Here is a 53,984-nt window from a genome sequence, read left to right on the forward strand (position 1 = left end):
CGACGGCGATGCCCCGCCGCCGGAAACGCCCGCGCGCCCGGAAGCCGCCGACGCGCCCGGGATACCGCAGCCCGGGCGGAAGGGCCGGGACCGGGCCGAGAGCGATCCCAAGGGACCGCCCCCGCCCAAGGGCAAGGCCACCAGCAAGAAGAACAAGGCGCGCAAACAGGCCGCCAGGCAGGACGGGAAACCGGCAAAGGGGAGACCGGCAAAGGGGAAACCCGAGCCGCGCGGTCGCGGGAAGACGTGACCGAGGCATCTCCGCCTGCGCCGCCCGCGAAGGGTCGCGACGCGGCGCGCCGCGCCGCCGCATGACCGGCCCGCCAGCCGGACGCCGCCGGCCGGCCGATCCGGCGCGGCAGGGCCGCGAACCGCGCCGCCGCAACCGATGACCTGAGGGAGAGTGTCCCCGTGGCCGGAAGGGCGATCCCGGCAAGACCGAGGCCGACCCGGCCCCTGCGCAGGAAGCCGGTGCCGATCCCTTAGCGGACGGCATCGGCAACCGCGGACGGCATCGGCAACCGCGGCCGTCACCGCAAGCAACGCCGGCGCGCGCAGGCCGGTTGTTGCCAGCGAGACGGGAAGCGCAACGGCCAGCGCGCCGCCGGAGACCGGCTCCCGCTCCGGTGTCGCCGCCGGGCAGAGCGTGACCGGCACGGCCGCCGGCATCAGCCCCGCGCCCTGGCCGGCTTCCATCGCGAAGAACCGGAGGCCGCACCCGGCGTTCCCCGCCCTCATGCCGCCCTGCCCCCGGTTCCGACGGCCACGGCGCCGATCGAGGACCGCCCGGCCGACCGCCAAGGGGCCACCCGCAACCCCCACCAGCCGCAGATCGACCGGGCCGCCGAACCCGGCCGCGAGGGCACGGCCGCCAGCACCGACAGGGCGTGGCAGAGCACAACCGGACCGAGCGCGCGCCATGCCGCGCAACGGCACCGGCGGTGCAGGCCGAGCACGACCGCAACCAGCCATCCCGTCGCGGCGCTCGCGCCGCGGACCGCACCGGGCCCAGCCAGCGCAAGCCCCCGGCGAGAGACCGCCAGGCACGCACCGCCGGCCGGGCCGGGAATGGCAGAGGGAACCGGCCAAACTGCCCCCCTTCGAGACGCACCTGCTGTGGACCGCATTCCCCCGGCGAATCAATGCAATAGCGCCCATCGAAACTGCCCACCCGCCGCGCCGGCATCCAGCCCGCGCGATCCCGTCCGGGCAAAACTTCGGGCCGGCAGCGCCTTGGAGCGCAATCGAAAACGTCGAGGCCCACCGCCGCAGCCGGTCTCCACAATCCCTGACCCATCATCGAGACTCCCGCTCATCTTCGAATGCAGCGCCCGGCTCACGACCCCGCCGTTGCGCGTCCGCCCGTCCCCTGGGCGGGAAAGGCGACGGAAGCGGCCGTTCGACGGCGGATTGCTGACGGTGACAGGCGTCCCCGCCGCCCCGAGCCCCTCGAGCGCCGGCGGCAGCACCTCCGGAACCGCGGACCCGGCCATGGTTCCGTTCGCCGCCCGCGCCGCCATCTCCCGCCGCCGCCGTGCCAGAGGCGGAGGGGCCCCGAGGCCAATCACGCATCCGGCGAAGCCGCGGCCCTGGTGAGATCCCCCGTGCGGCGCAGATCGATGGCCCGAGCCTTCCCCGAGATCGGTGGTCTGTCCGTGCCCTCGGCCGTAGCTGCCGAGAAGGTGCGAGCCCCCCGTATCCAGCGCCAAGCGGCACCTCCGGCACCCGCCGGTTCTCGAACTCTCCGCCCCGCCCGCGTTCCGGGTCGACCGTCTCGTCATGGCCGAGAGCCCCAGGACACAGCAGGCGCCCGCCCGCGGGTCGCGCCGCTCGAACGTCACGCGGTCGCGCGGCACAACCCCGCCCTGCGCCCTGCCGGGGGCATCGGCCGGCGTGTGCACATTGGTCCGCCCGGCCCGCATTGATTCCCGCGGTGGCGGTGTGGCTGGCCCGCCCGCCGATCTCCTCCGACTCGATCACTCTAGCGATCCTCGGGGGCGTCGGACCGGGCCCGGCGTCAGGAACATCGACCTGCGACGACCGCAAGCAGGAAGCGACCAGACGGTGCCGCCCGGGATGCGAATGCGGCACATTCCGACACCGCAAGAAGGGGCAGGCGCTCCGGCCGACGTGGCGGAGCCCGTCGCCGGGGTTCCGTATCCCCGTCCCACTGACACTTCGGAAGCAGGGAGTGACCCCGATCAACGTCGATGGCCGCGAGGGCAGCGGGCGCCCTGCGGTCGGGGCCAAGGGCCGCCATGCGGGCCATGGTCTCCAAAGGCGCCAGGATCGCGATCCGGGGCGAAGAGCGGACGCTTCAATCCGGTGAAACCCCGGGCAATTCGGGCCCCCTTCGGCTGGAACGGGTTGCCCGGCGCTCGCCATCGGTGCTGCTTCGTTGGGTGTCGCCCCCGAAGGCCCGCGCGGCTTCGGGACCGGATCTCGCGGGGCCCTAGACACGGCATGGCGGCAATGGAAACCGGCCCCCGATCCGCCGAGCCGGTCGGCACGCGGGGTGCGCCGTCAGGCGGGCGATCCGGCTGCCGGGCCGGCTTCGGGCCCCGCATCGCGGCGTTGCCGCCGAACGGCGCCGGCCGCGCAAGGTGAAGGCACGGCTCGGCCATCCCGCGATGGCGGCGCGGCACGCCCTGCGGCCGTGGCCCTCCGATCTGCTCCGAGAGACCCGCGGGTCGAACGCCGATGGCGGTTGTCGGACCTGCGCCGCTTCCCGGGGGGGGATCTTGCCGCCACGGCTGTTGCCGGACAGGGAGCGGCAGCGCTCGACCGCGCGGCGCTGGTGGTGGACGCGGCGGCATTCCGGTGCCGGGGATGCCGCACGGGATCCCGTCGCGGATCACCGCCGCCCTTGCCGCCGGGATCGGGCTTGGCGACTGCTGCCGGGCGTTCGTGGCGCCGCGCGCATCGCGCAATGCCTGGCAGGCCCGTCAGCCCGCGCTCCGGCATCTGCACCGGCTCACCGGGGCCGACGACAACTTCGGGGTCGGCTACTGTAGCCGGGACACTACCCTCGATCCCGCAAGCCGCGGCCTACGCGCGGAGCCGAGGAACCCAGCGCGCTCCGGGCGATCTTGCGGGCAATACAGATGTCGGATGGCGAGGCGGCGACATCCCGCACGATCGGGCAGGCCATCAACCTCTCCCCGGGCCCTTGCTCTCCCCCGCATTCGCGCTCGTTCTGCGATTGCCGGATCGGAGACCCGGAGCGCGCGATCCGCGGCATCCGGATCACCGAGCGCCTCGGCCCCTGCGCCCCGTGGCGATCTGCGATGTATGGCATCCGGGCGCGCGGCCTCGCGGCCCTCGCGCCAGCCGGCTGCGGCGGACTCGCCTGTGCCCGGCATCGGCTGGCTTATATTCGCACCCTGCGCCCCTCCTGCCGCCAAGGCAAATTCCGATCGGCCTTCATGTCTCCGGCGCGGCGGGACGGAGGTTCGGGCGGGTGGCGCAGTTCAGCGGTCTGCTGAGGCTACCCGGCAACAGCCTTGTGCCTCCTTGCGAGATGTCGACCCCAGCCGTCCGTTCCGGTACGCCGGGGGACGAATCGCCCGGCCGGATATCGACGGGTTTGGACCCCGGCGCATGCACCGGCCCCGAGCGGACCAAGGCTGATCGCGCGGCCTCTGTCACGCGCGGATGCCCTGCCACGAAATCGCCAACATCCGGCCCTCCCGGCCGGTGCATCGATACCCGAACTTGGGCCGCCGCGGCCCGGACGGGAATGCAGGCGCGGGATCACGAGACCGGACATGGCAGGCCGGTTCCGGCCTGCCTGGCTCCGCGGTCCCCGGCGGCTGTCGTGTTCGCGCCGCTCCGACACCGTCCCCGGATTGCCTCCTAGGTCCGGCCCGGCTCCGAGGGCGAAGCCTGCGCGCGCCGCATCTCAGCCCGGATGGCGGGCCGGGCCACGGCGGGGCGGTGCAGGATCTGACCCGGTGCGCCTCCTTCAGGTCGCCAGAGAGGACCGCACCGCCGGACCCATGCTGCGACCGAACGGGGCGCGGATCATGCGGAGAATGCCGATCCTCGGTCTGCAAGATCGATCTCCGCTCCTAGACGCGGCACGCGGCGAAGCCTTCGATGACCTTGAGACGGACCGGATCGCCGGGACATGCTCGGCACGCAGCCGGCGTTCCAGCCCGAGGGGCAGTCCCCGCGAGACACCGCGGATGCGGGTCCCGGCACGGCTACATGCGGCGAAGGCCACTGGTGCATGGCGCCGATCGACGGCGACAGTCCGAAGCGTAGCCGTCTCAAGGACCTCTCGCAGATCGTCAGGCTGATTGGCCATGGGTACAACCTCCAGACCGTGCTGCGGCGACCGACATCGGCCGGCGCCAGTCGATCTCCATCGCCGGCTACGCCCCCTGTTCCGACCGCGACGCATCCTTCCCCACCGGCTGGCACGCCGCGACGATCCCGATCGCCGCCGTGCTGGCCAACTGCGCGCCGAAGGGGATCACCAAACGCGCCCGAGCAGGACGCCTTCCGGGATATCGCGACGATGCGCGGCAGCGGCGCTCCCGGACGGTGGTGCTCGTGCCGCTGGAGTCGCATGACAGCGAGGGCCGGCCGATGGTGTTCGCGGCGATCGCCCGGGCCGATCCGCAGCCGGATCGCGACGAGAGCGGCTTCCTGGGGGCCGGTCGCCGACCTGACCGACATCCCGCCCGAGAAGCTGCGGCACGTGGAGCGCGAGGCGGCCACCGCGGCCCGGCTCCGCAGCCCCGGCCAGAACCTCGCGGACGCGATGAAGGATGCGGTGGGCGGGCGGCTCGATGACCGGCCGACCGCCGGGCCGAGCCGGATCTTCCCGCGCCCCCGGCTCGCGGCGGACCTCACGGCGGGCCGCCTCGTCGGCGATCCGGCGTGCTCCCTGGGGATGGGCGCGGGCGCTACCGGCCGATGCCGCGAGCGCCGCGGCGCGGAAGATCGCCGACCGCGGCTTTCCGGGCGGGATCACGCTCAGGACCGGCGACAGGGAGACCCCTGTGCAGGCAGCCTCCATCGAGATCGGCGGCAAGCGGGCCGGTGCCGTGTTGCCGGATGGCACCGCACCGCCTGCGGGGCGGAGGCACTCCCGGCCGAGCCGGAGCTGATGGCGCACACCGCCTTCCTGCTGCGGGCGTTCGTCCTGTCCCTTGTCCCGGCTCCTCTCGAGCGATCAGATCATGCGCCGCCTGCTCGACGGCGGCTGGCACGACCGGCACGAGATCGGCGCCATGCCCGGGCGATCGAGCTCGGTCTCACGCCGCCCTTCCGGTTCGCCGCGATCGGCGCCGCCGGCAGGGCCAGCCCCGACGAGGCGTTCCGGCGCAGCGCCGTACGCCCGGCGCAGCGCCGCATCGGCCCCTCGCTCAACCGTGTCGAGGGCGAAGACGTGCCGCTGCGCGCACGCCGTGCCGGAGTTCGAGCCGGAGCGGCTACGGGCGCGGTTCATCCGCGAGCACGCCTTCCATACCGAGAGCGTGCCGATCATCGGCTGTCGCCCGCCATCGGTGCGGCAACGGAGATCGCGCGGCCGGCGCAGCAGACCCTGCGCCGGCTGCGCATCGCGCGCGCCCTCGGACATCAGGGCTGGACCACGACGATGCGCCTCGGCGTCGGTCTCTCGGACCCCGATGCCCGATTCGTCGTCAAACTCGCGATCCGGCTCCTCCGGCTTCAGAATTCCTACGATTCACAGGAATTTTCCCCGGTGCTCTCGTCAACCACCTCGGAAGCCCGCGCCTGAGTCCTCTGTCCTGCCGAAGCAGCGCCGGCCATGTGAGCGCCGGCCCGAATTCGGGATGACCGATGGGCGCCTCCGGTTGCCAGACCCCGCCCGGCGACGACCCGATGGCCCAGCGCCGGGCCTTCGGCGCCTTTGCCGCCGGGCTGACCGGGGTGACCGTGGAAACGACCCGCGAGACCGACGGTGCGCCGCGCGGCTTCACGGCCAATCCCTTCACCTCCGTCGCGCTCGATCCGCCGCTCGTGCCGGTGTGCATCGCGACCTCCGCCGGATCAGGCGAGACCTTCCGGGAGGCGGGCGGCTTCGCGGTGAACATCCCTGCCGCGGGTCAGTGCAATGCGGCGTGAGACCACCCTCCCGGACTTTCGGGCTCCATGTCGGCGCTTCGGGCGCGGCCGGGCATCTCGCTAGGATCGCCGGCGAACCGTGGCCTTGGCTCGCCCATTGCCGCAGCCTGGGTGAAGACTGATGAAGAAACTCGACGTCGAGGCCATCGAGGGCACCCGGCTGCCGATCGACATTGCCGGTGCCTACAGGAACTCCGCCGGCACCCCGGTCCCAGGCCACGATCCCGCCACGGGCGCGCCCTGGACCGAGATCCCCGACTGCACGGCCGGGGAGGTTGGCACGGCGCGTAGCGCGATGGACGACCCGGCCTGGCGCAACCTCAGCCAGAGCACCCGCGGCGCCTCGCTGCTCCGCTTCGCCGACATCGTGGAGGCCAATACCGGGCGCCTGGCCCGCATCGAGACGCGCGACAACGGCAGGATCCTGCGCGAGATGCGGGCGCTGATGCGCTCCCTGCCGGTGGCGCTGCGCCAATGCGCGGGCATGGCCGACAGGGTCGAGGGCAGTACCATCCCGCTCGGCAAGCCCGACATGCCGACCCTCACGCCGCGCGAGCCGATCGCGGTGATCGCCGTCAGCATTCGCTGGAACTCGCCGTTACAAATGATGATGCGCGCCCTCGCGCCCTGCCTCGCGCCCTGCCTCGCGGCCGGCAACGCGGTGGGGGTGAAGCCCTCGGAGCTTGCCTCCGCCGCGACTATCGGACTTGCCGAGCTCATGGGCGAGGCGGTCTTCCGGAGGCTGTGCACCCGGATAGAATCCGGCGCGCCGGTCCGAGACGTGGTGGACGTGACCGGCTTGTTCCTGTTCGCTAGCGAGGCGCTCTTCGAGACCCTCCGCACGGAGATCGCGGACCCGAGCGCGCTCGACCCGGCCCATGTGCATGACAAGGGGATCGGTGCCACGGTCTGGTCCTGCAACATCGCCTTCAACACCGAGGTCACGGGAGGCGCCAAGCCGCAGGCCTGGGCCGATGTCTTCGACACGAGGACGTTCCCCGGCAAGCGGGCGCTCCGCGACCGGGCCCATCCGATGATGGGGAACGCGCTGCTGGCCGACAGGGTCGCCCGGAGGATCTGTGCCCGCTCGACATCGCCCGTGCCTTCGCGAAGCCCAATTCCATCAAGGAGGACGTGATCCGGTACAGCGCGAACTCGGTCTCGCAGCAGCTCTTCGCCGACGGCGAGGTCGGTGTCGGCGTGATGCTGAACGACCGAGCCTTTGGCGTGGTGAAAGAGGGCGCGCCGAAGCGCGAGGTGGCCATGAATTTCATGAATGCAGCCGCCGAAGCCGACAACCGGGCGCGCAGAGCCAACGCCATCGCCCATTTGCCGGTAAACCCCGCCGCCTTCGCCAAGATCGACCCGGACGCGATGCCCTGGCCCACGAACGCCGCGAATGTGCGGGGGATCGCTCCGAGCTGCTGGCGCGAGAATCTCGCCGAGCTCACGGCGCGCAGGACCGGGTGGAAGCTCTCCTGAGGACCCGGAGCCGCCCCCCGGGCGGGCGGCTTTAGAGGAACCGCCAACATGATCGGACGCCGACACACCCTCATCCTGCCCGCTGCCCTCCGCGTCGGCGCAGGTTTCGTCTATCCCGTGATCTGGCGCCTGATCCGCAGCGTGACCGTGCCGGGCCTCGGATTTCAGAACCATGTGGCGATCTTCGAAAAGGCGATCTGTCCCAACGTTCTCCGGAACACCGAGGCGATCGCCGGGGCCACGACAGCGCTCTGCATGATCCTCGGCATTCCGGAGGCCTGGTCGATGGTCCATGCGCGGCCCTGGATGCGCCGCGTCCTGATCTTCGCGGTGCTGATCCCGGTCCGCTCCTCGATCCTGCTGCGCAGCTTCGCCTGGCCGGTGATCTCCTTCTCCTCGACGCAGTACCTGAGCTTCCCGCTGCGGGGCTCCTCCTGGCAGCAGTACGAGAAGATGATCTCGGACCCCGCATGGCTCTCGTCGCTCGGGACCAGCGCGGAGATCGCGATTCGACCGCCCTCGGCAACGCCACGGCGCTGGCGCTCAGCCGCAGGGAGGGGCCGCCCACAACCCTGTTCCGCGCCCGGATCATGGCGCCGCTGGCGATCCCGGCGATCATCACGGCGGCGGCGATCCTGGGGGTGTTCCGGATCTTGGGGCTCCACAGATCGCTCGCCGGGCTCGTGCTCGCCCATGTGGTGCTGACCCTGCCCCACCTGCTCTCCACGCTCAGCGCGACGCGCAACCTCTTCGACCTCCGCCTCGATGATGCCGCCGCCAGTTGCGTCGGCGCCCCGGCCATCACCTTCCGCCGCATCACCCTGTCCCTGATCGCGCCGGCGGTGGTCTCCGGCCTGCTCTTCGCCAAGGTGATCTCGTTCGACGAACCGATCGTCTCGCTGTTCCTCTCGAGCCCCGCCGTGCGGTCCCTGACGGCGCAGATGTGGTCCAACATGCGGGCGACACCGATCCCAGGCTCGCGGCGATCGCGACCGTGCTGTTCCTGGTCTCGCTCTGCGCGCGCTGGCACGATGGCCTCGCCTGGCGTCGCTCCGGCCGCCAGCCAGGCCTCCGAGGGAACCCCATGACCGCACCGCTGCTCCGTCTCGCCAGTGTCGAGATGACCCTGGCGCCTGTCGGGATCGGGGGCTTGGCGGGCGCTATCCCGAGGAGATGTCCGGCGCGCAGCAGTGGCGCGTGGCGCGGGCCCGGCCGATGGTGTTCAAGCCGCGGCTGCTGCCGATGGACGAGCCGCTCGGCGCGCTCGACAGGAAGCTGCGCGAGGACATGCGGATCGAGATCATGCGTCTGCACCGCAATCTCGGGATCACTCCTCAATTTCGCCCATGACCGGGAGGAAGCGCTGGTGATGTCCGACCGCATCGCGGTGTTCGACGGCGGCCGCATCGAGCAGGTCGCCACCCCGCACGTTCTCTACGGGACACCGGGGCCCATCTTATGGCGGATTTCATCGGCGAGACCGGTTTCTTCGCCGGCGCGCTCGGCGAACTGGCGGACGGCATGGCCAGCCTCGCGCGTGCAGATCGGCCGAGGGGCGCCGCCGCGCATCGGCTGCAACCGGGGGCGCCGGCCGTCCTCGCCATCCGGCCGGAGCGCCTGAAGATCGGGGGGGGCGGCGAGAACCGGGTCGAGGGAACGGTGGCCGGCATCATCTATCCCGGCCGGTCCCGCAAGGTGGTGGCGCGGCTCGCCGACGCCGCCGACATGACCGCGCTCGAACAGGCCGGAACGCCCGGGCAGGTTCCGCGCCGCGAGAAAAATGCCGTCACCTTCTCCTGGCGCTCGGAAGATGCGGGGGTGCTTGCCGATGGCTGGGATCTTCTGCCGCTCCGACCGGGTCGCCCTCATCTGCCGCGACGAAGGCAACGGCCCCCGGTCCTCTCCATCCACGGCGTCGGCGCGTCGCTCCAGGGCCGGGACGGGGTGCTCGCCGCCCTCGGCCCCGGCCTGCGCGCACCCGTTTCGACCTCCGCGGCCACGGCGGATTGGCGCGCATGCCCTGACCATGCGCGCTGTCGGAACTCGCCAAGAATGCGGTCGCGCTGCGCGACCATCCCGCGCTCGACCGGGCCGCGCTGGTCGGCTTCTCCCTCGGCGGGCTGATCGCGCAGGCCGCCGCGCTCGCGCATCCCGGCCGGCTCGCCGGCCTCGCTCTCGTCGCCTCCGTCGCCAGCCGCACCGGGGAGGCGCGCGCAGGGGTGATCGCCCGCGCCGAGACGCTGGCCCGCGAAGGCGCCGAGGCGCATCTCGCCGCGGCCGTCGAGCGCTGGTTCAGCGACGCCGTCCGCGTGGCCCACTTGGAGGTCCTCGAAAAGCGCCGTCGCCAGTCGCTCGCCAATCATCCCGCCTGCCATGCCGCAGCCTACCGCATCCTCGCCGGCAGTGATCTCGGCGCCGAGCGGCACCGGATCGCCCTCCCCGCCCGAGACATGACCGGCGAGCACGACAGCGGCGCCTCGCCCCGGATGGCGCGGCTGTTCCATCACCGGATCGCCGGGGCGGAGCTCCGGATCCTGCCGGGCCTCAGGCATGGCGTTCTGCTCGAGCCGCCGGATCTCGTCGCTTCCCATCTCGACCGCGTCTTCCGGGCACGCCTCGCCATCTGGCAAGGAGCCCACCTGATGACGGAAATCCGGAAACTCGTCGCCCATGCGGCAGAGGCCCGCATCGAGGGCGGCCGTGCTGCATCCCCGCCTCTGGTCATCGCCTCCGTGGCAAGCGTGCTGGCAATCCCCTGGGCCGGGCGCGGCTTCGTCGAGGATTGCGCCCCGAGATCCACGCCATCGCGCCCGTCCTCGGCGCCGAGATGGTCCCGCGCCCGCTCGATCTCGTCGGCGGTGCCGACCGGGTCGAGACCCTCGGCAAGGCCGCGGTCGTCGGCACCGATGGCGAGGCTAGGCTCGGCGCTCACCATCTCGCTGCGCTTCGGCATTCTCCTGCGCGAGGCGCTCGGGCGCAGCGCGTTCATCCCTTTCACCAACACCCGGTGCGGACGCGGCAGCCATATCCCGGTGCCGCTGAAGCACATCGCGCAATCGGACGCGCCCGCATTTCCTGACCTTCGACTTGGCCGTTGCCTATGCCCCCGCCCCCGCCCCCGCCGAGATCATCGTGGCGACCGGCGGCCGCCCGCACGCCAGGATCGGTGACCGCCATGCCAACATGGAAACCCTGCAGCATGACCGGACGGTCCGCCCCTCCGCATAGGCGACAGACGCCCCGCCGGCCGAGGCGGCGCGGGCCGCCGCGGCCGGCCGGCTGTTCGCTGGCGAACTGGCAACGCGAGAGCGGACTTTCGGAGCAGGAGCGCCGATGCGCAGGCCTCGACGCCGACGCGACCCGCCGGACGATCTGCGGGACGCCTGCACTGTGCCGGCCCCTCGCTCTGAGGTGGGACGGGATGTGCCGGCCCGGCGCTCTCGGTGCCGGAAGGGACGGCACCGGCCCGCTGAACGAATGCGCGGCGGCGATCGCTGCGCGGGCGGCCTGCAGGTCGCCGGGCCCAAGGGATAGGGTCTCCGAAGGGGCCTCTCCGCAAGACGGTCGCCGGGAAAGGTGCGCGGGCTCGGCGGCGTGATGCTGGTGATCTCTGGCGTGCATACCAGCCTCAAGGCGGACATCCGGGGCGTCTCTGACGTCAGGTGGCAAAGATGCTGCGTGCACTGGGTGAGGAACGCGCTCGCGCATGTGCCCCGCTGCCGGCACACCGCCGTCACCGCGACCCACCAGGCCTTCGGCCAGGGCGACTGCGGGCAGGCAAGTGCCGCCTGGCACCATGTCGCCGACCAGACCCGCCGGCGCTGGCCGAAGCTTGCCGCGCTCGTGGATGAGGGCGAGAAGGGCGGGCTGGCCCTATTGGCGCTCCCGGCGCTGTACCGCACCAGGCTGCACCGCACCGGCCCGGTCGGGCGGCCCAACAGGGAGATCATGCGACGCGCCGACGTCGTCGGGCTTTCCCGAACGAGGCCTCGGTCATGCGCCCGACCGGTGCCGTGCTCGCCTGGCAGAACGGCGAATAGGCGGCCCGGCACCGCGACAGGCAGGCCGAGGGCGTCTCGCGTGCCGATGCCGCCGAGATCGACTCAGTTCCCGGCATGACCACGGAAGCTGAGCGACCAAGCCTCAGGCCATCCCGCCCTTCCCGCCACCCCGACCGGCGTGAAATCGGTTGGCCGCCTGCTGCCGGGCTTCGGCGATAGACATGCTTATCTCTCAATTTATCCATAGATATTTTGAGTTATGCAAAACTGATCTCCCCCACCATATGAACCTGACGGCGGCTGCTCCGGCTCCGAACGGGCCGCTGCGCCTGCCCAGCGATTGCAGTTCATCGCGCCAACCGATCCCCACGGCTCCAGAGAAGAAGGAGAAGATCATGACGCGCTTTACCAGTGCACTGGCGCTTGCCGCCGCTCTGCCGTTCCTCCTGCCGGCCCAGGGCCTCGCCCAGGGCGAAGGGGGCGATGCCCCGCAGGCGGAAGCCTCCGTCGAGGACCTGGCCGGCGAAGGCATGGCCACCGTCAAGGCCGCCACCGACGCCGTCGCGCGCCTGAACGAGCGCCCGCGCTTTGCCGAGCTGGCCAAGCGGGCGAAGGCGATCGTCATCTTCCCCGATGTGGTCAAGGCCGGCTTCCTGATCAGCGGCCAGTTCGGCTCCGGCGTCCTGCTCGTGAAGCAGGCCGACGGCACCTGGTCGGCGCCGGCCTTCTACGGCATTCAGGCGGCCGGCATCGGCCTTCAGGCCGGCGCCGAGCTGAGCACGCTCGGCCTCGCAGTGATGACGGACGAGGCGCTTGCGGCCTTCTATGACGGCGGCTTCAAGCTCGGCGGCGGCCTCGATCTGACGCTTGCGGCGCTCGGCGGCACGGCCGAGCTGGACACCGCGGCCGACATCGTGAGCTTCTCGGTCGCCAAGGGCGCCTTCGCCGGCCTCTCGCTCGAGGGCAGCAACTTCGTGGCCGACGGCCCCCGGAACGCCGCCTATTATGGCCGCGACGCGATGACGACGGAGGAGGTGGCGGGCGAGCCCGGGCTCACCAGCCCGGAGATCACCGCGCTGCACGAGGCCCTGAAGAGCCTCTAGGCGCCGCTTCCGGAAGCCCCGGCGGGGCGGCGGCCGTTCGACGCCCCCCGGTGACTTCGCGGACCGGCTCCGAGCAAGATCGAGGCGCCTGCCCCAGCGATGGGGCGGGCGCATTCCGCTTGCGGTCAGGACGACGAGCCCGGGAGCGTCTCGACATGATCGCCGAGGGTGGCCACCTCTCCGTCCTCGGACAGCTCGGCGAGATCGCCCATGACCGCCTCCTGCTCGGCATCGGCATTCGCCGCGACATGGCGAAGCTGGGCGAGCGCTTCGGCCAGGATCCCCTCGTCCATGTCCTCGCGCCAGGCCGCCCAGGCCGGGTAGGGAAAGCTCGGCGCTCCGGGCACCAGATGCAGCCGGCCGGAATCGAGATGCGTCTTGACCGCCCGCGCCGGCAGATAGGCCGCCAGTTCCCGGCCGATGATGTATTCCGCGGAAAGCGCGCCGAGGGCGAGCGTCAGGCCCGGATTGGTCAGCTCGGGCAGATGCAGCGCATGGGCGTGCACGAATTCCGGCCCCCAGTCGACGAAGGCATAGCGCCCGGCGATGTCCATGTCCGGCTCGGGCCAGGCGGCCACGAGCACCAGCTCCTCCTCCAGGATCTGCTCCAGCTGCAGGCCGGGGCGCGCCTGCGGGGTGTAGAGCAGAGCCATCTGGGTGACGCCCTCGATCAGGAAACGCGTGAGCCGGTCGGGCATGCCCAGTTCGGCGCGGATGCTGATCTCGGGCATGGCGCGGCGCAGCGCGTCGATCCACCGGAAGCCGAGGCGCGGCCAGAGCGAATACTGCGCGCCGATATGGATGCTCTCGGTGAAGCCCTCGGGGATCGCGATCTGCTGGCGTGCCTCTTCCCACACCTTGAGCATGCTGAGCGCATAGCGCTCGAACTCGCGCCCCGCGGGCGTCAGCTCCGCGCCCGCCTTGGAGCGCTCGAAGAGCGTGCGGCCGAGCGAGGCTTCCAGCTTCTGCACCCGCAGGCTCACCGCCGACTGGGTCACGAAGAGCCGCTTCGACGCGGCCACGAAGGAGCCGGTTGCAGCGATCTCGAGGAAGGTGCGCACCAGGAGGATGTCCATGCCCCATGTATTCATGAAACTCGCTTGAAAGCCAATTATTATTCGTTTTCCAGAATGTTCACGAGTGACTATCTTACCTGTGCGGCAAGGGAGAACGCGCCGCGCAAGCGCGCGCTCCCCGCGATGTCCGCGGCACGGACGGGCGGCCCGATGGGCCCTCCGGCCGCGCTTTCCCTGACCCGGGCCCGGCCTTTCCGGGCGCGCAGATCGAACGAAAGGAAGAGACCGATGAAAACGCTCCTGCACACCACCACGATGCTGGCCGCGCTGGTCCTCGTCTCTGCCTGTGCGAACGGTCCCGATCCCGAGAGCTTCGGCGGACGCCTCCAGGCGGAGGGCGGCGAGGTGGCCAGGATCGGCGAGACCTGGACCGAGGGCGAGGCGGCCATCCGCAAGGGCCGCGCCATGATCGATGACGGTGAGGACGACATCGACGACGGCGAGGACCTGATCGCCAGCGGCAAGAAGAAGATGCGCCGCGGCGAGGACCTGGTCCGCAAGGGCGAGCGCATGAAGCGCGAGGCCGAGGAAGCCTACAGCGTCCGTGGCGCGAAGCCGGCCCAGAGCTGAGCCGGCCGCGCCGCCCCCGCACCCCGCGACAGCAGATCGGCGGGGCCTGACCCGGAGAGGAGATCAGGCCCCGGCCGCACGCCGCATGCCCGCGGCACCCCGAGACGAGGCCCCGCATCCAGATCGGAGACCCGCCATGACCGCACCGAACGCGACCACGCCCATCGGACGGCCTGACGCCACCCCCGTTCTCGTGAACCCCGGCATGACCTGGGCGCCCGTCCGCGCCGCCCTGCCCGCGCTGGGCGTCGCGGCGCTGCCCTATCTGATCGTTCCGGGTGCGGCGCGCTCCTTCCTGACGGTCTCCGCCCTCGAGGCTTTCGACACGGGCGGGCACAGGATGCTGCGCCTGAGCCTGACGGGCGGCCGGAGCGAGGGCACGAGCGAGCATGTCGTTGCAGCGCATGAGGTGCACTCGGTCGTCGTCGAGGATGGCGGCTCCCTCGAAGCGTGCCATTCGGTGCTGACCCGTGTCGTCATCGCGGGCCGGGCGCATGTGGTGGAGCTGGTGCTCCTCGAGCGTCCCGGCCGCACCGGCCTCCTGCATCTGGGCCGCAATGCGCAGCGCGTGCGGCCGGCCGCCTGGTCGCATTGAACGCCTGCGCAGCCGCTGCGCGGGGGCCGGCCGTGATCCCGTGCCACCGCGCGGATGCACCCCGCGGTTCCGGCAGGCCGGCGCGCCCGGGGCGCCGGCCTCCGATCGCGGCACGGCCGGGGCAGCCGCGGACAACGGCGGTTCCGGCGGCACGGGTCGGCACCGCACGCGCGGCGCGCGGCTGCGCGACGCCCGTGTCTTCCGCCCCGGGGCTATGGTGGGTAGGATAGGCGCTCCCGGTTCGGCTCGAACGGCCCGCGCGCCCGGTTCCGGGCGGCACCCGCGTCATGCGCCGGGAGAAGCCCCATCCCCTGCCGCTCATCCGGCCAGATGCGGTGTCCGGCAGCGCGCCCGATCAGGCCGCCATCCGGCCGGCCTAGAGGTTTGGCCTGTAGAATGCGAGCTTCGCGCCGAAGCCGATGAAGAAGACGCCCGTCACCCCCTTGAGCCACCTCTGAAACCTGCCGTTTTGCGCGACGGCGGTGAGCCGGGACATCACGAGGATCATTGCGCCGAACCACACCGCGGCAATCATCGAGTGAACGAAGACCAGCATGAAGGCAGCCGCGGTGGTGGTGTCCCCCGAACTGATGAATTGCGGGAACGCGGCGAGATAGAACATCGAGACCTTCGGGTTCAGGGCGTTGGTCAGGAGCCCTTCGAGATAGGCGTTCCGGAGCGTCCGCCGTTTCGCGGAGGGCCTGGTCTCCCGCTTCGCGTCGATGCCGTGCCAGGCAGACAGGAGCGCCCTGACCCCGATCCAGAAGAGATACGCCGCCCCGAGATACTTCACGATCGCGAAGGCTGTCGCCGATTGCACCAGGATGATCGACAGGCCGAGTATCGCCATCGCCCCGTGCAGGTAGAAGCCGGTGACAAAGCCCGCCACATTCGCGAATCCGGCGCCGCGTCCGGATGTCGGAACGGTCCTGGCGATCAGCACGCCGTTCGGCCCGGGCGACATGACGAGAAGCCCCGCCACGAAGGCAAATGTTACGATTTCGGACCATGTCATGTCTTGTCTGCCTTCCATGCGGGGCGCTCAATCTAGGTCGGGCGGCGGCACCTGCACAACCCGGCAATCCGGGCTCGAAACCGGCATCGGCGGCTTTCGGACACCACGAGACCCGGCGCCGCCGGTGCGCTGCGACGACACAGGCCCTCGGTGCTCGCCGCCGCGGACGCCGCCGCCGGCATGGCTCGCCGGTCTCGCGGCGGACGCCGGCGGGCGCCGGGCCGATCGCGCCGAGCCTGCACCGATCGCGCCGGCAGGGCTGCGGCCCGCCGCAACCGGTCTGCTGCGCGTTCCGGGTCATCCGGCGGCTCGAAGCGCATGTCTCGGCGGGCCGTTCCGTTCCCGTCGGAGACCGGGGCCGGCTGGCGCGGCTGGCACCCCTGGGGCGGTCTCCCGCCCAAGGGAGAGGCGGACGCCCGTTTCGGCATCGTTGGCGTCGCCTGCAAACCGCTGGCCGGCGGGATCAGGCGCGCGCCTCGAGCACCATGTTGAACGGCGTCTCGCTGGCCCGGCGAACCCGGCCGAGCCCGCCGGCCCGGATCACCGCGCGCAGCCGCGCCTCGCCGGCCTGGGCGCCGAGGCCGGCGGCCTCCTCCTGGGCGAGCGAGGTGGGCAGGCAGATCATGGTGGAGGCGGCGTAGTAGAGCCGGCCCACCGGGTTGAGATTGCCCGCCACGGTATCGGCCGCCATCGGCTCGACGATCATCAGCGCCCCGTCCGCGCCCAGCCGCTCGCGGGCATGGCTCACGGCGCCGACCGGATCGCCCATGTCGTGCAGGCAGTCGAAGAAGGTGATGAGATCGAAGGGGCCGCCGGCGAAATCCTTCGCCGCCGCGACCTCGAACCGCAGGTTCGGCAGGTCGTGCGTGCTGGCATGGGCCCTGGCCTCGGCGATCGAGGCGGCGTGGAAGTCGAAGCCGACGACCTCGGCATTTGGGAAGGCCTCGGCCATCATCAGGGTCGAGTGACCGTGGCCGCAGCCGATATCGGCGATGCGGCCCCCCTTGCGCAGCCTGTCGGCCACGCCGTCGAGCGACGGCAGCCAGGTCTCGATCAGGTTGGCCCGGTAGCCGGGGCGGAAGAACTTCGCGACCGCACAGAACATGCAGCTCGCCTGATCGCCCCAGGCGACCCCGTCGCCGGTGCGGAAGGCGGCCTGCACCTTGGGCTGGTTCTCGATGCCGGAGATCGCGTTGTCGAAGGCGCCGAGCATGTAGACCGGCCCGGCCGGGTCCGCGAACACCGCCACCTGTTCGGGGGTCAGCCAGAAGGTGCCCGCCGCCGCGTCGTGCTCGACATAGCCGCCGGCCGCCTGGTTGGCCAGCCATTCGCGGATGTAGCGCTCGGCACAGCCGGTGTTGTCGGCCAGCTCGCCGCTGGTCTGCGGTCCGTGGTCCCGCAATGCGGCGTAGAGGCCGAGCTGCTCGCCCATGCGCACCAGCGGCACCGAATAGGCCGCCCCGAGATCGCCGACGATCCTGCCGAGCAGCGCCATGAGTTTCTCTTCGTTCATGATGTCGTCTCCGTCGCTATGGGGGGGTCAGGCCGCGCGGCCGGGGCGTGCCGCCTCGTCGGCCGTCCAGGCAAACGGCCCGAAGCGGTCGTCGAGCGGCAGGGAGAGCAGGATCGACAGCGTGTTGGTGAAGGTCTTGACGGCGACGCCGAGGATCACGTCGAGCATCTGTTCGCGGCTGTATCCGGCCTCCAGGAAGCTCTGGCAGGCGGCATCCGCGCCGTGGCCGTTGCCGGCCGCCAGCACGCCGGCAAGCCGCCGCAGCGCCTCGTGCCCGGGATCGACCAGGGCGCGACCGGCCCGCAACGCCGCGATCTCGGCCTCGGGCACGGCCGCCTCGCGGGCGAACAGGCTGTGCCCGGCGACGCAATAGCCGCAGCCGTTCCGGACGCTCACGGCGAGCTGGACGATCTCGCGCTCGGCCGGCGACAGCCGGCCCGCGCCGAACTGCGTGTTCATGGCCACGAGCGCGTCGAGCACGTTCGGCGCATTCCCCAGAACCGCGACGACGTTGGGAAGGAAGCCGCGCGCCTCTGCGACGGCGGCGAGGGTTTCCCGGGCCGCGTCGGCAGCGGTCTCCGGCGTATGGATCGTGTATCGTGACATGGCGTTCTCCAGTTGCTCTCGAACCGGCACTCCGGGATGGAGCGCGTAGCCGGAGCAGTAGGAGACGCACGCCGGGCGCGGAACTTCACATGACCGAGCGATCGGCTATACAAGCCGTAGCAGCGCAATACAGATTGTGGAGTTGGCCTGGTGCCGCAACAGTACGGTCAGTTCTGCCCGATCGCCAAGGCGACGGAGATCCTCGGCGAGAAGTGGACCCTGCTGATCGTCCGCGAGCTGCTGATGGGCAGCCATCGCTTCAGCGCGTTGCAGCGCGGGCTCTCCCATATCTCGCCGACGATCCTGGCCAGGCGGCTCGAGACGCTGGACCGCCACGGGCTGGTCTACCGGCGCCGCATCGAGGGCCAGCGCGGCTACGAGTACCTGCCGACCGATGCCTGCAAGCAGCTCCTGCCGATCCTCCTGGCGCTCGGCCGCTGGGGGATGGACTGGACCCGCGGCAACCTCGAGGACACCGACTACGATGTCGAGCTGCTGATGCTCTATCTCGAGCGGAGCGTCCGGCCGGAGAAGCTGCCGAACGCCAGGGCGGTGATCCGGTTTCGCTTCACCGATGTGGACGCCATGCCGAACTGGTGGATCGTCGTGGGCGGCGACGCGATCGACATCTGCATTGCCGATCCCGGCAAGGATGTGGACATCTACATCACCACCAGCGTGCGGACGATGACCGAGGCCTGGATGGGCCGGATCACCTACCGCCAGGCCAGGGCCGACGGCTCGTTCGAGGTGCATGGCCCGCCGGCCCTGACCCGCAACATCAGCACCTGGCTCGCCGACTGCATCTTCGCCGACCTGCCGGAGCCCTCCGAAATCCTCGGAAACGCCGGGTTGTGACGGCCATGCCGGCCTGACTGGCGCGAACGCTCCCGGCCGGCCTGCCGAAACTGCCCGCTTCCCCTATCGCTCCATCGGCCGACCCGCCGGCAGGCCCTGCCCCGGCAAGGGCGCGCCGTGGCCGGGCCGCGCCCCGAAAGGCGGCGCCGGGAGCCCGGCCGGAACCGTGCCTGCCGCCGATATCGTTGCGGGGAACCGATGCGGCGGCGTGCCGATGGGCATATCGTCTGCTCCCGTAGAGGCCGCCGTCCGGATCGCGATCTGAAATGGAGGATGCCATGACAGACGTAAACCGCATCGCGATGGAAGTCAAACACCTCAAGAAATCCCTGGATGTTCTCAAGAAGGAATTTTCCAACAAGATAAACAACAACAAACTTCATATCAGTGATAACGTCAGCGAAATAAATACACTCGACAAGACCACCACAGAGCTCTCGAAGGTCGATCTTGCGCTGTCGAAGCGCATCGATGCCGCGGACGTCAGAATCGCGAAGCTCGAACAGGCGAGCACGCTGTATCGAAACGAGATAAATTCGCTCAAGCTACAGCATGGGGCGCTCGAGCAACGCCTCCTCAAGCACGAACGGGATCAGGAGAAGGAGCTCGATGATCTCGAGAAGCGGCTCCGGGCAGAGATCAAGGCCGCACAGCGCGGCTAGACCGGCGATCGAGCCGCTCCGGACTGCGCGCTGCGATCCGTGCCGAACGGGATGCCCCGGCCGCGGCCGGCAGGGGCAACGGGCCTCTGCCCGCTGACCTGGCCCGCACAGCGGGACAGGTTCATCCCGGATCAGGGCGGACCTGAGACGGCTGGCGTCGGCTCCAGGGCTGGGCGAAAGGCGCCGCCTCCGGTGCGGGCAGGGATCGCGGCATTGCCAGGGCAGACCGACGGGCCTGGTGCGTGCAGGCCCACCGATGCGCTGCCCCGGCCGTCGATGCCTACGAGGCTTCCGCGCCGCCCTTCTGCCCGAGGCGCACCAGGACGCGCCCATCCTCCACCCTGGTCTCGAAGACCTCGATGGCGACGGTGGCCGGCGCGCCGACGGCGCGGCCCGTTCGCGCGCAGAACCGGCCCTGGTGAAGCGGGCATTCGATCACGCCGTCGATCACCATGCCGTCGGTGAGCGGCTCGTGCTCGTGGCTGCAATACCCCGATGTCGCGAAGATCTCGCCGCCGGAGAGGCAGACCGCCACGAGGCGGCCATCGACCTCGATGGTCTCGATGAATTCCTCTTCGAGCGCATCGACCGCCAGGGCGTCGTGCCATTCGGCAGCAGTTCCGGATTCCGACATCCCGCTCACTCCGCGGCGACGGCGCCGCTCCGGCCCCGCTCGCTCTTCCAGGTCACGCCTTCGTGGCGGGAGATCTTCGACAGCACATCGGCATGCACGGACGGATAGCTTTCGCCGATCGGGTGCAGCCGGTCGCCGACCTCGTCATGCAGCCGCGCCAGCGCGTGGTAGGGCACCATCGGGCAGATGTGGTGCTCGGCGTGATAGGACATGTTCCAGTGCAGGAAGTGGACGAGCCGGGTGGTGCGGGTGGTCCGCGTGTTGCGCCGCAGGTCGCCGCCCTCGTCGCATTCGGCGTGCTCGGCGATCCGGAAGAAGCGCATCAGCGGCTCGCCGACGAGCCGCGGCACCACCCAGAGCCAGAGCGGCAGCAGGCTGCCCGTGGCGATCGCCGCGGCCGCGATCCCGCCATAGAGAACGAGGATCACGCGGGCCTCGAAGATGACCTTCGGAACCTCGCTCTCGGGCAGGAAGCGGCGATGCTCGGGCTTGATGTAGCCGAAGGGATGCAGGAGGAACCAGCCGAGCCCGCGCTTCCAGAACACATAGCCGCTCAGATAGACGACATAGTCCCAGACCGTCATGCGCTCGGGCATCATGTCGGGGTCGTAGCCGCGGATCTGCGTGTAGGTATGGTGCCGGGCGTGCTCGTAGCGGAAGATCGTCGGCGGCACCATGTAGATCAGGCAGACGATCCAGTAGACGGTCTCGTTCAGCCACCTCGTTCGGAACGGCGTGCCGTGGCTGCATTCGTGCACGGGCGCGAAGAGGAAGGCCATGACGACCGCATGGGCGAACATTGCCGGCACCACCCAGAGGGTGCCGAGCGCCATCCAGGTCAGCGTTCCGGTAAACGCGATCAGGCCGATATGCCCCGCGAAGTGGAGAAGGGCCGTGCGATCCGTGCGCTTGGTGTAGGGTTTCAACGACTTGCGGTCGATCACCAGCTCTCGCCCGAAGGCGCGCTCGGTCTGTTCCTGCATCGTTTCTGACATGCTGTGGTTCCTCATGATCGTCGGTGCGCGGGTGGGCTCAAGCGGGCGACGGCCGGAAGCTCGGAGCGCGATTCATCCCTTTTTCTAATCTTTGTCGTGAAGGCGCCGTCTGCATGGCTTCGCGCGATTCATCGAAGTTTCCTCGGCCTCATCCATGAGCCTCCGCCGGATTCACCATCAATGCCGCCCGGCGGGCAAACCAGTAATCCCAAGGATATATCAATCCATCTAATGCAAAGGCTCAGACCCGATCGATCTCCATGAGAAAGTCCTCGAGTTCGCCCTCGGGCATCGCGACGCCGTGGGCCTTGGCCGGAAAGCCGCCCGAACCGACCTCGTGGCGAAACTCCCGGAAGGCGTCGATGCGCTCCTGCTGCAGGCGGCGGTGCTCGGCGGCAAAGTCGCGATAGGCCTTGGCGTGGCGGGGCAGACGGTCCGTCCCGCTGCCGAGCACGTCGCGGGCGAAGAGGCATTGCACGTCGCAGCCCGCCCCGGCCCCGAGCGACATCGTGATCAGGGTCGTCCGGCGCGTGATCTCGGCCGCGACCGCTTCGGGAACCACCTCGATCTCGATGCCCGCGGCGCCGGCGGCTTCATAGGCCTTCGCCTGGCGGAAGAGCTCGATCGCCTGCTGCGCCGTCCGGCCGACAGCGCGGTAGCCGCCGGTCCATGTCCGCCACGGCGGCACGAGGCCGATATGGCCGATGACAGGGATGCCCTCGCGCGCCATTTCCGAGACCATATGGATGCTGGCGGCGGTGTAGACGGTCTCGGCGCCGTCCTCGATCGCCCGGAACGCCTCGCGCATCGCCTCGGTCGCGGTGACATGGCGGCCGTAGGGCAGCCCGAAGCGGAAGTGGCGCGACGGGGCCGCGCCCGGCAGGTGCCGGGTTTCGGGAGCGTAGACGGTGCCGATCATGTCGATCCCCGCCGCCTCCGCCGCGGCCGCGTCGTCCGCGCTGTCGATCCGCAGGAATGTGAGCTGCGGCCCGCCCTTGCGGTCGCGCAGCTCCTTGATCGTCAATCCTGCCATGGGTGTTTCCCCTCTTCATGCCGCACCGGGCGGCGCATTCACTTGGCGGTGAACCCGCCATCGACGAACAGCATCTGGCCGGTCACGTAGTCGGAGGCCGGCGATGCGAGGAACAGCGCGGGGCCAACCATGTCGCCGAGTTCCCCATTGCGGTGGACGGCGGTCCTCTCGGCGTTGCGCGCCATCAGGGCACTGTCGCGATAGAGATCCGCGGTCATCTCGGTCGGGAAGTAGCCGGGCGCCAGCGAGTTGCAGCAGATGCCGAAGCGCGACCATGCCTCCGCCATGGCGCGGGTGAGCTGGGCGACGCCGCCCTTGCTCGCGCCGTAGGGGATGCTGTCCGGCATCGCCCGCACGGCCTGCACGGAGGCGATGTTGATCACGCGCCCCCAGCCACGCTCCTGCATGTCCGGCACGAGCGCGCGCGCCAGGAAGAACGGCGCCGAAAGGTTGAGCCCGATGGTGGAGGACCAGCTTTCCGGCGTCACCGCGTCCCATGGCTGGCGGAAGTTGAGCCCGGCGGCGTTCACCAGGATGTCCGGCGCGCCGAAGGGGGCCCGCGCCCTGCCGGCCAGGTCGTCCATATCCGCCCAGGCGGCGAGATCCGCCGACATGGCCGAACCGCGGCCGCCGGCAGCCTCGATCTGCGCGACCGTGTCGGCCAGACGGTCCTCGCGCCGCGCGAGGGCGACCACCGCCGCCCCGGCGCCCGCCAGCGTGACCGCGAGGGTGCGGCCGATGCCCGAGCTCGCCCCGGTGACCAGCGCCACCCGGCCGCCCAGATCGAAGAGATCGGGGATACCGGCCATCACCGCACCGCCCAGAGCGAGAGGTTGGGCAGGAAGGCGAGGATCAGGGTGGTGGCGAGCATCGCCAGCACATAGGGCACCGCCTGGCGCGCGACCGAGAGCACGGGCGCCCGGGTGAGGCTCGAGACCACGAACAGGTTGAGCCCCAGCGGCGGCGTGATGAAGCCGACCCCGAGCGCCGTCACCATCACGATCGAGAAATGGATCTCGTCCATTCCGATCTCCTGCGACAGCGGATAGAGGATGGGAGCCAGCACGACGATGTTCGGCGCCGCCTCCATCACGCAGCCGGCAAGGATCAGGATGCCGATCATCATCAGGGTGATCAGGGTCGGATCGTCGGTCAGCGAGGTGACGAAGACGACGAAACCCTGCGGCACCTGAAGCGCCGCCAGCGTCTGGGCGAGCGGCAGCGACATCGCGATGATGGGCAGGATCATGCCCACCACCTTGGCCGAGCTCTCGAGCATGCTCGGGAAGTCCGCGACCGTGAGCGTGCCGATCGCGAGCCCGATGAGGATCGTCGTGACCACGGCGACCGCTGCCGCCTCGGTGGGCGTGAAGATCCCGGTATAGATGCCGCCGAGGATCACCACCGGCACGATCAGCGCATAGCGGCCCGCCCAGATCGCCCGCGCCACACGGGCGAACGAGAACGCGGCGGCCTGGTTCTCGTAGCCGCGCATGCGGTTGATCGCGACATTGGTGAGCATGATCGAGACCATGATCATCACGCCGGGCACCGCGGCGGCGATGAACAGCGTCGAGGACGAGATGCCGAGGATCAGGCCGATGATGATGTAGGCGATGGAGGGCGGGATCAGGATTCCCGTGCAGGCGCCGGAGGCGACCAGGGCGCAGGCATAGTTCCGCGGATAGCCCTGCCTGACCAGGCGGTCGATGGTCATCCGCCCGATCGCGGCCGCACCTGCCGCATCGGAGCCCGAGATGCAGGAGAAGAACCCGCAGCACAGGACGGTCGCCGTGCCGAAGCCGCTCCGCAGCGTCCCGGTGAGCGCATCGGCGATGTCGAGCAGCTTGTCGGAAAGCCCGCTGCGCACCAGCACGTCGCCGGTCAGCACGAAGAGCGGCACGGCGATCAGCGCGAAGCTGTCGATCCCGTCGAAGAGGGACTCCCCGAGCAATGACAGCGGCACGACCTCGGTGGCCAGGAGGAGCGCCAGCGCGCCCAGGCCCAGCACGACCCAGACGCGGACGCCCAGCACCAGCAGGACCACCATCCCGATCATCGGCAGATAGAAGGTCCAGCCGAGCTCGGCGGCGCCGGCTTGTTCGAATTGCAGGTAAATGGCTCTGTCTCCTCAGTCGAAAATCTGCTCGCCCTCGTAGACCGGACGGCCGTGGCGCAGATCGCTCACGTCGCGGCGGATCGACTGGACGAGCCTGAGCATGATCAGCAGGAACCCGAACGGCACCGCCACGAGGAACCAGGCGAGGCTGATCTCGAGGCCATGCGTCACGGAGCCGAACCGGATCGAGGTCAGCACCGGGTCGATCGACCAGTAGAGCGCGAAGACGGCCAGCAGGACCGCCATCAGGTCGCCGAAGATGTTGGCGACGGCCCGCGCGCGCCGCGGCAGCAGCCGCACGGCGAAGTCGATCCGGATGTGGCAGCGGTCACGCACGGCGACCGCACAGCCGATCCAGGCGAGATAGACGAAGGCGTAGCGGGCGGCCTCCTCGCCCCAGAGCGAGGAGTAGGACAGCGCGAAGCGCCGGATCACCTCGACCGCGATCGTCAGCACGATGAGCGTGTAGAAGGTGAGCAGCAGCCATCGCTCGCCGTTGCGGTCAATCGCCCGCAGACAGCGAGTGAGGCGGGAGCCTTCCGGCTCTCCGCCCCCGGCACGATCGGGCTGCATGCTCAGACGTCGTGCACGTAGTAGACGCCTCGGGTGTTGGCGGCCTCGTTCAGCTTCTCGAAGACCTCCAGGGAGCCCGCGAGTTCCTTCTTGAACGCGTCCCAGGCCGGGAGGTGATGGCCGGCCTTCGCGACCCATTGCGCGAGCTCGTCCTCGGTCGGCACGTAGAACTGCACGCCGCCGGATGCCAGATCGGCCATCGAGTAGGCCCGCGCTGCCGGAACCTTGGCGAGGTTCTGGTGCATCGTGGTCTCGCTGGCGAAGACGATGCCCTCCCGGATGTCGGACGGCAGCCCGTTGAACCATTCGAGATTGCAGGAATAGACTTGGGTGTTGGGAACCGTCTGCGCGAAGGTGACCCAGGAGAGGGTGTTCCTGAAGCCGAAGATCTGCAGCCCCTGGACCGACGGATCGAGCGCGTCGGCAACGCCCTGCTTCAGCGCCGAGGGGGTCTCGCCCCAGGCGATCGGCGTCGGGTTCGCGCCGAGCAGCTGATAGAGTTTCGAGAGGATCTTGGATCCGGGGATGCGGAACTTCACGCCATCGAGCTGGTCCGGTGTCCGGATCGGCTCCTCGAAGCCGCGCCGCAGCGACACGGTGCGCGGATCGACCGTCACATACCAGAGCGCCTTGAAGCCGCGTGCCTCGATCATCGGGTTCACCTCGTCGGCCCAGGCCTTCGAGGTCACGAGGTTCACCGCCTGCTGGTTCTTGCCGCACCAGTAGGGAATGTTGACGAGATCGACCACCGGCGCGAAGGGCGCGAAGTTCGACAGCGAGTGCTGCGCCGACTGGATCGTGTTGGCCTGCACCTTCTGCGCGAGCTGGCTGCCGGCGCCGAGCTGACCGCCGGGCACGAGCTTCACATAGACCCTGCCGAGGGTCATGTTCTGGATGTTCTCCTTGAAGTCGAGCTGCATCAGCGGCATGCCGCGGCTCGCCCCGATCACGTAGGGCGTGGCCACGATCATGGTGTGCTCTGCGGCGGCCTTCCTCTCGCGCTCCTCCTTCGCGGTCTGCGCCATCGCCTCCGACGACAGGAGCGCGCCCCCCGCCGCGCCCACGAGCGCCGCCGTCAGCCCGTACCGCCCGCTCGCCCGCAGGAACGCGCGGCGCTCCTCCGATGCCAGGCCGGTGTTCTTCGTATCTGCGTGATGGTCCACGCTGTCCTCCCTATACTTCGTTTGTTGTTGTCCGCATCGCGCGCCGCCGCTCCGCCTGCAGGGTTCCCCTCACGAGCAGGGCGGACGAGACGACCAGGAGGAGAAACTCCCCCACATTTCCGACCAGCGCCGCCGGGATCTGCTCGTCGCCCCGCGTCGAAAGCCTGGTCACGACATTAGCGCCATAGATGAAAAGGCAGAGCCCGGCGGCATGGATCGATGCCGGGAGCCGCCGTCTTCTTGCCTCGGCCTCGCCATCTGTCTTCTGTTCTGGTGAGCCCAAGACCTACCTCCAGCGTTCAGCGCCACGATCGACAGGACTGCCATCCAAGGCCGCGGGATCTCTGCAGAAACGTGACACGACGCAGCGAACCCGAGGCGATCGAGGCAGGTCGCAGGCCGGTGAGCGAGCGCCTGTCATCAGTGCGCCCAGCTTCCGTATGGGCGCCAGCTTGACAAGCGAGAATTCGCCGATAATTTTTAGAAAAACTAATGAATGGAACCGGGATGAAGCTGCCATCGCTGAAAGCGCTCCAGACCTTCGAAGCAGCCTCGCGCCACGGCAGTTTCACCAAGGCGGCGGACGAGCTGGGCGTGACCCAGGGCGCGGTGAGCGCCCAGATCGCCAATCTCGAGGACGCGCTCGGCGTGAAGCTCTTCATCCGGAGCACGCGGCAGGTTCATCTGAGCGACCGCGGCAGGGGCCTCGCACGGGCCTGCCGGCGCGCCTTCGACGGGATAGCCGAGGAGGTCGCGCTCATCAGGGCAGGCTCCTCGGAGAAGGTGCTCACGATCTCGGTCAGCACCTTCGTCACCACCAAATGGCTGTCCCGCCGCCTCTCCTCCTTCCTCGAGCGCTATCCCGACATCGCGGTGCGGTTCCACCATTCCGTCAACGAGCCGGATTTCTCGGCGGAGAATGTCGATCTGACCATTCGCTGGGGGCGGCAGGACGACGAGGCGCTCGGCGGTGAGCTCTGGCTCGAGACCAGCAAGCGCGCGATGTGCAGCCCGCAGCTCTGCAAAGGCCCGGTGCCACTCGAGGCATTGGCCGATCTGCGGTCCCACACGCTGCTGCGCGACGTTCCGCGCATCGATCTCTGGGACCGCTGGTTCGAGCTGGCCGGCCTCGAGCTCACGCCCGATCAGCCCTCGAACGTGCTGAAGGACCCGGTGGTGCGCGTCCAGGCCGCGGTCGACGGCCTCGGCGTGGTCCTCGCCGACGACCTCGCGCTGGACGACATCGCGGCCGGCCGCCTGGTCGAGCCGTTCGACATCGAGGTCACCGGCTATGGCTACCACCTGATCCCGGCGCGCCAGCCGGACGAGAGACCCGCGCTCCGAAAGTTCCGGGCCTGGCTTCACAGCGAGATATCGGGCCTCGGCTGAATGATCCGGCGGACAAGCCTGCGCCCCGTGCTGCACGCCGCGGCACCAACCCCCGGCCCTCCGGACAGCCCCGGAGCGCTCAGGCGCCGCCGAGCCATCCTGCACGCGCGTCCTCCTCGCGTACACCGATGCATCCGGACAGGACCTCCGGGGCATCCGGACATCCTGACCGCTGCGGCAGGGCGAGACTTCCCGATTTCAGCCGGCTCCTCCCTGTCCAAGGGTCCGCGCGGTGCCATCGAGGCAGCCGCGCGCGGCGCAGCATACGCACCAAGGCGCTGGCGATGCGTCGCGCGCGGCGGGCTTCTGAGCGATGCGGTTCGGATCATTCGCTGCTTCCGCCCATGTGCGCATCACGGGCTTTCCGATCGGGGGGTCGTCAAGCGGGAGCCTGTGGGTGTTGTGGATCAAGCGATCGAAGACGGCGTCCGCAGAAATGGGCACGTCCCGCCGGAGACGGGGATCTTCGAGAACAATCGCTGCCAGCAAGGCATCGACGGGAAGCTGGTTGGTGATGAGCATGGAGCCGGCCCGGTAGTGGTCCTCGACAATTTCCATGAGCCGACACAGCTAGCGCCCGTGAGCATGGATCGTGACCGTGACCAGAGAAGGCGTGGGCGCGCTGGAGCGATGAGGAGAGGGCGATCATCCGGCTGATGGTGGGTCTGGCCCCTTTGGCGGCTGCCTTGGAGCGACGCGCTGAGCTTGGAGGAAGAGCTGTGAGCCCCATTGCTGTCTACGCGACTGAGGCGACATATGAAACGTTTGAACGACCCCGGTTTGAACTGACAGGTCCTTGAATACGGCGTGCTGCTGCCCAAAGAACCAGGTTGGCATCGTTCGGTTCGAAACGTCTGACCTTCACGATGGCGATCATGGGCCAGCATTGTTCGGTGGGAGGCTCTCCAAGTTGGAGGAACGCGCACTTCCAGGTTGTCAGCGTGACACAATGCGCTCTACGTTTCATACCGCAACACGCGAGAATGCTGAACCGGGCTGAGTTGCCTCGTCATTCGTGCAGTTTCCACATTGGTGTGAAGGCTTGATTTTCATGAAGGTTTGCGCGGCAGATGTTTGATCTCGGTTTCCTCGGCGCTATCGGACCAAACGTTCGGGACATCATCCTCCAGTCAGCGAGCCACCTGCGCGAAGAGCACGTGCCCGGCTGGGTTGCATTCTGGCTGCTGCTTGCGCTCGCCCTCTTTCTGGCATCGCTTCTGGTCGTGACATGGCGCAAGCGATCAGCGCTTGCCTGGCTAAGGAAAATTGTCCGGCAGACGAGCGGCGAGAGCGATTTCAGCGCACGGGTGAGCGAACTCGATCAGAAGATCGAGAAGGGTGCCCGGCGGGGCCCTCGACGCCAGGTTGCCACCGCCTGGGCCGAGTATCGCGAGACGCTTGTCGCGCATCCCGAGGGCGACGAGATCATCCAGCGCAATGCGGTCCGCCCGGGCGTCTTCTTCAACCTGGAAGATCTCCATTTCGGTCCCGGCTTCTGGCGGATCCTGCCCGGTCTCTTCGTGACGGTCGGCCTCTTCCTGACATTCCTCGGCCTGATCTCGGCCCTTCAGGCCATGGGCGAGGACATGTCCGACATGAAGGGCGCGATGACCGACCTCCTCACTGTCGCCTCCGCAAAGTTCATCATGTCGCTCACCGGGCTCTTCTGCTCGATCGTGTTTACGGTCGGTCTCCGCCTCTGCATGGGCCGGATCGAAAACGAGCTTCATGGGCTCAATCACGACATAGAGCGGCGCCTCAGTTTCATCAGCCTCGAGGATCTCGCGGTCGAGCAACTCGCTGCGATGCAGGAACAGCGCGAGCATTTCCGCAAGATCGGGCTGGAACTCGTTGCCGAGCTCGGACGGCCGCTGCGGGAGGAGGTTCCCCAGGCGATTTCCAGCTCGATCGCGTCGGCCATGGAGCCCGTCCTCAGGCAGGTGGGACAGATCGGCTCCGACGGCATGAACGAGATGGTCGGCGATCTTTCGGAGCGCTTCTCGCGGGATGTCGGTGAGGCGCTCGCCCAGTCCAGCCAGCGCCTGACGGAGGCTGGCGAGCGGATTGGCGGGCTCGTCGATCGGTTGAACGCGAGCTCTGGCCAGATGGGTGGGCAGATGGAGGCCGTCGTAGAGCGACTCAACCTGGCCGTCGAGGATTTGCGCAAGACGATGGCGGAGAGCGCAAGCTCCACCACCAGCGCCTTTGCCCAGGGCGCCGAGAGCATCCTTGCTGCGATGAACCAGACGCTAGACGGAATTCGCGAGAACACCGGCGAGGGGGCCAGCGCCATGCGCACGGCCGCTGCCGACATGAGCACAGCAGCCGATGCGATCCGATCGCAGCTGGCCGCTGCGGCGGAAGACGCCGCACGGGCAACGAAGGCACAGATGGTTGCTGCCGGCGCGGAAGCGGGCACGGCGATCACTGAGGCCGGTCAAGGGGTGCTCGGCAGCTTCGGCAAAACCGCCGAGGAGATCGCGCGCATCTCGGCCGAGATGACAACGGTCGTCGGCCAGGACGTGCTGGAGCCGATGCAGCGGATCGGCGCAGAGATCGACGCGACGGCCAAGGCGCTCGTCCATGGCTCCGATCAGGTCCGCCGCGCGAGCGACGGTCTGCGGCTCGGCGCCGAAGCGACCACCGACGCGGCGAACAGTCTGCGCAGTTCGGCGCAGTCCGTGGCCTTGGCAACCGAGCCGGTTCGAGCCTCCGCCGAGCGGATCGAAGGCGCGACCCTCGCCCTGGCCGAAAGCACCTCTTCGGTTGCCGAGACTGCGCGCACCAATACCGAAAGCGCCCGCGACGCGCTCGAAGCGGCAAACGAGATCCTCGGCGGACAGCGAGAACAGCTGCTGGCAACGCTGGCGCACCTGCAGCAGGCGCTCCAGCGGATGCAGGGCCAAGGCGACCGCATCGACCAGCTGGACGAGAGCCTAGGCGCGGCGTTCGAGACCTTCACGAAGCATGTCAAGGAGGCGGTCGACGGGCTCTTCGGTCACGTTCGCGAGATGCAGGAACGGCTGAGCCCGGCGCTCGACACCATGCGCGAGATCGTCGATCAGGCCGAGCGCTTCAGCCCGCAGCAGCGGGGCCGCTGATGCGCGGCGGCGCCGTTCGCACCAGGCACGAGGAGGAGGAAGAGTCGGTCTTCGTCTCGATGACCGACATGACGGTGAGCTTCCTCTTCATCGTGATGATATTGCTGGCCTTCTTCGCCACACAGTTCAGCGACGAGGACCTCGTTCCGCGCTCTGATCTCGTGGCCATGCGCAAGGAGCGCGATACGCTCCAGGACGAGGTCGAGCGTCTCCGACGCCAGCTCGAAGTGGCGCAGTCGGAACGCGACGAGGCGATCGAGGCGCTTGATGCGACGCGGGCCGAGCGCGACATGCTCCAGGAGGAGCGTCACAGGTTGAGCGCAGAGGTCATCCGGCTCTCCACCCTGCTCGAAGCCGCCACGCGGGCCCGCGATGAAGCCGTCGCGACACTGGACCGGGTGCGTGCAGAGCGCGACCTCCTGCTGGAGGACCGAAGGAGGCTGAGTGCTGAGATCACCCGGCTCTCCGCCCTGCTGAATGCCGCGATGCAGGCCCGCGATGAAGCCCTCGAGGCGCTGCTTCGGATGCGCGCAGAGCGCGACCTCCTGGAGGAGGAGCGTGATCGGGCGCTGGAACGGGAGGAACTCGCCCGGAACAGGATCGCGAACCTCGAGAAGAAACTCGCAAAGCGGGACAGGCACATCCGGGAGCTAGAACGGAAGATCGAGAACCTGGAGGCCACCCTCGCAAAGCTGAAACGGCGCGATCCGCTTGAAGCCTATATGGCACGGGCGGCGGCGGCACGGGCGCGCATCCTCCAGGAGCTGCGCAATGCCCTCTTGCTCGACTTCCCGGATCTGATGATCGAGATCAGCGCAGAAAGCGATGCTCTGCGTTTCCAGGGTGAGGGACTGTTCGACAAGGGACGAGACAACCTCGCACGGGGCAAGGCACAGATCGTGCGGGCGGTAGCCGACAGGCTCGCGGATATCCTGCCCTGCTATACCCTTGGCCCGCGCATGGACTGGCGCGAGGACTGCAACCCCGGTCTCGCGATCATCGAGGCGGTACAGATCGAAGGGCATACCGACAAGGTGGGTGGTGACATCTACAACCTCGGCCTCTCGACGAGGCGCGCCAACACGACCTTTGCCACGATGTGGACCCATCGCAAGGAGCTGCTCGACTATCTCAATATTCGCGAGCAGCCGGTCCTTTCGGTCGCAGGATACGGACGAATGCGCCCCGTGGCATTCGGCGACACCGCAGAGGACTACGCCATTAACCGGCGGATCGATCTGCGCATCATCATGCACACGCCAGCAGGGTCGGACGAGATCGAGCGCATTCGCGAGGCACTGGACATGAGGGAGGCGGAGGAATGACCCCTCTTGGGCGGTTCGCGCGGCTGGCGAGTTTAGCGCCCCCTGCCCTGCCGGCGCTCAATCATCTAGACCGCTCGGTACGGGCAGTGCTGCAGCGTTGGCCCGATGCTCTTCCGGAGGTCTCGGAACGGAATCGGGAAGCCATCGTCATGGCCTTTCGCGAGCGGTTCGAGACCGGAACCTGGGAGAACACGCGCCTGTCCTTCGTGACCCGTGCCGCGCGTGTGCTCTTCGAGCCGGATTTCCGCGACCGGCCGGAGTTCGGGTCTCTCCGCCGCTTCTGCATCGACGAAGTGCGCGCCTCCACGAGGGCGGGCTTCCTGAACCCGATGTTCTCCATATATCTCGCAAGTTACCTCCCCGGCGCTGCGCATACGCGGGCTCTCGCCACGGCCCTGGCCGAAGCCCGGCCACGGCTCGGCACGCGCTGGAAGCGGCTGTTCGAGAGCTTTCCGCGCGTTCTCGATCCGGTGGAAGCTCCGGAGGACATCGCCCGCGTGATGATCAACATGGCGCGTCCCTGGGCCGAGTTGAAGGCTCTTGGCATCGTCAGCCCGCACGGGCCGGGGTTGATGCAGCACGCCCATCTGGCCTATCTGCGCCTGCTCCGTCCGCACCTGCGCGAGCCGGAGCGCATCGAACGCCTGCTTGGCTGGCTGAAGCCCGAGGGTCAGAGCGCCCTGGCTTCCGGCGCGACGGAAGCGATCGAGGCATTGCTCGAGCCCTGGCTCACCGACTACCCGCCGGAAGCGGTGCGTGACCTGCTGGTCGAGCGGCTCCTGTCGATTTATGGCGACCCGCGGCTCCCATCGGCCAATCACTGGGCGGGGGTGGGAAAGGCGCCGAAGGCGCTCATGCTCCGCTGGCTGACCCGCGCGGACATGCAGTTCTTCATGGGTGTGGTGACCGCAACGCAGGATAGCCACATGTGGCCACCGCGACGAGATTTCTGGATGAAGCTCTATGAGCAGGGCCGTATCGATGCCGCCTGGGTTGCCTTCTGTCCCTCTGCAGCGGAGTACGCCCGCAAACACCTGATGCGCGAAGAAGGCCCCAGCAACGGGATGAGGTTCGGGCGGCAGACCGCGCGTGCCAATCGCGCCAACACCTCACTTCTAGTCATGAAAATCGGGCGGAAGATCGTGATCGACGGATGTCACAACTACAAGACGCACATATTTGATGAATCTGAAGAAGCTTGCCCACAGTTGTTCAGGAGTTCTTACGATTGCGAGAAGGTGCGTTTTTCGTCGACCAGGTCTAGGTCACACTCTCCGTATCCAGCTTGGGAGCGCTGGGTAATGATGAACATCTGAAGAATATGGCTTTCGATTTCTCTCATGATGCCAATGGCATAACGCTCACGATGCTGCCGGATCGGCGATCGGTGATCGGGCGGCTGCTCGCGCCGCGCGCACCGGTCAGTCTCGATGCGCTCTCGGCAAATGATCGGGCACTGGCCTTTGCGCTTGCCGATCTGCGGGCGCTCGCAGACAGCCATCCGGGCGAGCTCACCATTGGCACCGACCGCATTCAAATCAGCCACAGGATCGCCGCTGGACTCGATCAGCGCGCTGCCGAGGCACTCGGACTGCCGCCGCTGGTGGATCTTGTCTTCCGCACGGATGTCGAGGGATCCCTCGGCACCTCCAGTTTTCGCCTCAGACACGAATGGTTGAAGCTCGGTCGGCGGCAGGCGCCCCGACGCATCGGGGCAATCCTCGAGACCTCCGACGGGCCGCGTCGCCTGCCCGCGTGGCTGCTCGAGGCCGTGGAGGTCGCTGAAGCATTCGTTCCGGGAAGCGACGAGGCGGCGCACTGGGAGGCGCTCGCCCGTTTCCGGCAGGCCCTGGACCCCGGCATCCGCATCTCGGCGAGGGACAGGGCCGCGCGCGTATCGATCACGGATTTCCTTCAGGGGTTGGAGGTGCGGCTCGCGGACCGCTTCTCCATCTCCCCCGGCCGGAATGCACGGGGCGAGGAGGACTTCGAGATCGTCCCCTTCTCGGAGCAGGCATTGGCGGCGCGCTCGGACGGCGAGACCGGGATCTCCGAAGCCGAGGGCGAGCTTGGCGGTGCGCAACTCGGTCGCTTCCAACGGCGCGTCCGGACAAGCGGAGCGCTTGCAGCCTATCGGGTGGGAGACGGCAGCTACCTCGTGGTCGACCGCGGCGCACGGCCCGTGCTCGAGGTCATGTCGCGGATGCAGAACGCGCCGCACGCCGAACGCGCGGCCTTCATGCGGAACCCGGTGCCACAGATCACCGAGGCAGTGGAGAAGGCCCTCAGAGAGGCCGGCAAGCTCGAGGGCCTGTCACCGGCCGGCGAGGAAGAGATGATCGAGGCTGCGGTCGGTCCGTGTCTCGTCGAGACAGAAGAGTATGGCGCATACTCCGCGAGGGTGACGGGCAAGACGGCCTATGTGCCGCCCGCACAAAGCGTATCGGAGAGTCAGACCACCTGGCTGCCAGAGCACTTCCCCGATCCGCTCATCCGCAAGATGCGCGGAATGAGCCCGGAGGCACTGGACGCAACCTGCGAGGGCATTCGCGAAGCGATCGCCGAAGGCCGAGAGACCGTCGATCTGGACGGTCATACATTGCCCGCCGACGAGGATACGCTCAACGCAGTCAAGCTGCAGGCAGATGCCAATCGCGCGGCCGCCGAACAACCGCCTGTGGACCAGGCGGAGGCGGCTGAAGCGCTTGCAGCCTCGGAAGAAGCGGCGCCCGATAGGGGCCCTCCCATCGTCGTCGCCACACGGGACAATTTCGAGGAGCTTGGCTGGCGCCCGGAGCGCGGACCGCGGACAGCCCTCATCGCGCCGACAGAGCCCGAAGGCATCCGCTCAACCCTAAAGGCGCACCAGTCAGAGGCCCTCGCCTGGCAGATCGCCGCCTGGCGGGCTGGCTTGCCGGGTGTGCTCAATGCCGACGAACAGGGCCTTGGCAAGACACTGCAGACCATCGCCTTCCTCCGCTGGCTCAAGAGCCACATGGCCAGGCCCGAAGCAGAGATGCGGGGGCCGGTGCTGGTGGTCGCGCCGACATCCCTCTTGGAGAACTGGGAAGCCGAGGTGGCCCTGCATCTCGAGGAGCCGGGCCTCGGTCATCTCATGCGGCTCTACGGCTCCGCTCTCGGCGGTTTCAAGAAGACCGGCGCGCGCGGTTTCGACACGCAGTCCGGCGAGGAGCGGCTCGACTTCTCGCTGCTGCACGAGGCCATCGCCGAGGGCCGCGCACACCGATTCTGGATCCTCACCACCTATACGACGCTCGCCAACTATCAGCACTCGCTCGCCCGAATTCCCTTCTCGGCGGTTGTCTTTGACGAGATTCAGGCACTCAAGAACCCCGCCTCACTTCGTGCCGTCGCCGCGCGCGCGGTGAACGCGGATTTCCGCATCGGGCTCACCGGCACGCCTATCGAGAACAGCGCAGTCGATCTCTGGGCGATCATGGACCAGCTTTGCCCCGGTGCTCTCGACACGCTTGCGGAGTTCCGCGGCCGATACGGAACGCCCAGCGCGGACAACATGGAGGAGCTGCACGGCCGCGTCTTCCGGGCGCAAGCCGATCTTCCACCTCTTGCGCTACGCCGCCTGAAGGAGACCGTTGCCCGCGACCTGCCCAGCAAGACCCGCCGTCTGCATCCGAGGCTGATGCCGCTCGCACAGGCTGCCGCCTATGAGGGCGCCCGCGACAAGCTCGCCGAAGGCGCGCGCGGCTCGGCTCTCAAGATGCTCCACCACATCAGAACGGTTTCCGTCCATCCCGACCTCGACGCCGAGTTGTCGGACGACGACTTCATCGCGACCTCGGCGCGGCTGCGCGCGAGCTTTGCCATCCTCGACGGTATCCGTCAGCGGCGCGAGCGCGCGCTCGTCTTCATCGAGCACCGGCGCATGCAGTACCGCTTTGCCGAACTTGCACGGCAACGCTACGGGCTCAACCGTATAGACATCATCAATGGCGACACGCCGATCCGCGACCGGCAGGCCATCGTCAGGCACTTCCAGCGGCACCTGGTCGAGGACAGCGGGTTCGACCTTCTCGTGCTCGGCCCGAAGGCCGCTGGTACCGGCTTGACGCTCACCGCCGCCACGCATGTGATTCACCTCTCGCGCTGGTGGAACCCCGCGGTAGAGGAGCAATGCAACGATCGCATCCACAGGATCGGACAGACGCAACCCGTGACGATCCATGTCCCGATGGCGATCCATCAGAGCCGCCGCGAGAACTCGTTCGACTGTCTCCTGCACAGCCTGATGACACGCAAGCGCCGCCTCGCGAGTTCCGCACTCTGGCCAATGGGCGACACCAGGGAGGATGCCGCGGCGCTGCAGAACGGCTTGTCGAGCGGTCAGGCCTCGACCGAAGGCGATCCGATCGTGGCATCGATCTCAGCGATGTTTGCGCGCGACGGTTCTCCGCCACCCGATTTCGCATCCGACGGGTCAGTGGTGTTTGACTGATCCACCCATCTCCGTGGAGCGCCATCAGGGGGCAAGGTTAGAAGGACCGGGGCAGGCGCCGGACGCTGAAGCGGGGCCGGAAGAAGAGGTCATATCCCGGTGCGTGGTGTAGCTGGGGCGGTCATCGGGATGCTCGGTAGGGTGGGATTGCGAGAGCCAGCCCGAACCGTGCTGTGACCCCCGGTATTCACCCCTTGAAGCCAGAGTCCGACGGTCAGCATGGCGCTCGCGCGCCGACGGAGCAATGGGCGATCCGCGCAGCGGTTCTGTTGCGCGGAGCGGTTCGCCCATTGCGGTGAGTTGGGCGGCGTAGGCCGCGGGTGTGGCGTATCCCAAGGCCGAAACTGGGCAGTGCTGGTTGTAGTCGGCAACCCAACGCGCGACGGCCTCTCTGGCTTGGTCGAGGCCTAAGAACAGCGTCTCGTTTAGATGGCGCAATCGGGACTCAGTCCTCGGGATCGCCGGTAGTCTCCTTGCCGGTAGTACCATGACCGGGAGAACGACCACGACTAAAGTATTGTTCGCGGGCCTTGATGTCTCGCTTGAAATGACCAGCATCTGCGTTGTCGATGCTGACGGCAGAATAGTCTTTGAAGAAAAAGCGGTTTCGGACCCTACGGATATCAGTGAGGCGTTTCCGCCGGTCGGTGCGATCCTGCGCGCCGGCCGGCTGCATCGGGAGGACATGGCGTGAGCAGCCCGGCGCTTCACCGAGACCCGGCCGCCGCCGTCGCGGAGGCCACGGAGGCAGCGCTGGTGACCGCCGCCCGGGCCGGCGACGAGGCGGCGATCCGCGAGCTGGTCCGGCGGCTCAACCCGCGGCTCTTCCGGGTGGCGCGCGGCATCGCCCGGAGCGATGCCGAGGCCGAGGAGATCGTGCAGGAGAGCTATCTCGCGGCCTTCGGCGGCCTCGCGGCGTTCCGCGGCGAGGCACGGTTCTCGACCTGGATCACCCGGATCGCCGTGAACGCGGCGTTGCAGCGCAGCCGCCGGGCGCAGGCGGATCCGGCGCATGAGGGGTATGACACGGTGACCGAGAGCGACGTGACGCGGGACACCGTGCTGCCGTTTCCGGGCGGCGGCGCGGCGCAGCCGGAGGCCGAGGCCGGCCGGCGCCAGGTGCGGGAGATGCTCGAGCAGGCGGTCGCCGAGCTGCCGCCGGAGCTGCGCATCGTGTTCCTGCTCCGCGAGGCCGAGGGCATGAGCACGCTCGCCGTCGCCCGCGACCTCGCGCTCAACCCGGTGACGGTGAAGACGCGGCTGTTCCGCGCCCGCCAGCGCCTGCGCCGCGCGATCGAACGGCGCCTGCAGGGCGGCTTCGACGCGATCTTCCCCTTCGCCGGCCGCCGCTGCGCCGCCCTCGCCGACCGCGTCATCGCCGCGCTGCCGCCACCGCAGCCGGGCACCGATGAGCGCTCGCTCTGACAAAGCCGCCATGAGCCAGGACGGGTGCGTGGTCACACTCGATGAGCCTGTCTCCGCGAGTGCGGGGTAGCACCTATCTCCAAGCTCCTGCTCGACGGCTACGACGGGCTATCCCCGCGAAGCGGGAAACACAGGAGATCTACGAGGCTCGGCGCGAGCTGGGCCGGTTCACCCCAGCGGTGTGACGAACAGGAATGTTGAAGAATGCTGAAATCTCTGCCGCGCGGTTTATCCCACAGGTGCGGGGAACACTCGCGGACCTGCCGCCCGAGATCGGCGAGACGCGGTTCGTCCCTGCGGGTGCGTGGAACACTCATCGGCGGTCTCCTGCGCCTTCTGCGCCAGCGGTTCATCCCCGCGGGTGCGGCGAACACCGCCTTGCCGTGCGTGGTACCGGCCGGTACCACAGTTCATCCCCACGGGTGCGGGGAACACCTGAAGCAATCGGAGACTTCCATTTATTGGCCGCACAAGGCCACTGATGGTCTGGTTCCGTGTTTGGCGGTTGACGTTCCTCAACCCTGGCAGTTCGTCCGGCTTCTGGGCACCCCGAGTTACGCTGCGGCCGCGGTATCGAGATGGAGGTAGCGGCGGAGGTTGTAGACGAGGTTGGCGAGGCCGATCCTGGTGCGCGCCCTTGCGATGCCGATTGTCCTGACGAAGAGGCCCATGCGGTGCTTCTGGTCGGCGAAGGCGTGCCCGATAGCCGATCCCGCTCTCGATCGGGCCGCATTCGCCCTCTGACGGTTCGCCGGCAGCAGTGTGCCCGGTGCGCGGCGGAAGTGGATCTTCGAGATCAGCCCGGCGACGGCGATCCGCTTCTCGTTTCTCTGGCTGCGATAGGCGGTATCCGCCCGGACGCCCGAGCCGGTGTTCGACGTGCCGAGCAGAACTGGCAGCGCGCGGCCGTCATGCGAAGCGGCGTCGCTGACCGACCAGGTGCGGATGAGCCGGTGGCGCCGGTCGGCGCCGATATGGCTCTCGTAGCCGTGGACCGGCACCGCGATCTGCATGGCCTGGCCGCCGTCGGGGCACGTCTTCTTCCGGCCCCGCTTCAGCGTCCAGCGCCTGTCCCGGTCCTTCTGGCGCGGTTTCGCGGGCTTGCCCTTCCACTCCTCGGGGATGCCGCCGCCCTTGACGGTCTCGCGCTCGGCATCGGTCATGCGCTGGCGGGGCGCGGCCACGATGGACCCCTCGATCGTCTCCCGCCCGTGGCGCGGCAGCCAGCCCCCTTCAGATGCGCATCGAAGCGGGCGAAGAGGCGGTCCACGGCGCCGGCCCCGGTCAGCCGCTCGCAGAACAGCCAGATCGTACGCGCATCCGGCACCCGGCCGTGCAGGTCGAGCCCAGGGAAGCGCATGAACGACAGCCGGTCGCGGATCTGGAACCCGGTGCGTATGTCGGCGAGCCCGTAGAGCGCCTGGATCGCCAGAACCTTGAACATCATGACGACATCCATCAGGGGGCGACCGCCCTGTGCGCGGTCAGCACGCGAGAGCGTCGCGTCGAGCTCGGGACGGAACATCTCGAAATCCACCACCGCCGAGAGCCGCTCGAGCGGATCGCCGCTCTTCGACAGCGCTCGATACCGCTCATACAGATCGAAGAACCCTGGCTGAACTGACACCCGCGCCTCCCTTGCAGACCGACGCCAGTGAATCAGCCAACCGCGGGAAACGCGAGGTTTCTAGAAGCCTCCATGCGTCAGCTCCCCGAGAAGGACCGCGCGATCCACGCGGCCTTCGAGGCGAAGGGCGATATCGAGGGCGAGATCCGCTACCTGGAGGAGGAGATCAGGAGGCTCGAGGCGGAGACGCTCAGGGAGGGGAAATGATCGATATTTCGAATCCCGGACGCCTCATCATAATTCTTGACGATCATGTTGAAAAAGTTCGGAGGAGTCTTGAACTCTTGTTTCTGTTCCACGCCTCATTCCACAACCCAAGCGCTGCTCGTGCTGGATCCTCTCGGACTGCATTGGATCGGCGGTAGTGTTGACGGTGCGCGGGGCTCTCAGGTTCCCGGGCGAGCCGATCAGGTGAAACGGCGGTCGCGCGGGGCCTCTGCATTCTTCAACATGCGCCCCTGCTCATGGCTGCAGGTGGGGCATAGGTTTCACTCGGCTTCGCGGCGCGGCGGTAGTGTCCCGAGAGGTGGTGCAGGAGCGGATGTCCACCGGCCTCTTCACAGCTGGTGGCGCTCTCTCGGCCTGCGGCGATCATTGCCGCCTGCTCATGGGCGTCGCAGAGGCCGCTCGGCCTTTCCGCCGGCATGGAGCGGCGGCGGTCGGCCCACTCGTCATACTGCTCGAGCATGAGGGCGCCGGCCAGGCGGTGGACGGCCTCGCGGTCGGGGAATTTCCCGACGGCATTGGTGCGCCGCCCGATCGCCTTGTCCGCGCGCTCGGGCGGATTGGTGCCGTGCAGCCTGGCGCGCGGGGTCTCATCGAGGGCCATGCAGGCCAGCACGTTATGCTCGGCTTGGTCCATCGGCTCGATGACCTAACGGAACCGCCCGCGCAGGCTGCCGGCGACCTCGCGCCAGCCGGCATGGGCATGGTCGCGGCCCTTCCCGGCGAGGACCGTCATCACCGCGGCGCTCGCCATCGGCTTGCCGGTTTTGCCCGGGCGGGCCGGCAGGTACCGCTGGACATGCACGCGGCAGCCTTGCCAGCCGGCGCCGGGAAACTTCCCTGCGGCGGCCTTCGGCCCTTCCTGCGCGGCGCCGGTCACCACCTGCAGGCCACGACGGGTCAGGGAGCGCAGAACGTCGGACCAGAAAATCTCGGCTTCGGACGGCATCGCAGCGATCCTTGGCATTTCGCGCCGCCCGTCGGTGCGCACCGCGACCGTCACCATCACCGCCACCATCACCGCCATCGAGACGATCCGATGGTTCCCGCGCAGCTTCACACGGGTCGCGCCCGGCCAGGGCAAGGGCCGGTCCTCCCTGGGTGGGCGTTCGAGGAACGCGGTCGCCCGCCCGTCCCTTCGCCATTCTCCTCAGACCAATGGCGGTCAATGGCTCGGCCCTGCAAGGCCACGAAACCCGGCTCCGCGGGGTGCCGGCCAGCCCCGCGGCCCGAACGGGGCCATCGACGGCACGGGCGAGACGCCCTGGATGCAGGCCTCCCGGATGACCGCCATCGGCGCCTTCTCGGCCATCCGGCGCGGCTCGAGGACGCTCGGGAAGCACGGGCCGCTGCGGGCCGCAGCGCAGCTTCGAGATGTTCGGCCCGATCCTGCCAGCCCGGGCGTCCCGCTGTCGGGGCTGGCAGCCGTTGCGCCGGTTCTCCCGCTCCGGCGTTCGCTCGCCCTGGCCGGCGCCGCATGCCGCGGTTACCGCGATATCCACAAGCCACTGCGCCGCGTCCCGGATCGGCTCACGCAGAAACCCGGTGTCGTCGCTCCCGGCGATCACGCCGGGGGGGAGGCTCGATCATGGTCATGGTCATCGTGCCCTCCTTCGCCGTCTTCGGCTTCGACAACCTCAGACTGCGAAGAAGCGCGGTCGCCACAACGGCCGCACGCCGCACCACGCAGATCGCTCCGCACGCGGCCGCCCGGGACACGACCCCCGCGATAGTACCAGTCGCGGATAGGCTGAACTGATGCGATGGATGCCCCCACCCAGCGGCATCACATATGCCATGGCCTTTGTGGATGCCCCCTGCTTGGCGAGCGTGTTCTTCGGTCTTTCGGCGAGTTCTCCGATCGGAGGTGTGCCAGGCCTCTGGTGTGGCCTTGATGACGCCTCGGGCCGGTCTGCTGTTCGGAAGGCTGGGGTCACATCGGTCCGGAGAACTGCAGGCGCTCGGGCACCGGGTCTGGATGTCCCTGCCTTGACCTTCGAAGTCCGTGTCGCCTGCTCCTCGTCTATCGCCCGCCCCGGTCTTCCGGCCATGCCGCGCTGGTGCCCCCGGGCTCCGCTCACGCCATTCGATGATCCTTGCCCCGGGTCGTCAACGTCCGGATCACGCGCGCCATCTTGCTGGCGGGCGCCACTGCCGCGACCATCTCCGGCTTGCGCGTCACGAGATAGGCGCGCCAGCGGTCGGGGCTGCCGCCTCTCCTCGCCACCCATCATGTCACGCTCAGGGCGCCGACGATCGGGCGCCGTCCGATGTCGGTCCGGCCCATCCTGCTCACGGCACCGGGCTGGGCCTTTCCGCCTGTGGATCGCTCTGCGGATCGCTGCCGGAGCACCAGGCCAGGCCGGGCAGCGAGGTTGCGCCCGCTGCCAGACCTGTCGAGATCGGGTGCGAAGGCGGCAACCGCACCCGCGGTCACGGGGCCGATCCCCGGCATGGTGCACAGCCGCCGCGGCGCCTCGTCCGTTCTTGATGCAGTCTCCGGGTTGCCTGCCAGCCGCTCGACAACCTCCGCGAGACGGGCGACCCGGTCGAGGTGGATCCTGCCCGTCTCGCGGACCGCGGCGGACAGGTCGCCGGCCTCGTCGGCACGGGCGTTCTCCAGAACCTCGAGGTTGGCCGGCCCCTTCGGCACGACGAGGCCGAGTTCGGCGCCGAACTCGGCGAGGTGGCTCCTGGGCGCGCTTATCAGCTGTGTTCGCTGCCGAACGAGGCACTGACGGGTGCGGAAGGCGGCCGCCCGGCCCTGCGTCTCTGCGCTCCTGACAGCCACGAAACGCATGGCCGGACGCGACGCGTCCTCTGCGATCGCCTCTGCATCGGCGCGGTCCTTCTTCTGCCTCTTCACGAACGGCTTCACATGGGCGGCCAGCACGAGCCGGACCTTGCGGCCGTGCGACTACGCGACCGTGCCCCGGTGATGTGCCGTCGCGCAGCCCCCCCATCGCCACGATGCAGGCAGGCTGCGCGGCCGGCGGTGTCGCCGGGCGCGTCCTCGACACCGCGCGGTCGAACCGGAACGCCCAGTCCGGCCCCACGCCGCAAATCTAGAGGCTGCCCTTCGCCTGGTTCCCGTAGAACCGTCATGGCATGCGCGATGCCGCCGGATTGAGGCATCCACCGCATCAGTTCACCGCGTGATCGTCGCGAACTGGGTGGAGGGGCGGATCTGATGCCAGGCGGCTCTTCAGCCCAGCGTCGCGCGCATGTTGGCCATCGGAATGAATGCGCGCCGCGGGGTCTCGGGGTCGCCGAACGGCCGGAAGCCGAGCTCTCGGTGGACGTTTCAGCGGCGTTCGGAGTGGTCGTCCTTGAGCACGGCGAGGACGATGGCCGCAGCGCCCGTCTGATCGGCGATCCCAAGACAGAGCCGCATCGCGTCTACGACGAGGGCGTTCCCGAGTCCCTTGCCATGCATGTCCGCGCGTACCGCAACCGCCCGGATGTAGATGACCGGGATGTCGCGGACACCGGCGCTTTGCCCTTTCCTCGGACCGAGATCCGACCGGGCGGCCATTGCGCCCGGGGTATGGAAGCCCAGCACTGCAGGATCGTCGCCTGCCGTGGCGATCCACGCAGCGACCATTCCATTCTTGATCTGGTCCGAGAGCGACGGTTTCAGGAAGTTGTCGATGGGGCCAAAGCCACAAGAGAAGGCGCTGCGGTCATGCAGCGCCCTGTCGAATTTCGCGATCGTCAGAGCGGGCGCGTCCGCCGCGGCCTCAGCCGGCGTCCTTCAGGAGGCCCTTCGACGTTTCTGCGGCACGAGCCAACCCGGACACGACCTGACCGGGCGCCCCGACGGCTGCCCTGAAAGCATCGAACGCCTCAACAGGCAAGACGGAGAGGGGCACATGTTGCTCGACCTCCTGCGCACGCAGAAGGGCCGCCTGACGAACGAAGCCGGCTTCCTGCAGGCCGGTTGCAGCGGCAGCGGCAGCGGCCCTGATGCGCTCTTCATCAGCGCGGTGCATGTGCAATTCCTTGCGCGCGTCCAAAGGGCATCAGGGACAGCGCTGACGGCGCCGCGGATGCCCGGGCGCTCGTCGAGACACTGGTCACGGTCGTGATCGCCCCGGCAAGTCGCGTGGCTTGGGTCGGGTCGCCAGGAAAACCTGCGAGGGGCGCCCAAGCCTGCCTGCCACCCACCAGTGTCTGGTCGACCGCGTGGATGCGTGTGGCCGCACGCCCGGCCATGGCGGATGGCGGCGCGACATGCCGGCGTCGTCCTGGGGGGAGGAACAGGCGATCCAGCCCATGCGGTGCACCGCGTCGCCGATGCCCGGCATCTCCCGCCGGTGGATGACCCGGTTGCAGGCCGGGCTGGCCTGGTCCACGTCGCCGGATAACCGGGCTTCCGGATCCCGGTGCCGGTGCAAATCGCGGTGATGCAAGGCAGCGTCTCCCGCGGCGCCCTGATAGCGTCGGCGGGGGAGGCATGGCCGGGTTCCCAGCAGTCCCCGGCTCAGGCTCCCATCCGGTCGGCAATGGCGACGATGCGGTGCATTTCGCGCAGCACCGGCTTCTCGATCAGCTTGCCGTCGATCACGACCAGCCCGGTGTCCGCCGCCTCGAACTCCGTGATGACCCGGCGCGCGCGCGCGATCTGGTCCGCGGTCGGCGTAAACACCTCGTTCAGAGCGGGGATCTGCTTGGGATGCACCGATCCCTTGCCGGCAAAGCCCAGGTCACGCGCCTTCTCCGCCTCGGCGCGCATGCCCTCGGGGTCGGCGAGGTCAAGGTAGGGCACGTCGATGACGTCGAGCCCCGCGCCGGCCGCCGCATGGACCACGCGCGAGCGGGCATGGAGCAGCGGCTCCCAAGCGTTGCGACAGCGCAGTTCCGCCGCCATGTCGACGCCGCCGAAGAACAGCGCGTCGATGCGGTCCGAGCAGTGGGCGATGTCCTGCGCGGCCTCGAGCCCCGCATTGGTCTCGATGATGACATGCAGACGGGTGGCATGGCCGGCCTCGGTCAACAGCCCGTCGAGGATCACGACCTCGTCCGGCGTGCGCACCTTGGGCATCATCAGCGCGGGCGGCGGCGTCCGTGTGGCCAGGATTGCGCTCACATCCTCGATGCCGAACCGTTCGCGCATCGAGTTGATCCGGACGATCCGTTCGACCCCGTCGTCCGCCTGGGGCCTTTCGAACAGCGCGAGGGCGTTGCGCCGCGCCTCCGCCTTGTCCTTCGGCGCGATGCCGTCCTCCAGCTCGACGCAGACGATATCGGCGCCGCTGTTCAACGCCTTGGGGAACATGTCCGGCCGCAGCCCGGGCGTGAAGATGAAGCTGCGGCGCGGCCGCGGCGTGCGTCCGGTCATGCGAACCGCCCCCAGAACCTGTCCTTCACCACCGCGTCACGCGGGCCCACCGGCGTCTGCACCACGAGTGCGGTGCCCGCGTCCCAGTGGCTGCTGGCGATCAGGCCGATGGCGGCGTTGCAGTCCCAGCTGTAGGCGCGGCAGGAGGACGAGATCCTCCCGACACTCCGGCCGCCTGCCGTGACGTCCCAGAACGTCTGTTGCGGCGGAAGCGGCGGACCAGCGATCTCCACCGGACGCAGCTGCCTTCGCGGCTCGCGCTCTCGCCGCAGCGCCGCCCAGCCGAGGCAGCCCAGATCGCGGTCCAGCTCGCAGATTCTGCCCAGCCCTGCCTCCATCGGCGTCATGTCGGGCGTGATGTCGCTCTGGTACGACAGCATCCCGGACTCGATGCGTTCCGACTGGTGCGGCACGCCGGTGCGCACATCGAGGTCGCGCCCGGCTTCCATCAAGCGGTCCCACAGCGCCTCGGCGCCCTCGGCCCCCTCGAAATACAGCTCGAATCCACCCTGGGTCGAAAAGCCCGACCGGGCGAGGATCATCGGCCTGCCGTCCACATCCACCGGCATGTAACGGAAGAAGCGCAGATCGCGCACCTCGTCGCCCCAGACCCTGGCAGCGAGCTCGTCCGCCTTCGGTCCCTGGATGGCCAGCGGATACACCGGCGGCTCGGACACGCGCACGTCCAGATCCAGCGCCGCCGCGGCGCCCTTGTAGAACAGCATCAGGTCGCTGACGGAGATCGAGACCCAGAACCTGTCCTCGCCCAGCCGCAGCAGCACCGGATCGTTGGTCATGCCGCCATCGCCATCGACGGTCGGGATCTAATAGCACGTGTCGTTGCGCATCCGGCCGATGTCGCGGGGCGTGGACATCTGCACCAGCCGCGCGGCGTCGGGGCCGGAAATCTCGATCTGCCGTTCGCAGCCGACGTCCCACAACTGCACCGCCGACTTGAGGTGATGGTACGTCTCCTCGGCCTGTCCGAAATGCGAGGCGATCAGCATGTGATTGTAGACCAGGTAGCCATTCGGACCCTGCGCGTGGCTCCTGGCCCAGAACGGCGATCGGCGCATCCGCGCCGTCAGTGGCATGGTGGCGGTGGCCGAAGGGCTGCCGGCGTCCAGAGACATCACACCTCACTCCCGAAGCGCGGCGGCGTACTGCGCCGCCTTTCGCAATAGCGCGCCGAGAGTCCGCCGCTCCCCGGCGTCCAGGCCGGCCAGCACTTCTTCCTGCCGGGCCGCCATGTAGGCCGCGGCCTTCTTGTGCAGCGCGCGCCCGGCCGGGGTGATCCGCAGCCGCGCCTGGCGCCCGTCCTCGGGGTCCGGCGCGCGTTCGATGTAGCCCTCGGCCAACGTCCGGTGCACGGCGCGCGATATGGTGTTGCGCGGCTGGCGCGAGATCGTTGCCACGTCCTGCGCGGTGAGTTCGGGGTAGTGCGACAGGCAGGCCAGCACCGTGTATTCCGGCCGGATCAGCCCGAAGTCGCGTTTGATCGCGTCGTAGACCGGGTTGATGATCGCGTTGCCGAGATAGGTGATCCGGAACGCATCGGGAAACTCGACGGTATCGAAAAGCGCCGTGAGGTCCCGGGACCCCGAGGGATCGCTGCTGCCGTCCGACATAGCTGTGACCTCGCTGCCGTGAAACGCTGTCGGGCAGAAGAGCATCGCCACGGCCTCCGGACAATGGGCATTGGACATATTGTTCCAAATGGAACAACATTGGATATCGGTCAAGCGATTCGGTTGAGGGGAGAGCCGTGCCGGGGGAACGCGCGAAGCTGACCATTCCCGACCTCGCCGCGAAGAAGGCGGCGGGGGAGCGGCTGGTGATGGTCGCCGTGGGCGAGGTGCTGACCGCGACCTGGGCCGAGCGGGCGGGCGTCGACATTGTCGGCGTCGGCGACAGCCTCGGAATGACCCTGCACGGGCACGAGAACACGCTGGCGATCACCGTCGACCAGATGATCGACCATTGCCGCGCCGTGCGCCGCGGGGCGCCCAGGACGCTGGCCCTGGTGTCGATGCCGTTCGGATCCTATGCGACACCGGACATCGCCGTGCAGAACGCCCTTCGGCTCATGAAGGAAGGCGGTGCGGATGCGGTGAAGCTGCAGGCCGGCCGGGAAGGCGCTCACATCATCAGGGCCGTCGCCGATGCCGGCGTGCCCGTGATGAGCCATGTCGGGCTCCTGCCGCACAGGGTGCACATGCTCGGCGGCTTCAAGACGCAAGGCCGCACCGCCGAGGCGGCGATGGAGATCGTCGAGAATGCCCGCGCCATCGAGGCGGCGGGCGCCATCGGGCTGGAGATCGAGGCCATGCCCTACGAGGTGGGCAAGGCGGTCGACGAGGCGGTGTCGATCTTCACCTTCTCCATCGGCGCCGGGGCGGCGGGCACCTGCCAGCTCCTGAACGGCTACGACCTGCTGGGCGCCTTCGACACCTTCAAGCCGAAATTCGCCAAGCGCTAAGCGAACATGGCCGAGATCGCGACCAAGGCCTTCGCCGATTTCGCCGCCGAGGTGCGGGCGGGCACGTTTCCCGATGCCGACCACAGCTACCAGATGAACCCGGAAGAGGCCGAGCGCTTTGCCAGGATGCTCGCCCAGGGAGGATGAGATGAACAAGCCAACGGACGTGCAGCCGAACGGCCAGCGCATCCCCAACGGGATGTTGCAGGACAACTACCCCCGCAACATGTGGTGGGTCGCCGCGCACGCGGACGAGGTGACGACGAAGCCGCTGGCGCGCTGGCTCCTGGAAACGCCGGTGGTGCTCTACCGGCTGGAGGACGGCTCGCCCGCGGCGCTCTACGACCGCTGCCCGCATCGCTGGGCGCCGCTCAGCGAAGGCCACGTGGCCGGCGACAGGATCGTCTGCCCCTACCACGGGATGGAGTTCGACACCGGCGGCAACTGCACCAAGGCGCCGACACAGAAGATAATGCCGAAGACGGCGCAGATCCCGTCGTTCCCGGTCCGGGAGGCTGGGGCCTACATCTGGATCTGGATGGGCGATCCCGAGGCCATCGATGGCGAGCCGCCCGACGTGTCCTACCAGGTCGACCCGGACTGGAGCTTCGTCCACGGCTACTACGAGGTGGCGGCAAACTGGGTGCTGATCCGGGAAAACGTTCTGGACCTCACCCACATCGCCTTTCTGCACAAGAACACCTTCAAGCAGGACGACTGGATCACCGCCCCCGACACCTACATGGAGGGCGAGACGGTGTGCTACGAGCAGGAGTTCGACCTCGCGCCCCTGTCGCCGCTGTTCTGCGCCGGCATGGGGCTGCCCGAGGACAAGCCCATCAAGCGGGTCCAGAAGGGCCGGATGCCGTCGCTGGCGATCTCGTTCTCCGACTGGAACGTGCACGACCCGAACCCGGAGCCGGGCCGCCGGGCCGACTTCATCATGCGCGGCTGCCACATCGTGACCCCGTCCACGCGCGGGCACACCCACTACTTCTGGGCCGCGGCCTTCGACGTGCCGGAGATCTCGGACGAGGTGGCGGCAAAGACCAAGGCCAGTGTCACGGCGGCCTTTGACGAAGACAAGCACTTGCTGGAGCGCCTGCAGGACAAGATCGCGAAGGACCCGCGGGGCCTCGATTACCTCGAGGTGACGCTCGGCGCCGACGGCGCCGGCATCAAGGTGCGGCAGATCCTGAACAAGAAGCTTGCGGCGGAAGGCCGGTCGCTCTGACCCGCAAATCACGACGCAGCCGCCCCGGCGGTGCCGGGGAACACAACAAAAACGGCATGGGAGGAGATCATATGCGCGCGAACAGACGGACCCTGTTGGGACTGGCCGCCGCCGCGGCGTTGGCCGCCGCGGGCGGCGTACAGGCGCAGGAGACCACCGAACTCAAGATCCAATCGATCTGGCAGGCCGGGTCGATCAACCAGCAGGTGTTCGAGCGGTTTGCCGAGAACGTTGGCAAGGCCAGCGGCGGCCGGCTGACCGTGACGCCGCTGCCCGTCGGCGCGGTGGTCGCCTACAACGAGACGCTCGAGGCGGTCGGCAGTGGCATCCTCGAGGGCCAGCATTCCGCGCCCGCCTATTTTGCCGGCCGGGAGCCAGGCATGGCGCTGCTCGCCGACCTGAACGCGGCCTACGAGAACCCCTACCAGCTGACGGACTGGGTGTACGAACATGGCGGGCTGGAAATCGCGCGGGAAATGTATGCCGATTTCAACCTGTTCTACGTCGGCCCGGTGCTGTGGGGCATGGAATCGATCCCCTCGAAGAAGCGCGTGGCGACGGTGGAGGACTTCCAGGGCATGAAGCTGCGGATGCCGGAGGGTACGGCGTCCGAGATATTCCGCAACATCGGCGCGGCGCCGGTGAACATTCCCGGCGCCGAGGTCTACACCTCGCTCGAACGCGGCGTGATCGACGGGGCGGACTGGGGCACGCTGTCGATGAACCAGGATCTCGGGTTTCACAAGATCGCGCCGTATCCGATCTACCCTGGCCTCCATTCGATGCCGATGGGCGAGGTCGCGATCAACCTCGATACCTGGAACGGGCTGCCGGACGACCTGAAGACAATCTTCGAGATGGCGGTGCGCGACTTCAACTATGACATGATCCGCACCATGGCGTCGGCGGACCTCGAAGCGGTCGCGGCGGCCAGGGCCGACGGGGCCGAGCTGGTGGACTGGTCGGACGAGGAGCGGCGGAAACTCCGCCGCGTCGCGGCCGAAGTCTGGCGCGAGTTCGGCGGCCGCAGCGAGATGGCCGGCAAGGTGGTCGACAGCCACGTCGCCTACCTGAAATCGCTCGGGCTGATCGAGTGAGTTGAGACCGGGCGGCGGCGGTCTCTCCCTCGCCGCCGCCCGGCGCCCACATGCAAGCCAACTGACCCGGGGAACCCGCGCATGCCCGACCTGAGCGTCGTCGACCGGCTGCAAGACCTGCTCGGCCGCGTCATCGCCGTCGTCTTTCTCGCTGTCGCCGCGGCGATCGCCTACGAGGTCGTCGCCCGCTACCTTCTCAACGCGCCGACGATCTGGGCGCACGAACTGACCGCGACGCTGGTCGCGGTGGCCTTCCTGTTCGGCGGGCCCTACGCGATGGTGCGCGGCGAGCATATCCGGATCACCTCGCTCTACATGCACTTCCCGCCGCGATTGCGGCTGATGGCCGACATCGTCGCGGCGCTGGTCACACTGTTCTACATCGGAGCGATGATCTACGCGGCCTGGATCGTCGCCGGCCGGGCCTGGTCGCGCATGGAAACCTCGGCTTCGGCCTGGAACCAGCCGACGCCGGTGGTGATCAAGACGGCGCTGGTGGTCGCCTCGGCACTGATCGCCGTGCAGACGCTGTTGCAGCTGGCGCGGCACCTGGGCCTTGTCCGCCCGGCACCGGCACCGACGGACTGAGCGCTTGGACATCGGCACCATCTCGCTGCTGATCGTCGCGGGGATCTCGATCCTCCTCGCGATCGGCGTGCCGCTGGCATTTGCCACCGGCGCCGTGGCGATGGTGACCACGCTGCTCGCCTACGGACCCAACGGGCTGACCATCGTCGCCAGCCGCTCCTACACGCTGGTCAGCGAGTTCGTGCTGGTCGCGGTGCCGATGTTCATCCTGATGGCCTCGATCCTCGAACAATCCGGCGTGGCGCGCGATCTGTTCCGCGCCATGCACCTTGTCGCGGGGCGGCTGAAGGGCGGGCTCGGGCTGCAGACGCTGGCTGTCGCCGTCGTGCTGGCGGCAATGACCGGGATCATCGGCGGCGAGATCGTGCTCCTGGGTCTGATCGCGCTGCCTCAGATGCTGGCGCGCGGCTACGACCGCAAGCTCGCCATCGGCATCGTTTGCGCCGGCGGATCGCTGGGCACCATGATCCCGCCCTCCATCGTCCTTGTTATCTACGGGCTCACGGCCAACGTCTCGATTGGGGACCTGTTCGTCGCCTCTCTGGTCCCCGGCCTGCTGCTGGCCGGGCTCTACGCCGCGTATGTGCTGATCCGCTGTCACCTGGACCCGGCCGCCGGCCCGCCGGCCGGCATCGAGGAGCGGCAGATACCCCTCGCAGAGAAGCTGCGCCTCGCGCGCGGGCTGGTCCTGCCGGTGCTGGTGATTGTCTGGGTGCTCGGCACGATATACGCCGGCATCGCCTCGGTCAGCGAGGCGGCGGCCATGGGCGTGATCGGCGCCGCCGCCTCGGCCGTGATGCGCGGCGAGATGACATGGGCAATGCTGCGCGGCGCGCTCTGGCGCACCATGAGCACCTCGGGGCTGCTGATCTGGCTGACCATCGGCGCCAATGCACTGATCGGCGTTTACAACCTGCTGGGCGGGGCGAAGTTCATCCAGAGCTCGATCACGGGGCTGGAGCTCGACCCGCTGGGCGTGATCCTGCTGATGATGCTGGTCCTGATCGTGCTGGGCCTGTTCATCGACTGGATCGGCATCGTCCTGCTGACCATGCCGATCTTCGTGCCGATCGTCGAAAGCTTGGGCTACTCGGCGGTTTGGTTCGGCGTCCTGTTCTGCATGAACATGCAGATTTCCTATCTTTCGCCGCCGTTCGGCCCGGCCTGCTTCTATCTCAAGTCGGTGGCGCCGCCCGAGATCGAGCTGGGCGAGATCTTCCGCGCAATGTGGCCCTTCATCGCGCTTCAGGCCATCGGGTTGATCCTGGTCCTCCTGAACCCGGGCATCGCGCTGTGGCTGCCCAGCGTGCTGTGACGGCAACGCCCGTCATGCAACCCGCAGCCGCCGACGCCCCGGTGTCGACCAGAGCCGATAGGCTTCAAGCAGGACAAGCGGCGCGAAATGCACCATTGCCGGTCCCACGCCGCCCCAGTCGTGCAGCGCGGCCCAGTGCAGGAGCGTCAGCACCGCTGCGCCATAGACGAAGCGTTGCAGCATCTTCCATCGCGGACCCAACCGTCCGTAGAGGTCACGGCGAGCGGCACGAATATCAGGAACGCGATCCAGCCGGTCCAGATGTAGAGATTGGATAGCTCGCCCCGGGGTGAAGGCCACAGCGCCCTTGTCGATCAGGTAGAGCACCATGTGCAGCGCCGCGCAGCCGAACGCGGCGACGCCAAGACGGCGGCGCCGTTTCATCATCCAGCGCGGTCCGCGCCAGCCGCGCAGCAGCACGGTCATCGGCGCTATAGTCATCGCGACGATCATAAAGCGCGCCGCGAACTCCCCCGTGGGGTGCAGCATCTCATGCACCGCGCGCGGGTCGTCCGAGGCGAAGCCCGTGACGATGGGGATGGCGGGCAGGCTCAGCAGCGCCCAGAAAGTGTGGGGTGGTTCCAGATCGATTCCAGACGTTCCATGCTCGCATCTCCGGCGCGCTGCAGGTCTTATGCCACAGCGCAGCAAAGCCGTCGTTCGAATCGCCAGCGATCCGAAGCGGTCGTCCCGGTTCAGGCGCGGGCGGCCCGCCACGGCCTCGAGATCGCCGGGCGGGTCATATGCGCCGCAGCGGATGCCGTCATGGATCCCGCCGATTATCGGACCGAAGAAGGGGCCCAGGGCGTCGGTCCGGTCGGCGCCATACTCAGTTGGGGTTTAATCGCGGCAGGTCAGCCTCGTGCCGAAGACGTCGTTGAGGCGCTCCGCCAATTGCGACTGCGTGATGGGTTTGTCGAGCAGTTCGACCGTCTCGCCGTCAAGCTCGGAGCGGGCCGGCAGGCGCGCATAGGCGAGCGCCAGTTCGCCGCGGGTCGTGTAGCCGCTCCTGCCGTCTCCCGCGCTGTTGGCGATTTCACCCGCGGCACGGCAGTCGTCCAGGGCGTCGATGTCGGGTTCGATGTAGATGGCGCCGCGACCTACGGCCCAGGCGAGCCCGCTGGCTCGGTTTCTCCGGCAACCGGGCCAGCCCGACGACGTGATTTTCGCCAACCCTGCTGATCGGGTGAGCGGCGATCATCCGGCCAAGCCGGCCGGAAACGGCGGTGACCGCGTATTGCATGGCTCGGGCTCCTTCCCCCAAGAGACGCGCCGGCACGTCGGTGAGCCGGCATGGGGGGTCGACGGCGCGGGGGTTCGACGGCGCGGGGCGTTCCTGACCCAAGAACTGCCGCAGCGCGCCGGCCCAATCCCCGACCTGCCAGGAGCGGACGATCTTGCCGTCCTCCAGTTCGTAGATGTCGATGGTCAGGATGTCGAAGCCGCGGCCCTCCGGAACATGTTCTGGAAGTCGTCGACCAGCGCGGCCGCTTCGGCGCGTTGCGGCACGCCGTGTTCGATCTGCGCGACGGTGAACGCCTCGTCCCTCGTTAGGCGATCCCTGCGCAGTGTCATCATGCGGGCAATGGCACGCGCGGAGGGGCGTTTCCGGGAACGGCCATCAGGCGCCATCTCGGAGCGGCGGCGGCGCGTCGCCCACTGCGTCACAACCCGCAGGCTGCCGCGGAAGCCTGCGGCGCGCAGGCGCCGGCAGAGCCCGGCACCGTTCCTGCTTCCGGCGGTCCATTCGGCGTCCAATGGCGGCGTCACGACGACACCGTCCGACCCCACAGCGCCCGCGGCTAACGTCCATCGGCGCCGGCGGCCGTCATCGCCATCGACAGACCCGCCCGATCACGGAAACGGGAGATGGCCCATCAGGTTCGCCAGCGTGGTCTATACCGGCTGACGGGCCCTCACCACGCCATCCACGATCAAGGGACGGTCACGATAGCGGCATCAGCCACGCCATGTTGTTAAGAGCGATGGCGCCACGCAATCTTCGCCCGGAATTCGCTCAGCGTCATCATGGCGTCATGTAAGCCGGCATTCGCCCTGCCGAATGTGGAACGCCGCAAGGCCGACGCCGCTTAATGGGTAAATGTATGGGATCGCAGCTACAGTATTGGAAATTTCTCTTATAAATCAGATATTTCCGCCGAAACAGTGGCGGAGTGGATGTCCGCCATGTTGTTTTCCAGAACGATCCTCAGAAGTCCATATCATTCTGATAACACACAGATATACAATCTTTCCTTGGAATTCCC

At 68.5% G+C, this 53,984-nt stretch carries 51 protein-coding genes and 6 pseudogenes; 29 read left to right on the top strand and 28 right to left on the bottom strand.

Annotation, left to right across the window (positions count from 1 at the left end):
• The 11 genes and pseudogenes from QSJ97_RS18675 to QSJ97_RS18720 form a co-directional block, all read left to right on the top strand.
• A pseudogene (locus QSJ97_RS18675) lies at positions 1–250 on the top strand (hypothetical protein); the annotation flags it as partial.
• Positions 251–4,705: 4,455 nt separating this feature from the next.
• Positions 4,706–5,752, top strand: coding sequence for a hypothetical protein (locus QSJ97_RS18680; protein WP_285673580.1), 1,047 nt, complete (start codon positions 4,706–4,708; stop codon positions 5,750–5,752).
• Positions 5,753–5,814: 62 nt separating this feature from the next.
• Complete coding sequence (locus QSJ97_RS18685) at positions 5,815–6,099, top strand: flavin reductase family protein (protein WP_285673582.1); 285 nt, start codon at positions 5,815–5,817, stop codon at positions 6,097–6,099.
• Positions 6,100–6,220: 121 nt separating this feature from the next.
• Positions 6,221–7,237, top strand: coding sequence for an aldehyde dehydrogenase family protein (locus tag QSJ97_RS18690; RefSeq protein WP_285673584.1), 1,017 nt, complete (start codon positions 6,221–6,223; stop codon positions 7,235–7,237).
• The gene (locus tag QSJ97_RS18695; protein ID WP_285673586.1) at positions 7,234–7,581 is read left to right on the top strand and encodes a hypothetical protein; all 348 of its coding nucleotides are present in this window, start codon (positions 7,234–7,236) and stop codon (positions 7,579–7,581) included. The genes QSJ97_RS18690 and QSJ97_RS18695 overlap by 4 nt, the downstream gene beginning before the upstream one ends.
• Positions 7,582–8,051: 470 nt before the next feature.
• Positions 8,052–8,669 (top strand): ABC transporter permease, encoded by a 618-nt coding sequence (locus tag QSJ97_RS18700; RefSeq protein WP_285673589.1) that lies wholly within the window; start codon positions 8,052–8,054, stop codon positions 8,667–8,669.
• Between the two features lie 85 nt (positions 8,670–8,754).
• A complete protein-coding gene (locus tag QSJ97_RS18705) occupies positions 8,755–8,931 on the top strand; it encodes a P-loop NTPase family protein (protein ID WP_285673591.1) in 177 nt (58 codons plus the stop codon).
• A gap of 108 nt (positions 8,932–9,039) precedes the next feature.
• Positions 9,040–9,705, top strand: a complete 666-nt coding sequence (locus QSJ97_RS18710; RefSeq protein WP_285673592.1) for a TOBE domain-containing protein — start codon at positions 9,040–9,042, stop codon at positions 9,703–9,705.
• Positions 9,702–10,660, top strand: a pseudogene (locus tag QSJ97_RS25175) (amino acid synthesis family protein). Before QSJ97_RS18710 ends, QSJ97_RS25175 begins: the two are co-directional and overlap by 4 nt.
• 497 nt (positions 10,661–11,157) lie before the next feature.
• Positions 11,158–11,700 carry a transposase gene (locus QSJ97_RS25055; protein WP_352231113.1) on the top strand — a complete coding sequence of 181 codons (543 nt, stop codon included), beginning with the start codon at positions 11,158–11,160 and terminating at the stop codon, positions 11,698–11,700.
• Positions 11,701–11,866: 166 nt separating this feature from the next.
• The gene (locus tag QSJ97_RS18720; protein WP_285673593.1) at positions 11,867–12,685 is read left to right on the top strand and encodes a lipid-binding SYLF domain-containing protein; all 819 of its coding nucleotides are present in this window, start codon (positions 11,867–11,869) and stop codon (positions 12,683–12,685) included.
• 125 nt (positions 12,686–12,810) lie between these two features.
• On the opposite strand, the gene QSJ97_RS18725 is transcribed toward QSJ97_RS18720, so the two are convergent.
• Positions 12,811–13,761, bottom strand: a complete 951-nt coding sequence (locus QSJ97_RS18725; protein ID WP_285673595.1) for a LysR family transcriptional regulator — start codon at positions 13,759–13,761, stop codon at positions 12,811–12,813.
• 228 nt (positions 13,762–13,989) lie between these two features.
• Between QSJ97_RS18725 and QSJ97_RS18730 the strand changes: the two genes are divergently transcribed.
• Entirely contained in the window at positions 13,990–14,331 is a 342-nt protein-coding gene (locus tag QSJ97_RS18730) for a hypothetical protein (RefSeq protein WP_285673597.1), read from the top strand.
• A gap of 136 nt (positions 14,332–14,467) precedes the next feature.
• Positions 14,468–14,926, top strand: coding sequence for a hypothetical protein (locus tag QSJ97_RS18735; RefSeq protein WP_285673599.1), 459 nt, complete (start codon positions 14,468–14,470; stop codon positions 14,924–14,926).
• Between the two features lie 376 nt (positions 14,927–15,302).
• Here the strand turns inward: QSJ97_RS18735 and QSJ97_RS18740 are convergent, their stop codons facing one another.
• The 3 genes from QSJ97_RS18740 to QSJ97_RS18750 all read right to left on the bottom strand — a co-directional run bounded on the left by QSJ97_RS18740 (position 15,303) and on the right by QSJ97_RS18750 (position 18,060).
• Positions 15,303–15,941 (bottom strand): LysE family translocator, encoded by a 639-nt coding sequence (locus QSJ97_RS18740; protein WP_285673601.1) that lies wholly within the window; start codon positions 15,939–15,941, stop codon positions 15,303–15,305.
• A 463-nt stretch (positions 15,942–16,404) separates the two neighbouring features.
• Complete coding sequence (locus QSJ97_RS18745) at positions 16,405–17,454, bottom strand: methyltransferase domain-containing protein (RefSeq protein WP_285673603.1); 1,050 nt, start codon at positions 17,452–17,454, stop codon at positions 16,405–16,407.
• 27 nt (positions 17,455–17,481) lie between these two features.
• Positions 17,482–18,060, bottom strand: a complete 579-nt coding sequence (locus tag QSJ97_RS18750; protein WP_285673606.1) for a carboxymuconolactone decarboxylase family protein — start codon at positions 18,058–18,060, stop codon at positions 17,482–17,484.
• Positions 18,061–18,210: 150 nt separating this feature from the next.
• On the opposite strand from QSJ97_RS18750, the gene QSJ97_RS18755 reads away from it, so the two are divergent.
• Complete coding sequence (locus tag QSJ97_RS18755) at positions 18,211–18,918, top strand: winged helix-turn-helix transcriptional regulator (protein ID WP_285673608.1); 708 nt, start codon at positions 18,211–18,213, stop codon at positions 18,916–18,918.
• 278 nt (positions 18,919–19,196) lie between these two features.
• Entirely contained in the window at positions 19,197–19,580 is a 384-nt protein-coding gene (locus QSJ97_RS18760) for a hypothetical protein (RefSeq protein WP_285673610.1), read from the top strand.
• Between the two features lie 280 nt (positions 19,581–19,860).
• On the opposite strand, the gene QSJ97_RS18765 is transcribed toward QSJ97_RS18760, so the two are convergent.
• From QSJ97_RS18765 to QSJ97_RS18800, 8 genes are all read right to left on the bottom strand, one after another.
• Positions 19,861–20,214 carry a non-heme iron oxygenase ferredoxin subunit gene (locus QSJ97_RS18765; protein WP_285673612.1) on the bottom strand — a complete coding sequence of 118 codons (354 nt, stop codon included), beginning with the start codon at positions 20,212–20,214 and terminating at the stop codon, positions 19,861–19,863.
• 5 nt (positions 20,215–20,219) lie between these two features.
• Positions 20,220–21,209, bottom strand: a complete 990-nt coding sequence (locus tag QSJ97_RS18770; RefSeq protein ID WP_285673614.1) for a fatty acid desaturase — start codon at positions 21,207–21,209, stop codon at positions 20,220–20,222.
• Between the two features lie 241 nt (positions 21,210–21,450).
• Complete coding sequence (locus tag QSJ97_RS18775; RefSeq protein ID WP_285673615.1) at positions 21,451–22,242, bottom strand: 3-methyl-2-oxobutanoate hydroxymethyltransferase; 792 nt, start codon at positions 22,240–22,242, stop codon at positions 21,451–21,453.
• 38 nt (positions 22,243–22,280) lie between these two features.
• Positions 22,281–23,051, bottom strand: a complete 771-nt coding sequence (locus QSJ97_RS18780) for an SDR family NAD(P)-dependent oxidoreductase (protein ID WP_285673616.1) — start codon at positions 23,049–23,051, stop codon at positions 22,281–22,283.
• Complete coding sequence (locus tag QSJ97_RS18785) at positions 23,051–24,301, bottom strand: TRAP transporter large permease (protein WP_285673617.1); 1,251 nt, start codon at positions 24,299–24,301, stop codon at positions 23,051–23,053. The genes QSJ97_RS18780 and QSJ97_RS18785 overlap by 1 nt, the downstream gene beginning before the upstream one ends.
• Positions 24,302–24,373: 72 nt before the next feature.
• On the bottom strand, positions 24,374–24,934 hold the full coding sequence (locus QSJ97_RS18790) for a TRAP transporter small permease (protein ID WP_285673618.1): 561 nt from the start codon (positions 24,932–24,934) through the stop codon (positions 24,374–24,376).
• A gap of 2 nt (positions 24,935–24,936) precedes the next feature.
• Positions 24,937–26,097, bottom strand: a complete 1,161-nt coding sequence (locus QSJ97_RS18795) for a TRAP transporter substrate-binding protein (RefSeq protein WP_285673620.1) — start codon at positions 26,095–26,097, stop codon at positions 24,937–24,939.
• Between the two features lie 10 nt (positions 26,098–26,107).
• Positions 26,108–26,380 carry a hypothetical protein gene (locus tag QSJ97_RS18800; RefSeq protein ID WP_285673621.1) on the bottom strand — a complete coding sequence of 91 codons (273 nt, stop codon included), beginning with the start codon at positions 26,378–26,380 and terminating at the stop codon, positions 26,108–26,110.
• A gap of 224 nt (positions 26,381–26,604) precedes the next feature.
• On the opposite strand from QSJ97_RS18800, the gene QSJ97_RS18805 reads away from it, so the two are divergent.
• A complete protein-coding gene (locus QSJ97_RS18805; RefSeq protein WP_285673623.1) occupies positions 26,605–27,486 on the top strand; it encodes a LysR substrate-binding domain-containing protein in 882 nt (293 codons plus the stop codon).
• Between the two features lie 198 nt (positions 27,487–27,684).
• On the opposite strand, the gene QSJ97_RS18810 is transcribed toward QSJ97_RS18805, so the two are convergent.
• Entirely contained in the window at positions 27,685–28,044 is a 360-nt protein-coding gene (locus tag QSJ97_RS18810) for a P-loop NTPase family protein (RefSeq protein ID WP_285673624.1), read from the bottom strand.
• Positions 28,045–28,556: 512 nt separating this feature from the next.
• On the opposite strand from QSJ97_RS18810, the gene zorA reads away from it, so the two are divergent.
• From zorA to QSJ97_RS18830, 4 genes are read left to right on the top strand one after another with little or no spacing between them, the layout of a single operon-like run.
• Positions 28,557–30,587 carry an anti-phage ZorAB system protein ZorA gene (zorA, locus tag QSJ97_RS18815; RefSeq protein ID WP_285673625.1) on the top strand — a complete coding sequence of 677 codons (2,031 nt, stop codon included), beginning with the start codon at positions 28,557–28,559 and terminating at the stop codon, positions 30,585–30,587.
• Entirely contained in the window at positions 30,587–31,912 is a 1,326-nt protein-coding gene (locus QSJ97_RS18820) for an OmpA family protein (RefSeq protein ID WP_285673626.1), read from the top strand. The genes zorA and QSJ97_RS18820 overlap by 1 nt, the downstream gene beginning before the upstream one ends.
• Positions 31,909–33,228: an EH signature domain-containing protein gene (locus QSJ97_RS18825; protein ID WP_285673627.1), complete on the top strand. Its 1,320-nt coding sequence runs from the start codon at positions 31,909–31,911 to the stop codon at positions 33,226–33,228. The genes QSJ97_RS18820 and QSJ97_RS18825 overlap by 4 nt, the downstream gene beginning before the upstream one ends.
• A 5-nt stretch (positions 33,229–33,233) precedes the next feature.
• Complete coding sequence (locus QSJ97_RS18830) at positions 33,234–36,386, top strand: DEAD/DEAH box helicase (RefSeq protein WP_285673629.1); 3,153 nt, start codon at positions 33,234–33,236, stop codon at positions 36,384–36,386.
• A gap of 297 nt (positions 36,387–36,683) precedes the next feature.
• Here QSJ97_RS18830 and QSJ97_RS18835 read toward each other — a convergent pair.
• A pseudogene (locus tag QSJ97_RS18835) lies at positions 36,684–36,815 on the bottom strand (integrase core domain-containing protein); the annotation flags it as partial.
• Positions 36,816–36,873: 58 nt separating this feature from the next.
• Here QSJ97_RS18835 and QSJ97_RS18840 point away from each other — a divergent pair.
• Together QSJ97_RS18840 and QSJ97_RS18845 are read left to right on the top strand one after the other, a co-directional pair.
• Entirely contained in the window at positions 36,874–37,080 is a 207-nt protein-coding gene (locus tag QSJ97_RS18840) for a hypothetical protein (RefSeq protein WP_434220938.1), read from the top strand.
• Positions 37,077–37,811 carry an RNA polymerase sigma factor gene (locus tag QSJ97_RS18845; protein WP_285673631.1) on the top strand — a complete coding sequence of 245 codons (735 nt, stop codon included), beginning with the start codon at positions 37,077–37,079 and terminating at the stop codon, positions 37,809–37,811. Before QSJ97_RS18840 ends, QSJ97_RS18845 begins: the two co-directional genes overlap by 4 nt.
• A 554-nt stretch (positions 37,812–38,365) precedes the next feature.
• On the opposite strand, the pseudogene QSJ97_RS18850 reads toward QSJ97_RS18845, so the two are convergent.
• Positions 38,366–39,438: pseudogene (locus QSJ97_RS18850) on the bottom strand (IS5 family transposase).
• 72 nt (positions 39,439–39,510) lie between these two features.
• Here QSJ97_RS18850 and QSJ97_RS18855 point away from each other — a divergent pair.
• Positions 39,511–39,645, top strand: coding sequence for a hypothetical protein (locus QSJ97_RS18855; RefSeq protein ID WP_285673632.1), 135 nt, complete (start codon positions 39,511–39,513; stop codon positions 39,643–39,645).
• 238 nt (positions 39,646–39,883) lie between these two features.
• On the opposite strand, the pseudogene QSJ97_RS18860 reads toward QSJ97_RS18855, so the two are convergent.
• From QSJ97_RS18860 to QSJ97_RS18895, 10 genes and pseudogenes are all read right to left on the bottom strand, one after another.
• Positions 39,884–40,771, bottom strand: a pseudogene (locus QSJ97_RS18860) (transposase); the annotation flags it as partial.
• Positions 40,772–41,003: 232 nt separating this feature from the next.
• Positions 41,004–41,231: pseudogene (locus QSJ97_RS25060) on the bottom strand (transposase); the annotation flags it as partial.
• Positions 41,232–41,893: 662 nt separating this feature from the next.
• Positions 41,894–42,556, bottom strand: coding sequence for a transposase (locus QSJ97_RS18865; RefSeq protein WP_285673633.1), 663 nt, complete (start codon positions 42,554–42,556; stop codon positions 41,894–41,896).
• 411 nt (positions 42,557–42,967) lie between these two features.
• Complete coding sequence (locus QSJ97_RS18870; protein WP_285673634.1) at positions 42,968–43,267, bottom strand: GNAT family N-acetyltransferase; 300 nt, start codon at positions 43,265–43,267, stop codon at positions 42,968–42,970.
• A gap of 136 nt (positions 43,268–43,403) precedes the next feature.
• Positions 43,404–43,655: a hypothetical protein gene (locus QSJ97_RS18875; RefSeq protein WP_285673635.1), complete on the bottom strand. Its 252-nt coding sequence runs from the start codon at positions 43,653–43,655 to the stop codon at positions 43,404–43,406.
• Positions 43,656–43,739: 84 nt separating this feature from the next.
• On the bottom strand, positions 43,740–44,018 hold the full coding sequence (locus QSJ97_RS18880; protein WP_285673653.1) for a selenium-binding protein SBP56-related protein: 279 nt from the start codon (positions 44,016–44,018) through the stop codon (positions 43,740–43,742).
• A gap of 128 nt (positions 44,019–44,146) precedes the next feature.
• Positions 44,147–45,004, bottom strand: coding sequence for an HpcH/HpaI aldolase/citrate lyase family protein (locus QSJ97_RS18885; RefSeq protein ID WP_285673636.1), 858 nt, complete (start codon positions 45,002–45,004; stop codon positions 44,147–44,149).
• Complete coding sequence (locus QSJ97_RS18890) at positions 45,001–45,828, bottom strand: aminomethyltransferase family protein (protein ID WP_352231117.1); 828 nt, start codon at positions 45,826–45,828, stop codon at positions 45,001–45,003. Before QSJ97_RS18890 ends, QSJ97_RS18885 begins: the two co-directional genes overlap by 4 nt.
• Positions 45,829–46,137, bottom strand: a complete 309-nt coding sequence (locus QSJ97_RS25065; RefSeq protein WP_352231115.1) for an aminomethyltransferase family protein — start codon at positions 46,135–46,137, stop codon at positions 45,829–45,831.
• 6 nt (positions 46,138–46,143) lie between these two features.
• Entirely contained in the window at positions 46,144–46,677 is a 534-nt protein-coding gene (locus QSJ97_RS18895) for a MarR family winged helix-turn-helix transcriptional regulator (RefSeq protein WP_285673637.1), read from the bottom strand.
• A gap of 92 nt (positions 46,678–46,769) precedes the next feature.
• On the opposite strand from QSJ97_RS18895, the gene panB reads away from it, so the two are divergent.
• From panB to QSJ97_RS18925, 6 genes are all read left to right on the top strand, one after another.
• The gene (gene panB, locus QSJ97_RS18900) at positions 46,770–47,483 is read left to right on the top strand and encodes a 3-methyl-2-oxobutanoate hydroxymethyltransferase (RefSeq protein WP_285673638.1); all 714 of its coding nucleotides are present in this window, start codon (positions 46,770–46,772) and stop codon (positions 47,481–47,483) included.
• Between the two features lie 6 nt (positions 47,484–47,489).
• Positions 47,490–47,630 (top strand): hypothetical protein, encoded by a 141-nt coding sequence (locus QSJ97_RS18905; RefSeq protein ID WP_285673639.1) that lies wholly within the window; start codon positions 47,490–47,492, stop codon positions 47,628–47,630.
• A gap of 1 nt (position 47,631) precedes the next feature.
• On the top strand, positions 47,632–48,717 hold the full coding sequence (locus QSJ97_RS18910; protein ID WP_285673641.1) for an aromatic ring-hydroxylating oxygenase subunit alpha: 1,086 nt from the start codon (positions 47,632–47,634) through the stop codon (positions 48,715–48,717).
• Positions 48,718–48,788: 71 nt separating this feature from the next.
• Positions 48,789–49,814 (top strand): TRAP transporter substrate-binding protein, encoded by a 1,026-nt coding sequence (locus QSJ97_RS18915; protein WP_285673644.1) that lies wholly within the window; start codon positions 48,789–48,791, stop codon positions 49,812–49,814.
• Between the two features lie 81 nt (positions 49,815–49,895).
• On the top strand, positions 49,896–50,402 hold the full coding sequence (locus QSJ97_RS18920; RefSeq protein WP_285673645.1) for a TRAP transporter small permease subunit: 507 nt from the start codon (positions 49,896–49,898) through the stop codon (positions 50,400–50,402).
• Between the two features lie 4 nt (positions 50,403–50,406).
• Positions 50,407–51,717, top strand: a complete 1,311-nt coding sequence (locus tag QSJ97_RS18925; protein WP_285673646.1) for a TRAP transporter large permease — start codon at positions 50,407–50,409, stop codon at positions 51,715–51,717.
• 12 nt (positions 51,718–51,729) lie between these two features.
• Here the strand turns inward: QSJ97_RS18925 and QSJ97_RS18930 are convergent, their stop codons facing one another.
• The 3 genes from QSJ97_RS18930 to QSJ97_RS18940 form a co-directional block, all read right to left on the bottom strand.
• Positions 51,730–52,434, bottom strand: coding sequence for an iron reductase (locus QSJ97_RS18930; protein ID WP_285673649.1), 705 nt, complete (start codon positions 52,432–52,434; stop codon positions 51,730–51,732).
• A gap of 123 nt (positions 52,435–52,557) precedes the next feature.
• Positions 52,558–52,890 (bottom strand): Rossmann-fold NAD(P)-binding domain-containing protein, encoded by a 333-nt coding sequence (locus tag QSJ97_RS18935; RefSeq protein WP_285673650.1) that lies wholly within the window; start codon positions 52,888–52,890, stop codon positions 52,558–52,560.
• Positions 52,891–53,145: 255 nt separating this feature from the next.
• Entirely contained in the window at positions 53,146–53,475 is a 330-nt protein-coding gene (locus QSJ97_RS18940) for a hypothetical protein (RefSeq protein ID WP_285673651.1), read from the bottom strand.
• Between the last annotated feature and the right edge of the window lie 509 nt (positions 53,476–53,984).

The organism is Paralimibaculum aggregatum, from assembly GCF_030270585.1.
Classification (GTDB): Bacteria; Pseudomonadota; Alphaproteobacteria; order Rhodobacterales; family Rhodobacteraceae; genus Thermohalobaculum; species Thermohalobaculum aggregatum.

Coding starts and splice junctions, on each gene's coding strand:
- QSJ97_RS18685 (WP_285673582.1), top strand. CDS start 5,815: ATGGGCGCCTCCGGTTGCCAGACCCCGCCCGGCGACGACCCGATGGCC.
- QSJ97_RS18690 (WP_285673584.1), top strand. CDS start 6,221: ATGAAGAAACTCGACGTCGAGGCCATCGAGGGCACCCGGCTGCCGATC.
- QSJ97_RS18700 (WP_285673589.1), top strand. CDS start 8,052: ATGGCTCTCGTCGCTCGGGACCAGCGCGGAGATCGCGATTCGACCGCC.
- QSJ97_RS18705 (WP_285673591.1), top strand. CDS start 8,755: ATGTCCGGCGCGCAGCAGTGGCGCGTGGCGCGGGCCCGGCCGATGGTG.
- QSJ97_RS18710 (WP_285673592.1), top strand. CDS start 9,040: ATGGCGGATTTCATCGGCGAGACCGGTTTCTTCGCCGGCGCGCTCGGC.
- QSJ97_RS18720 (WP_285673593.1), top strand. CDS start 11,867: ATGAACCTGACGGCGGCTGCTCCGGCTCCGAACGGGCCGCTGCGCCTG.
- QSJ97_RS18725 (WP_285673595.1), bottom strand. CDS start 13,761: ATGGACATCCTCCTGGTGCGCACCTTCCTCGAGATCGCTGCAACCGGC.
- QSJ97_RS18730 (WP_285673597.1), top strand. CDS start 13,990: ATGAAAACGCTCCTGCACACCACCACGATGCTGGCCGCGCTGGTCCTC.
- QSJ97_RS18735 (WP_285673599.1), top strand. CDS start 14,468: ATGACCGCACCGAACGCGACCACGCCCATCGGACGGCCTGACGCCACC.
- QSJ97_RS18740 (WP_285673601.1), bottom strand. CDS start 15,941: ATGACATGGTCCGAAATCGTAACATTTGCCTTCGTGGCGGGGCTTCTC.
- QSJ97_RS18745 (WP_285673603.1), bottom strand. CDS start 17,454: ATGAACGAAGAGAAACTCATGGCGCTGCTCGGCAGGATCGTCGGCGAT.
- QSJ97_RS18750 (WP_285673606.1), bottom strand. CDS start 18,060: ATGTCACGATACACGATCCATACGCCGGAGACCGCTGCCGACGCGGCC.
- QSJ97_RS18760 (WP_285673610.1), top strand. CDS start 19,197: ATGACAGACGTAAACCGCATCGCGATGGAAGTCAAACACCTCAAGAAA.
- QSJ97_RS18765 (WP_285673612.1), bottom strand. CDS start 20,214: ATGTCGGAATCCGGAACTGCTGCCGAATGGCACGACGCCCTGGCGGTC.
- QSJ97_RS18770 (WP_285673614.1), bottom strand. CDS start 21,209: ATGTCAGAAACGATGCAGGAACAGACCGAGCGCGCCTTCGGGCGAGAG.
- QSJ97_RS18775 (WP_285673615.1), bottom strand. CDS start 22,242: ATGGCAGGATTGACGATCAAGGAGCTGCGCGACCGCAAGGGCGGGCCG.
- QSJ97_RS18780 (WP_285673616.1), bottom strand. CDS start 23,051: ATGGCCGGTATCCCCGATCTCTTCGATCTGGGCGGCCGGGTGGCGCTG.
- QSJ97_RS18785 (WP_285673617.1), bottom strand. CDS start 24,301: ATGATCGGGATGGTGGTCCTGCTGGTGCTGGGCGTCCGCGTCTGGGTC.
- QSJ97_RS18790 (WP_285673618.1), bottom strand. CDS start 24,934: ATGCAGCCCGATCGTGCCGGGGGCGGAGAGCCGGAAGGCTCCCGCCTC.
- QSJ97_RS18805 (WP_285673623.1), top strand. CDS start 26,605: ATGAAGCTGCCATCGCTGAAAGCGCTCCAGACCTTCGAAGCAGCCTCG.
- QSJ97_RS18810 (WP_285673624.1), bottom strand. CDS start 28,044: ATGGAAATTGTCGAGGACCACTACCGGGCCGGCTCCATGCTCATCACC.
- zorA (WP_285673625.1), top strand. CDS start 28,557: ATGTTTGATCTCGGTTTCCTCGGCGCTATCGGACCAAACGTTCGGGAC.
- QSJ97_RS18820 (WP_285673626.1), top strand. CDS start 30,587: ATGCGCGGCGGCGCCGTTCGCACCAGGCACGAGGAGGAGGAAGAGTCG.
- QSJ97_RS18825 (WP_285673627.1), top strand. CDS start 31,909: ATGACCCCTCTTGGGCGGTTCGCGCGGCTGGCGAGTTTAGCGCCCCCT.
- QSJ97_RS18830 (WP_285673629.1), top strand. CDS start 33,234: ATGGCTTTCGATTTCTCTCATGATGCCAATGGCATAACGCTCACGATG.
- QSJ97_RS18840 (WP_434220938.1), top strand. CDS start 36,874: ATGACCGGGAGAACGACCACGACTAAAGTATTGTTCGCGGGCCTTGAT.
- QSJ97_RS18855 (WP_285673632.1), top strand. CDS start 39,511: ATGCGTCAGCTCCCCGAGAAGGACCGCGCGATCCACGCGGCCTTCGAG.
- QSJ97_RS18870 (WP_285673634.1), bottom strand. CDS start 43,267: ATGGTCGCTGCGTGGATCGCCACGGCAGGCGACGATCCTGCAGTGCTG.
- QSJ97_RS18875 (WP_285673635.1), bottom strand. CDS start 43,655: ATGCACCGCGCTGATGAAGAGCGCATCAGGGCCGCTGCCGCTGCCGCT.
- QSJ97_RS18885 (WP_285673636.1), bottom strand. CDS start 45,004: ATGACCGGACGCACGCCGCGGCCGCGCCGCAGCTTCATCTTCACGCCC.
- QSJ97_RS25065 (WP_352231115.1), bottom strand. CDS start 46,137: ATGTCTCTGGACGCCGGCAGCCCTTCGGCCACCGCCACCATGCCACTG.
- QSJ97_RS18895 (WP_285673637.1), bottom strand. CDS start 46,677: ATGCTCTTCTGCCCGACAGCGTTTCACGGCAGCGAGGTCACAGCTATG.
- QSJ97_RS18905 (WP_285673639.1), top strand. CDS start 47,490: ATGGCCGAGATCGCGACCAAGGCCTTCGCCGATTTCGCCGCCGAGGTG.
- QSJ97_RS18910 (WP_285673641.1), top strand. CDS start 47,632: ATGAACAAGCCAACGGACGTGCAGCCGAACGGCCAGCGCATCCCCAAC.
- QSJ97_RS18915 (WP_285673644.1), top strand. CDS start 48,789: ATGCGCGCGAACAGACGGACCCTGTTGGGACTGGCCGCCGCCGCGGCG.
- QSJ97_RS18920 (WP_285673645.1), top strand. CDS start 49,896: ATGCCCGACCTGAGCGTCGTCGACCGGCTGCAAGACCTGCTCGGCCGC.